Source organism: Pseudomonas sp. R11F (assembly GCF_050312575.1).
GTDB classification, from domain to species: domain Bacteria; phylum Pseudomonadota; class Gammaproteobacteria; order Pseudomonadales; family Pseudomonadaceae; genus Aquipseudomonas; species Aquipseudomonas palleroniana.
The window spans coordinates 57013-106890 of record NZ_JBNPJU010000058.1; the positions used below are offsets into that span (position 1 = coordinate 57013).

The following is a 49878-nucleotide window of genomic DNA, read 5'->3' on the forward strand; positions in this document are numbered from 1 at the left end:
GGTGCCGCCGGTGGAGGTGCCGATGGCGACAATGCGTTCAGTGGTCTGGGCCATGGCCTGGCCGTTGGCGGCGGGCAGGATCGCATCCGCGGTCAGCTTGCCGGCGACCGTGGGCGCCGGGGTCGGCTTGGCGATGCGCTTGCCGAGGTTACTGACATTGGAGTTGGCCGCCGCACGGATTGCCGCAATCAGTTCCGGGCCCGATTCGATCAGGAAATTTTTCAGGCCGGTGGTGGGTTTGGTGATGATGTCCACGGCGCCGGCCGATAAAGCCTGCAGGGAGGTTTCCGCGCCTTTCTGGGTCAGTGACGAGCAGATCACTACCGGTGTCGGGCGCTCGCTCATGATTTTCCTGAGAAAGGTGATGCCATCCATGCGCGGCATTTCCACGTCCAGCACAATCACATCCGGCCATTCACGGGCGAGCTTGTCCATGGCGAAAATCGGGTCGGAGGCGGCGCCTATGACGTGGATATCCGGCGTGTCATTGAAAATCGCCAGCAGCACTTGGCGGACAACGGCCGAGTCATCGACCAGCAATACGCTGATTTTTTTGTTAGGCATTGTTTTTGAGTAATCCCATTGGTTGATGCCGGACCCAGACGTTGCCGTTCCACAGGTCGAACACGATAGTGCGATAACCGGTACTGCCCATGTCCTGGGCCGCCAGGTGCAAATGATGGTGTTTGGCAAGCGCCAGCGCGGCGCGGATGTTCAGGGCGGCCACATTTTGCGCCGGTAGGTGGCGATGCTGCGTGGGGAACATCTCGCCGCCGCCGAACGCCTTCACCTGATAGTCCTGGGGCCGCGTGCCATGGGCGCGCGCATGCCGAATCAGCAGCTCCAGCGCTTCGTCGCCGTATTTGCCATCCAGGGGCTGACCATGCCGCAAGCGTGCCGGCAGCATGAAATGGCACATGCCGCCGATCCGCCGTTGCGGATGCCAGAAGGTGAACGCCACGCAGGAACCGAGCAAGGTGCGCAGGCGAGTCGGCCGCGTCGCAAAAGTGACTTGGCCGGGCGCCAACACCACTTCGGCTGCACCGAGAGGCTTTTTCATGGCTTGCGGTAAATCGACGGCGCCACCAGCTTCAAGGTGTCGTTCACACCGTTGAGGCTTTCCGAGTGGCTGATGATGAAATGGCCGCCGGGTTTGAGCTGCGGCAACAAGCGTGCGACGACTTGGCTCTTGGTCTGCTGGTCGAAATAAATCATCACGTTGCGCAGGAAGATCACATCGAACTCGCCCAGGCCTGGCAGCGGCTCGTTCAGGTTGACTTGCACGAAGTTGACGCGGTTGCGCAGGCTCTTGTCGATCAGGAACGTGCCTTCCTGGCGGCCGATGCCCTTGAGGCAGTATTTGGTGAGCAGCGGCTGGGGCAGGGTGCCGACGCGCTCCATCGAGTAATGCCCGGTACGCGCCTTGGCCAGCATCTGAGTGCTGATGTCCGAGCCGATCACTTCCCAAGGCGTAGTGCCCAGGGCCTCGGCCAGTGTCATTGCCAGGCTGTAGGGCTCTTCGCCCGAGGAGCTGGCCGCGCTCCACACGCGAAACACTTTGCCCGGTGTGGCCTTGGGCAGGACGTGCTGACGCAGGAAATCAAAGTGCTTGGGCTCGCGAAAAAAGTAGGTTTCGTTAGTGGTCAGCAGGTCCAGCGCGACTTGCAGTTCGCCCTTGCGCTGGTCGTTCATGATCAGTTTGAAATAGTCCCCGTAGCTCTCCAATTCATAATGCTGGAGGCGCTTGAACAGGCGCCCGGCCACCAAGGCTTTTTTGGCCGGCGACAGGTTGATGCCGGCCGCACGGTACAACCAGGATTGGAATTGACCGAATTCACGGTCATCGAGCGAAGCAGTGTCGGCCATGATCGTATCTCAACGCTGCTCAAGGTCGAGCGCCGGTGTCTGCGCGCTTTCGGCCAGGCTGGACATCTCGTCGATAGAAAGGACTTTGCCCACCTCCAGCACAATCACGAACTTGCCTTCGACCTTGGCCATGCCACCGATGAAGTCGGCACGAATCCGCGCGCCGAAGCTGGGAGGGGGTTCTATCTGGGCCGCTGGAATCTCCTGCACGGCGGATACCGTATCCACCAACAACCCGATGTCCTGGGGCTGCCCATCTTCGGTACTCGCTTCGATGATGATTACGCAGGAGCGGCGCGTAATCGGCGAGTTCGCCCGGCCGAAACGCGCCGATAGATCAACCACCGGCACCACGGCGCCGCGTAGGTTGATTACACCGCGCACGAACGCGGGCATCATCGGTACCACGGTCAGGCTGCCGTATTCGATGATTTCCTTGATGCCCAGAATGCCGATCGCGAACATCTCGCCACCGAGCATGAAGGTCAGGTATTGCGCATCCTCATCCGCCGCCACTGCGGTCTGACGGTTAGTCATCACTGCACCCATGTCACTCTCCCTGTAAGCCCGCGTCGATGTCTTGCATCAGAAACGGGTAAATTCCGATTCGTCCGGGGCGCTGGCCATCGTGTAGGCAAACGCTTTGCGGGCGGGCTGCGGTGCCGGGCGGGGTGGCTGGCGGCTGGGCTTGTTGCCAGGGCTGTCCACACTGCTGGTTTGAACCGCGGCGCCGGAGGTGGCGTCGAGTACGAAAAAGCTCATCGCCTGTTGCAACTGTTCGGCCTGGCTGCTCATTTCTTCGGCGGTCGCCGCCAGTTCCTCGCTGCTGGAGGCGTTCTGCTGGGTCACCTGGTTGAGCTGGGTCATGGCTGTGTTGATCTGCGCCACGCCGGCCGCCTGCTCTTCGGACGCGGCACTGATTTCCTGTACCAGGTCGGAGGTCTTGTTGATCGAAGGGACCATTTCGTCGAGCAGTTTTCCGGCCTTTTCCGCCATGTCCACGCTGCTTGACGACAGTTCGCCGATTTCCTGCGCGGCCACCTGGCTGCGCTCCGCCAGTTTGCGGACTTCGGCGGCGACCACCGCGAAACCTTTGCCGTGCTCGCCGGCCCGGGCAGCTTCAATCGCGGCGTTGAGCGCCAGCAGGTTGGTCTGGTAGGCAATGTCATCGATGATGCTGATGCGCTGGGCGATTTTCTTCATCGCCAATACCGTTTGTTGCACCGACTCTCCGCCGTCGGTGGCTTCCTTGGCCGCCTTGCTGGCCATGCCATCGGTGACCTTGGCGTTTTCGGTATTCTGATTGATGCTGGCGCTCATCTGTTCCACCGACGCGCTGGTTTCCTCGACGCTGGCGGCCTGTTCACTGGTGGCCTGGCTCATCGACTGTGCGGTGGCGCTGACTTGCTCCGAGGCGCTCGCCAGGTTGTCGGCAGCGTTGCGTACTTCACCGATGATAGTCGCCAGTTTGCCGACCATGTTGCGCATGGCATTGAGCACCATGCCGGTTTCATCTTTGCCGCCCGGCGCGATAGGGGTGCTGAGGTTGCCTTCAGCCAATTGCTCGGCGGCGGTCGCGGCGAGCCTCAGCGGACGCGAAATAATCCGCGCGATGAACACCGCCAGGCCCAGGCCGATCAACAGGGCGGCGACCAGCACCGCGATGATCGACACGCGTGCGCTGTCGTACAACGCCGAGCCCTTGTCACCGGCTTCGCTCGCGCCGGCTTCATTGAACTCGACCATTTTCTGCAAGCGGCTGGTCACCTCATCGAAATGCGTCCTGGACTCCCCTCTGAGCAGGGTAGTCGCAGCGGCTTCCTGGTTCTGCCGGGACAAGTCGAGTAACTGCTTGCTGGTCGCCAGGTAGGTGGACCAGGCACTTTTCAAACCGGTCAAAAGCTGACGTTCTTCATCGCCCGACAGCAATTGCTCGTAGGTGCCCATGCGGGTATTGAACTGTTGCAGCGTCTCATCGGCTTCGCGATCAGCCTGGGCCTTTTCTTCGGCGATCTCGGTAGTGACGTGGCGGTTTTCCTTCAGGCGATAATTGGCTGCAAAAAAACGCATGCCGGCTGCGGCGCGCATGGATGGCATCCAATCGCTCTTGATCTCCTGGGCTGCCTGGTTGACGGCACCGAGCTGGAGGATTGCAAACCCACCCATGGCCGCCGTGAGCGCCAGGACCACCAGGAATGCGCTGATCAACTTGGTGGAAATCTTAAGATCGTAGAACCATTTCATCGGGGAACCTCCATGGAATTGCGAATGCGTCAGCGCACGCCGACCGTGGGCGACGAGGGCGCCTGAGGTGTGCGGGCTTCCTGTTGTACGATTTGGTTGAGCAACGCCGGTATATCCAGGATCAGGGCCACCGCGCCGCTGCCCAGAATGGTCGAGCCGCTGATGCCGCGCAGCGCACCGAACAGCTTGCCCAAGGGTTTGATGACGGTCTGGAACTCGCCGAGCAGGTCATCCACCACCAGCCCGGCCTTGTGTTCGGCATAGCGCACCACCACCACGTTCTGGCGGCGGGCCGGTGGGCCTTCATGGTTGAAGTGGTCGCGCAGGTGCACCAGCGGCAGCACCTCGCCGCGCAGATCCAGGTAGCCCTGGTCGCGGCTGGATTGGCGCTGGAGTTCGTCCAGCTCGACGCATTCCTGGACCATATCCAACGGAATCACGTAGGTGCAATGGTCGATACCGACCAGGAATCCGTTGATGATCGCCAGGGTCAGCGGCAGGCGAATGCGCACCACGGTGCCTTGGCCGGGGCGGCTGTCGAGGTCGACGGTGCCGCGCAACAGGGTGATATTTCGTTTGACCACATCCATGCCGACACCGCGTCCGGAAAGGTTGGTCACCGCCTCGGCCGTGGAGAAACCGGCTTCGAAAATCAGGTTGTAGATTTCCTGGTCGCTGAGCACCGCACCGCTGGCGACCAGCCCGCGTTCCTGGGCTTTTTCCAGGATACGTTCGCGGTTGAGTCCGGCGCCATCATCGGCGATTTCGATCACGATGCTGCCCGAGTCGTGGTAGGCATTCAGGCTCAGGTGACCCTTGGTCGATTTACCGGCGGCACGTCGGGCCTCGGCGTTCTCGATGCCATGGTCCATCGCATTGCGCAACAAGTGCATCAGCGGGTCGCCGATTTTCTCGACGACGGTCTTGTCCAGCTCGGTTTCCGCGCCGCTGATGAGCAGGTCGATATCCTTGCCCAGTTCCTGACTGACATCGCGCACCACGCGGCGGAAACGATTGAAGGTATCGCCGATGGGGATCATGCGCAGGCGCAGCGCGCCATCGAGGATCTCTTCCACCAGCCCGGAGACGGTCGAGGCGGCTTCTTCCAGCGGGTCGTTGTTGCAGGAGCGAGCCAACAGGCTGGAGCCGGCGCTGGCGATGACCAGCTCGCCGACCAGGTTGATCAGTTCATCGAGCTTGTCGGCATTGACCCGTACATAGTTGCCATCCCGCGGCTTGACGTCGCTGGTCGTCGCGACGCGCTGTTGCGTCGTCGCCACTGGGCTGGCAAGGGTCTGGGTGACCAACTCGGTACCGGCTGCGGTGCTGCTGTCGCCTGGCGCGTCGAGGGCGCTGATGAGCACCTCACAGTCATCGCGTACGAAGTCGAACACTTCATTGAGGGTGGCATGGCTGGCATTCGAACGCAGGTCGATTTCAAAGCCCAGGTAGCAGCTTTCCGGGTCCCAGGCGTCCACGGGCGGAATGCGCTCGGTCAGCGGGGTGACCTGTAGCAACTGGCCCAGCGTGGCGAGGTAGCGCAAGAAGGACAACGGGTCCATGCCATTGCGGAACACCTCTGCGCCGAAGCGCAGGGAAATATGCCAGAGCACCTCGGCGCGGGTCTCGTCATCTTGGCCTGCGCTTTCCACAACGGCGATTGCCGTCTGCAGTGGCTGATAGGCGCTCAGTGCTTCGCGCAACACCTCACCATGTTCCAGCGTCGCAGGCTGCAGCGCGCCACCGTGATGGTCGACCGCCTCGATCAGGTCAAGTATGTGGTCGCCGCACTTGAGCAGCAGCGCGATCAACGCCGCATCCACCTTTACGCTGCCATCGCGCAGGCGGTCGAGCACGTCTTCGACGATATGCGTGAAACCGACAATCGGTGCCAGGCCGAACAATCCGGCGGAGCCTTTGATGGTATGGGCGGCGCGAAACACTGCACCGATCGCATCTTCATCACCGGGTTCGCTCTCCAGTTGCAGCAGGGATTGCTCCATGACCTGCAGCAGCTCGCGTGCCTCGGCGATAAAGGTCTGCTGTGCCTGATCGAGATCAATACTCACCTGGACACTCCTTGTCGCTCATTGAACGGGGCTGCGCGCTAGAAGATCGCGCCGCCACACAGTTGAAAGGTGCTCGTGACCGCCTGGCTCTGCCCGGCAAGGCTCAGGTCCGTGCCATTGCCGGCGGCTTCACGCTTGATGACCGCGAGCAATTGCAGGCCGGCGCCGTCGATTTCGGTGACCTGTGACAAGTCGATTTCCAGGCGTGGCGCCGCGCCGATCCGGGGCAGCAGCGCGGCGGCAAGCTCGGCCACGGTGTAGATCGTCAGTTCGCCGTCAATACCCAGGCGGGCGGTACCGTCGACTGTTTCGCAGGTGATGGACATAAGGCCTCCGTGCCGTCATCGGTCAGGGCAGGATCAACTTGGACACCGCCGCCAGCATCTGCGCCGGCTGGAACGGCTTGACCACCCAGGCCTTGGCGCCTGCGGCCTGGCCTTCGGCTTTCTTCGATTCCTGCGACTCGGTGGTCAGCATGATGATCGGGGTGAACTTGTAGCTGGCCAGCTTCTTGACTTCCTTTACAAAGGTGATGCCGTCCATATTGGGCATGTTCACGTCACTGATGATCAGGTGCACCTTCTGCCCGTTGAGCTTGCCCAGGGCATCCTTGCCATCGCAGGCCTCGATCACATCGTAGCCGGCACTTTTCAAGGCAATGCCGACCACTTGTCGCACGCTGCTCGAGTCATCGACCACCAATACATTCTTCGCCATGCTGTGCTCCTAGAAAAAAGTGATGTCTTGTGAACTCTGCTGCGCCGCGGTATCGCCATGATGGTTACGCCGCTGCTCGTCGGTGGCATAGGTGGCCTCCATGCGCGCCAGCCACTGGCGGGCATCGACGGCTGCCAGTTGGTCGGGCGTCTGGTTGGCCTGGAGCAGGTGCTCATGCAGGGCGTGCATGTTGTCGCGTACATGGCTGAGGATCTGGCTGACCCGGTCCTGGAATTGCAGGTTGACCAGCACTTCGGTCATTTCGTCACGGATGCCGTAGCTTTCCTGCTTGAGCAGGTCGGCGGAATCGGCCAGGCGCCCGGTGATGCTCTGGAAGCGTTCGAGTACCTGCTGGATGCTCTGCTCGGACGCGGCGACGGAGTGGCTGTCCTGGTCGGCGCTGGTGGAGGCCACCTGCACCAGTTGGGTGATGGCGTTGTTGATGATGTCGACTTTGGCCGACATCTGCTGGCCGGTCTCGCTGGATTTACTCGACAGGCTGCGCACCGCATCCGCAACCACGGCAAACCCGCGCCCGGCTTCACCGGCACGCGCCGCCTCGATCGCGGCATTGAGGGCCAGCAGGTTGGTTTGTGCCGCAATCGCCGCCACGTCGGCGGCCATGGTGCGCAGTTCGCCGGTATAGGCGGTGAGGCTGCGCACCTGGGAGAGGGTCTGGTCTCGGCTCGATTGAGCGGCCTTGAGCGAGTCGATCACCTGGCTCAGTTCGCTGTCACTGCGCGCCAGCACCTTGAGCGCGCCGTCGGCAGCCTGCCCATCGAGTTCCCCGGCGGCTTGCTGGGAGGCCTGCACGGTGTCCTGCAGGCGCGTGGAAATACCCGTGAAACGGTTGGCCAGGCTGACGATGGCGTCTTCGGTCTGCAAGCGCGAGCTTTCCACTTGCTTGGCCCAGATGGGCATGGCGCCCAGCAACACCTCGTCGAGTTGGGCGCGCACGGCCATGCCGTGGTGTTTCGCGTCTGCATCTGTCGGGTCTGCCTTGGCCTGCGCAATCGCTCGCAGCACCAGGTCACGCTGCGAACGGGTGCTCCAGGCGCATGCACCAAGACCGATCAGCAGCAGTACGGCACAGGCCGCCAGATTGGCCGGCGAGGCTGATTGCAGGAGTGTCCATGCAATGGCAGGGATGACCGGGATTAACGCAAACCAGCGAAAAGGCAAGGGAACGGGGGGTAAAGTACGGCCGGATTGACGCTGAGTCATGAGTTCGGTCCTTGAACAGTGTTGCAGATGTGAACGACATAAAGTCTATCTGTCCCCGGCGCCTTAACTTTAGATGGGGTACATACCTTCCGTCCGGTTTGTGACCGGTGTGTTACCGGGCGTCGGTAGGAGGGTTGCCCCATCTCTTGAGAATCCGCGGCTCTTCAACCGTAGGCAGGATGTACTCGAGCCACCCCGTACGGTGTGAGCCTGGCAGGCCCTGCGCCTCGTCGGCGCCCGCCGATTCACCTTCATCGCAGCTATAACACTTGTCACTGCTGCGTCTGCCATCAGCATAGACAATAAAGCCGCCGCGACCTTCATGGCACTCGTGCAGATACACCGGCGACAGCTCTCGTTGCTGATCAACATACGCATTCACGCGAGTGATATAGATCCCCATCGACAACGACACGCAAACAATCAGCACTACGCACAATACCAACTGATAGGTATAGCTGATGTTTACGTGATCAGGACGCACTGACGACATAAAACGACCCTGTTCGCTCAACGTTCTGACCCACCAGAAACCAGCTACTGCCTCCCATGCGGATCAACTGAGCTTTCGGTGCGAGGAGGCCGGCCATCAGGGCGGAGAAAATCAACACCAGCAGGGCACCGATGATCATCGAAGACAGGTTCATGGCTGTGATGCTCTGGATAAGAAGAGCCTCAGCTTAAGCAGGGGAGGGTTAACATCAGGTAAACATCATTCGAAGGCCGGCCGGCTTCCGTTATCCTTCAAGCCTCTGCGCACTACCTGTCCGAGGCTTTTTACTGTGCATATTCACCTGCTGCTGGTCGAGGACAACCTGGACCTGGCCACCACCGTCATCGAGTATCTGGCGTTCAGCAGCATCGTCTGTGACCACGCCAGTAATGGCCAGGCCGGACTTAATCTGGCACTCAACCAACATTACGACGTCATTCTCCTGGACATCATGCTGCCGCGACTGGATGGCCAGCAGTTATGCGAACGACTGCGCCAGCAAGGCGTGCAGACGCCGATCCTGATGCTGACTTCGCTGGATGCGTTGTCGGACAAGCTCGCCAGTTTTGCCGCTGGAGCCGATGACTATCTGGTCAAGCCCTTCGAGCTGGCCGAGCTGGTGGCCAGGATTCGCGCATTGAGCATGCGCCGTAGCGGTCAGACCAGCCGCCTGCAGGTGGATGATTTGGTGATGGAGCTGTCCACCCGTAAGGTCAGTCGCGCAGGACAGGAACTGCATTTGTCGCCGATCTGCTGGGCCTTGTTGGAGCATCTGATGCGCGCCAGTCCTGAACCCGTTCCCCGAGAGCGCCTGGAAGCAAAAGTCTGGGGCGATGAGCCACCGGACAGTAATACGCTCAAAGTGCACCTGCATCGGCTACGCAAGACGGTCGACAAACCCTTTGGTCGGCCATTGATCCATACCCTTGCCGGGGTCGGTATTCAGGTAAAACCCTATGCGTAATGGGTTGAGCCTGAAGTGGGTGATCAGCGGGAGTTTCCTGTTACTGATTGCGGTGGTATTGCTGATCTACAGCCACCTGCTGCCTGTATTCACCGTGCGCGGCTTGCTCTACACCGCCAGCTCGATGATGGAAGAAGAAGCCCAATATTTTATCCGGCACTACAAGAAAGACCCGACCACGCCACCTCCGCACAATTACTTCTATACCGGCGTCATCGGCAAGGAGGCGTTGCCGCACAACGTCCGCCAGATGCTGGATAGCCCGCCGAGCCTGTCCTTCGGCGCGGTCCACATCTTCGGCGATCTTTACTCCGATGATGACGATGCCCCCTACCAGATCATCCTCGAGCAGCCCCTGGGGGACGGTAAAACCCTTTACCTGTATGACATCGATCATGACCACGAGGAGGGCGGCGAAGTCGAGACACCCTTGTCCGATGCCTACTTTGACCAGGTGTTGCAGAGCGTCACGTTCATCAGCCTGGCGGTATTCGTGCCGGCGCTGCTCATTATCGCCTTGTTGGTGTGGTGGTTGGTGCGTCCGTTGGGACGCCTGGCCGAATGGTCCAGTACGTTGAAAAATGCTGACGCAATGGCCGCCGGCCGGCCGGGTTTCAGCTTCAAGGAATTCAACATGCTGGCCGAAGCGCTGGCCAAAAGTGTCGAGCAGGTGCAGGCGGCCAGCCAGCGCGAAGGTCGGCTTTTACGCTACACCAGCCATGAACTGCGCACCCCACTGGCGGTGCTCAAGGCCAATATGGAACTGTTGACCCTGCAATCGGGCGGTGTGCTGCCGACCTCTTTGCAGCGCATCGAGCGCTCCGTGCTGAATATGCAGCTCATCGCCGAGACATTGCTGTGGATGAGCCGCGAGAGCCCCGAGCCGTTGCCGGAAGCAGACGTTGACCTGGGTGAGCTGGTGGGCGAATTGATTGAGAAACATCGCTACCTGATCGGTAACCGGGATATCGAGCTGATCATCGACATCCGCCACGAACCTTGCCGCTTGCCTCCCACCGCATGCCGCATCGTGATCGGCAACTTCCTGCGCAATGCGCTTCAGTACGCGCAGGAGGGGCAAGTAGAAATCAGCTTCCAATACCCCCGTTTGTTTATTGCCAATCAGATGAGGGAGATCCCGCCTCAACAGGAGTCCAACGACTTCGGCTATGGCCTTGGGCTGCAGTTGATGCGCCAGTTATGCGCAAAACTGGGTTGGCACATTGAAGTGATTCGCGTGCAACATCGTTTCACTGTCATTCTCGACTTCACGGACTCGCTGGTGGTCGAGTAGGCGAGTTAAGGGCGGGCTGCGCCCACGGGTACAAGAACCCCGATCATGCCTCTGAATTGCAGGTTCAGCGTGACGGGTAAAGCCTGATGATTGGCTGCGTGCGAGGGTAATGGCCTGTTTGTCGTTCCAGATGTCATGGCGTACCGGGACGTACCGGCGGCGCCGTAGCGGCGGCAATATCCCACGTCAACAGCAGATGGTTGATAGCCGCGTCGATGCTTTCATGGGGGACGTTGTCCCGCGCCAGGATCGAGACACCCTGCAGAAAACTATCAAACACCGTGGCCAGTGCCGCCGCGTTCAGTGTGCTCGGCAACTGCCCGATACTGATCGCGCGTTCTACACACTGCACAATGCCCGCCCGCGTTCGCGTGCGTGACTGCGTCAATGCCTGCGTAACGCGCGCGTTGTCCGGGCTTGGTGCACTCATCACGCCGAGCGCCACCATGCAGCCTTTGGGGTGTCCATCTTCACATTGCATGCGCGCTGATTGACGCAGCGCCGTTTCGATCGCTTGGCGTGGCGAGAGGCTTTCGTCCCACAGGCATTCGGTGACTTGCGCGTAGGTTGCCAGGTAGCGCTGCACGCACTCATCGAACAGCGCTTCCTTGGAGCCGAAGGCCGCGTAAAAACTTGGAGCGGAGATACCGCCACCCAAGCTCGACTTGAGCTGGGCCAGGGAGGTGGCGTCATAGCCATGCTGCCAGAACAAGTGCATGGCTTGCTCCACGGCGTGTTCGCGATCGAAATTACGGGGGCGCCCCATTTGTGCCATGGCAAAAATCCTCTGGGTGACGAGATAAATACTAGTCGATACATAAGTCGTTGACAACGCGCCATCACGCTGCGCAATATTTGTATCGATCAGTATCTAAGTCGCCCCGAGGAGTTTCCCCGTGACACCTTCACTCAGCTTATCCGAGTCAACTGACCGCTTGCCTATCGGCGCATTACTCGCCCTGGCCATGACCGGTTTCATCTGCATCGTCACCGAAACCTTGCCGGCCGGGCTCTTGCCATTAATCAGCGAAGGCCTGGCCGTGACCCCGTCCATGGCCGGGCAACTGGTTACCGCGTATGCCTTGGGTTCAGTGCTGGCGGTGATCCCTATGACCATCGCGACGCGAGGCTGGCGTCGACGCAATGTGTTGCTGCTGACCATCGTCGGTTTCCTGCTGTTCAACTCGATCACCGCGTTGTCGTCTCACTATGGCGTCACGTTGGTAGCGCGATTCTTCGCGGGTGTGGCCGCAGGGTTGGCGTGGAGCCTGTTGGCCAGCTACGCCCGGCGCATGGTCGCGCCACACCAGCAGGGCAGGGCACTTGCGCTGGCGATGGTCGGGACGCCGATTGCGCTGTCCCTGGGGGTGCCGCTTGGCACTTGGGTTGGTGGGCTGGTGGGCTGGCGCACGACGTTCGGCCTGATGTCAGGATTGACGCTGGCGCTGATGGTGTGGGTGCTGGCGAAGGTCCCGGACTATCCACCGCAGGCCGCGCATCAGCGTCTGTCCCTGGGCAAGGTCTTGACCACGCCGGGTGTGCGGCCGGTGCTGGCGGTAGTGATCAGTTGGATGCTCGCGCACAATATTCTCTACACCTACATTGCACCGTTCGTGGCACCGGCCGGGTTGGCCGAGCGTGTGGATAGCGTGTTGCTGGTGTTTGGCATCGCCGCGCTGGCGGGCATTTGGCTTACGGCAAAATGTGTCGAGGCGTGGTTGCGCAAGACCGTGCTGGTCAGCCTGGCGACGTTTGCATCCGTGAGTGTGCTGTTCGGCTTATTGGGGCATCTGCCCTTGGTGATTTACTTTGGCGTGGCGGTGTGGGGCGCGAGTTTCGGCGGCGCCGCCACCTTGTTGCAAACTGCTCTGGCGGATGCGGCGGGTGAGGGGGCCGACGTGGCGTTGTCGCTGAATGTGGTGGCGTGGAACAGCGCAATCGCCGCCAGCGGTCTGGTGGGTGGGGTATTGCTCGATACCTGGGGCGTGGCATCGTTTCCGTGGGCCATGCTGGTGTTGATTGTGCTGTCGTTTGCGATTGCCGGGGGCGCTCATGCTCACGGTTTCAAGCCCGGCGCACGGGCGACGGGAAAACCGCTCGCAGCAGGGCACTAATGTGACTTTGCCTGGTCAGTAACCCTCGCAATATCAGTCACTTGGCTCCGTATTTCGGAGCCTGTCGCCTCACTCTCTTGCGAAGAATCACGCCATGCACCTGCGCAACATTGCAGTTGGGCTGTCGGCCCTTGTTTTGCTCTCTACCGGGGCACAAGCCCGCAGTCTGTTGGACATTATCAAGCCACCGGCCCAGGCACACAGCTCGCACTCCGGTTCGATCAGCCAGGGGGCCGCTCTCGACCTCTATTCCAACCAGCAGAAAAAGCCCACGTTTGACGGTTGTGCCGATCTGTTCCCCGCTGCGACGCCGATCAACCTTGCCACCGTGCCGGTTTCGATGAAGCCCCTGGCGCTGTGCTCGGACAACTTCGCGGTGCTCTACTCGCAAACCAGCAGGACGCCGCTGGTGGTGGTCGAACGCCTGAATGCCGCGCAGTTGAAAGATGCCAAGGGCGAGGAGCGCACCAACCAGTTCTACCCGGACCCACGCATTCCCAAGGACGGTCGCGCAGAACTGAGCGACTATCGTGGCCAGCATCCGGCGATGGATCGCGGTCACCAGTCTCCGGCCGCCGACGCACCGAGTGCCAATGCCATGGCGCAATCCTTCGCGCTGTCGAACATGGTGCCCCAAGACCCGACCAACAACCGCAAGATCTGGAGCAAGGTCGAAGCGGACGTGCGTAAATTTGCCACCCGTGCCGGTGGCAATGTCTTCGTGTTCACCGGGCCGCTGTTTGACCCGGGCTACAGCACCATGGGCCCTCACAAGGTCTGGGTGCCGACGCGCCTGTTCAAACTGGTGTACGACGCTTCGTCAAAACGCGCCTGGGCCTATGTGCTGCCTAACGCCGAGACTCGCATCCAGAAGCCGATGGACTACGACACTTTTGTCAAAAGCACCGGGCTCAGGTTGCTGGGTAATTTGCCGGTCGCGGGGGCCGTCGGGCGGACCTGATCCGTCCACCTTATCTGGCCTTCTTCAATGCCTTGAGCCGCTGCGTCGCACGTTGCACGGCGGCCATTTTCTCGGGGCGCTTCATGCGTTTCCATTTGCGGATGTCGTCCTTGCTGCGTCCGCAGCTGACGCACAGGTCACCGCTGAGCTGGCAGATGGAAATGCAGGGGTTTTCAATATCTTTGGCCAAGGTCTCACCCGGGTGCGCAGTAAAGGCCGCCGTTATGCGGCGTGAAATTCGACCGTGAGGTGACTCACCTCATGGACAGGTTCAAGGCGCTCGCGAATGCTCTCGGCATTGGTCGAGCGACCGACCACGCTGACAATCGCCGCATATGCCTCGGGGCCGACGCGCCAGACGTGCAAGTCGGTAATCCTGGCATCGCCGGGTTGTTCAACCAACTCGCGGATCTCGGCGGCGACCTGTTCATCGGTCTGGTCCAGCAACACTCCGGCGGTGGCCTTCATCAGGCTCCAGGCCCATCGCGCAATCACGAGGGCGCCGACAATGCCCATCAGTGGGTCCAACCACACCCAACCCAGGTAGCGGCCCGCCAGTAACGCGGCGATGGCGAGCACCGAGGTCAAGGCATCGGCGATCACGTGCACATAGGCCGAGCGCATGTTGTTGTCGTGGCCGTGCGGGTGATGATCGTGGTCGTGGTCATGCCCGTGGCTATGGCCGTGACCCAGCAGCAGCGCACTGAGGATATTCACCGCCAGGCCCAACACGGCGATCAGCGTCGCCGTCCCGAACTGCACCTCGGCAGGCTGCAGCAAGCGAATCACCGACTCGATAGCAATGCCCAGGGACACCAGCGCCAGGATCAGCGCCGAGGCGAAGCCGCCCAGGTCGCCGACCTTGCCGGTGCCGAAGCTGTAGCGCGGGCTGTTCGCGTGACGTTTGGCGTAGGCGTAGGCCGCAGCGGCAATGCCCAAGGCGCCGGCATGCGTAGCCATATGAAAGCCGTCAGCCAGCAGGGCCATGGAACCGGTCAACGCGCCGGCGGCGATTTCCGCCACCATCATGACGACGGTCAGCAACACCACCCAGAGGGTGCGCCTGGCGTTTTCTTCGTGGGATGAACCGAGGAATACATGCTCGTGGGTGTGGGGCGTGAGGGTCATTTGGAATACCGCCGGATGGCTTCGAGCAATTCTTCGACCCCTTTGTTGCGAGCTTCTTCGCTAAGGGACGGATCGGCCACATGGGCCCTGGCGTGGTCTTCGATGATTTCCTCCATCAGCCCGTTGATGGCGCCACGGGTGGCGGCCACCAGATGCAGGGTCTTGGCACAGTCGGCGTCTGACTCCAGCGCTTTTTCGACTGCCTGGATTTGCCCGGCGATGCGTTTGACGCGTTTGATCAAGCTGTCTTTGTTCGCGGCTATATGGCCCACGGCATACCCCCCCTACCTATGACGGGGCGGATCATTGCATACCCCGCCCCCCTATACAACGCGAGGCGTCGAGCGGTTGCCGAGAGCTGTATGTCATGATGTCCGAATCCGTCCTCGGCTGGTCCGGCCTGTGCCTGTTGCGTACCGGGTGGCGCGCCTACCATGGCGTCTGAAATTCACACCACGAGGACTGTCCATGAAACGCAAAGCCCTGATCGTGATCGATGCCCAGCATTCGTTCCGCCACTCCACCTACTGGTCCGAAAATGACCTGCCTGACTACCTTGCCAAACAACAGGCCCTGATTGATGGGTGTGTTCAGCGAGGCATCCCGGTGATACAAGTCTTCCATGTTGAAGACCAGGGGCATTTTTCGATGGCATCGGGCAACGTCAGAACCTTGAGCGAGTTGTCGATCGAGCCGGCCTTGGTCATCCACAAGCGCTACCACAGTGCTTTTGCCGGCACGCCCCTGGCGGCACGGCTGACGGAGATGGGGGTGGACACATTGATCATCAGTGGCATTCGCACCGAACAATGCTGCGAAACCACCACGCGGCAGGCGTCGGACAGCGGCTTTATCGTCGACTTTGTCAGCGAGGCGACGCTGACCTTCCCCATGACTCACGCGCGCAGTGCGCGGGTCTACACTGCGGCCGAGATCCGCGAGCGCACAGAGCTGGTGCTCGAAGACCGCTTTGCGCGCATCGTCACCGTCGCCCAGGCCTTGGAGGCCTGACCGTGAGCGTGCCGGTGCTGTTCGTGTTGCTGCCCAATGTGCTGATGCTCGACCTGGCAGGCCCAGCCGAAGTGCTGCGCCTGGCGGCTCAGGTCGAGGACCCGGCCGTCATCGATTTTGACCTGCAGTACGTCAGCCCGGTGGAGTCCCTGCAAACCTCCATCGGTTTGCCGCTGGCCGGCTTGGCTCCACTTCCAGCGGTCCTGGCACCCGGCACCCTGGTGGTGTTGGTGGGCTCCACGTCGAAGGTGAGCAAGGCACGCCAACAGGCGTTCGAGGTGGCCAGTCAGGCGCTGACCCAGTGGCTGCAGAACGTGTATGCACCTTCGGGCGAGCGGCTGGTATGCGTCTGTGCGGGAGCGTTGAGTGCCGCCAGGGCCGGATTGCTGGATGGGCGCCAGTGCACCACGCACCATGCGCTGTGCGCCACATTGCAGGCCGTGGCGCCCAAGGCCCGGGTCCTGGAAAACCGGCTTTACGTCACTGACGGTCCGGTGAGTTGCAGCGCCGGCGTCACTGCGGGGATCGACCTGATGCTGCACCTGCTTGCCGAGCTGGCCGGCCCACGCCTGGCCTGCACGGTCGCTCGGGACATGGTGGTGTATATGCGCCGCAGTGGTGCCGACCCGCAATTGTCGCCCTGGATCGCCGGGCGTAATCATCTGCATCCGGCCGTGCATCGGGTGCAGGACGCCATCGCTGCCGCCCCCTGTGAAGCCTGGACCGTCACGCGCATGGCGGCGTTGGCCTGCACCAGCAGCCGCCACCTGGCGCGGCTGTTCCACGAGCACGTCGGTAGCAGCCCGCTCGACTACCTGCATCGGCTGCGACTGGCCGTGGCCCGTGAACTGTTGGCCGAATCGGCCCTGGGTATTGAAACGGTCGCTGAGCGCGCAGGCTTTGGTTCGGCACGCCACCTGCGGCGCATCTGGAGCAAATACGAAGCCGGCACGCCTTCCAGCCTGCGCCTTCTGGTTGATGCCGGCTGATGGTTCAGCAGGACGTGTCGGCGGGCGTGGCCGGCTCTTGAGCCGCTTCAGCCGCCAGTTTCGCGCGGTCGGCTTTGCTGATGTATTTGTCTTTGCTTTTCGGCGCCAATTTGGCGCTGGCCTTTTTGGCCTTGGCCTTGAAGAGCTGCTGGAGTTTCTTTTGGCGATTCATGTCTTTTACCTGGGTTGTACAGACCCGGATGATATCAGTTTAAAAAAACACTCCGTGATCTGCGTGCTTTCCAGCGGGGCGATGCGATACGCAACCACATCCTCAAGACACCGTTAACCCGCCGGTGCTGGCCTGGGCTCGGGTTGCGCGCCGTGCCATCACCCAAGCCAATACCGGCGCCAGGGTAAACAGCGCGAACAGCCATTGTGCCGCATTGGCGATGCCGGCATTGCCGGTCGCATCATTGATGCCCGCCACGTTGGAGATAACGCCCGCCAGTGCCGCGCCCATAGCCATGGCGAACAGTTGCAGAGTGGTAATCGACGCAGCGGCCGTGTCTTTGTCCTGCTCCGACGCCACTTGCAGAATGCGCGTCAGCAGGTGCGGCCAACCCAGGCCAATGCCGAAACCTACCAGGAACATTCCGAGGCAGATGGGCGCCAGCCGTGCCCATTCGCCCAGGCTGGCCATGGGGGTGGTGATTGCCAGCAGCACCAGTCCGCCCACGATAAACAGCGGCCCGGCGAGGATGGCGCGTTGTGCGCTGCGGCCTGTCCAGCCGGAGCTGAGGATTTCCGAGACGGTCCAGCCGACGGCCATCAGTGCCGCCATATAACCGGCATACAGCGGCGACTGGCCGTGCAGGTGCTGCAGAAAGTACGGCATGAAAATTTCGCTGCTCATGCCGATCACCAGCAGGCAGATGGTCGCATAGAGCGCACAAAGCGGGGTGTTGAACCTCAACGCGTCCCTGGGCAACAGGCGGATCGAGGCGTTGGACTCGTGCCGGATCAGCAGAAATACCAGCCCGGCACAGGCCGCAATGCCCAGCAGGTTCCAGCTCGGCAGCGACGAGACGCTGCCCGCACACACGGCCAGCACCGCAGCGGCCAGCAGCACCAGTTGCGGCACGGGCAAGCGGCTGGCGCTGTCCGTGGCGTTGTCACGGGGTGGCAGCGCACGGTGAGTGAGCACGATGTAGGCGAGGCTCACCGGCACCATGGCGCCGAAGGCGTAGCGCCAGGCGTCCAGTTCGGCGAACACGCCCCCCACGGCCGGGCCTACCAGCGTTGCGACGCCCCACATGCCCGACACCAAGGCCATTGCCCGGGGCCACAGGCGTTCTTCGAACACCAATTGGATCATCGAATAACACAGGGCCAGCAACATCCCGCCGCCCAGCCCCTGGATCAAACGCCCTGCGAGCATCACCGGCATGCTCGGCGCCAGTGCGCAGATCAACACGCCGACCATGAAGATCAGCGTGGCAACGGTATAGGCCAGCCGTGGGCCGGTGTGTTGCAACAGCTTGGAGGTGAGGGCGGAACCGAGGATCGAGGCCACCACGTACAGCGTGGTGCTCCATGCATAGAGCGCCAACCCGCCGATTTCAGCGACCACCGACGGCAAAATAGTGGTGGCGATGTAGGTGTTGGTGGCATAGAGCGCTATGCCGCCGGAGAGGGCGATGGAACGAGCGGCGTTCTTGCCGCGCAGCAATTCGCCCCAACTGCTGTCATGGGTTTGCATCGACTATTCCTTGTTGTGCTGTCGTGCTTGGCTTGATTTACCAAGTGATCGCTTTGAATATTGCGATGCGGCGATTTATTTTGTCAAGAAATGGCTTGGAATATTCATCGCAGGTGGCCTCTGCCCGCGTTCCATCGAAGGCTCAACGGCTTGCCTCCAGCGCTGACGCGACTTCCTCTGCGACCTCCCTGAATGCCCGCGCCGCCGCTGACGGGTACACCCCTTTACGCTGCATCAACACGGCCGTGCGTTGCAGGCGCTGTGGCCCCAGTTCAATCGCGACCAACCCCGGATGCGCCCGCGCAATGGCGGCGGGCAACAGGGTCGACAGGGTCGTTCTGCGCACCCCCTCAATCAGCGCGCCGATGACATTGGCCTCCATCACCACGCGTGGGCGAATGCCGTGTTGGTTGAAGTAGCGGTCGATTTGCTCGCGGGTAGCGAACGCTTGACTCAACAAAATCAGGGATTCGGCGTTCAGCGCCGGCAGGCCGATAGTCCGTTCCCCGGCCAGCGGATGCTGACAGCCGACCACCAGCGCCAGGGTTTCAACCAGCAGCGGGGTGGCCTCGATGTCCTGCGCGTGCACCTCATCAAAGGCGATCCCCACGTCCAGCTCGTCGGCCAGTAGCTGGCGTTCCAGCGCTTCCTGGGCGACCTCATGCAGACTCAAGGTGATGTTCGGATAGCGGCGGTGGAAAGCTTCCATCAGCGGCCCGACAAGGTAAGTGGTGAAAGTGGGCGTGAACGCGATCCGTAGCGACCCTCGGCTCAAATCGCCTACGTCATGAATCGCACGCTGACCTTGCTGCAGCTCCTGCGCGGCCCTCAATGCGTAACGCAGGTAAACCTCGCCGGCATCGGTCAGGCGTGTCTTGCGACCCGAGCGATCGAATAATTGCGCGCCGAGGCTTTCCTCCAACTGCCGTATTTGCTGTGAGAGCGCCGGTTGCGAGACATGCAAGGCCTCGGCCGCTTTGGTAAAGCCTGCGTGTTGTGCCACGGCCAAAAAGTACTGGATGTGCCGTGCCAGCATGTTTGATTTCATAAGATTATCTAATGCTCTGGATAATATTTGAGACTTTTACCTTATTTAAACGGCTGCGTAACCTCTGCTCCATCGCATCGCGAACCCACGGAGTCACCCATGCAAGACATCATCGAAGGTTTCCTGAAGTTTCAACGCCATGCCTTCCCCGAGCGCGCCGGCTTGTTCAAAGACCTCGCCAACCAGCAGAGCCCGCGAGCGCTGTTCATCTCCTGCTCCGACAGCCGCCTGGTGCCTGAGTTGGTCACGCAGCGCGAGCCAGGCGACCTGTTCGTGATCCGCAACGCCGGCAATATCGTGCCGTCCTACGGCCCGGAGCCCGGAGGTGTGTCGGCCTCGGTGGAATACGCGGTGGCTGCCCTGCAAGTCAGCGATATCGTTATCTGTGGGCATTCCGATTGCGGTGCGATGACCGCCATCGCCACCTGCACGTGCCTGGACCACATGCCCGCCGTGGCCGGCTGGTTGCGTTACGCCGATTCCGGCCGGGTGGTCAACGAGGCCCGCCAGCATGTCGATGTGCCCGCGAAAGTCGCCGCCATGGTGCGTGAAAACGTGATCGCGCAATTGGCCAATATCCAGACTCACCCTTCGGTTCGCCTTGCCCTTGAAGAGAGGCGGGTGACCCTGCATGGCTGGGTCTACGACATCGAAAGCGGCGGCATCCAAGCCTTCGACAACCGTACCGGCAAATTCGTCGCCCTCGCCGACAACCCGAGCGTGCGGGCCGTTTCGCACTAACCCCTGATGTTTACCCACGGAGATAAACCCATGATTCATTCGCAAATCAGCCAGAACACCCGCCTTGCCCTGACCGACGTCATCCTGTTGGCCAAGGCCCGCAAAGACCTGTCGTTCGCCCAGATTGCCGAAGGCACCGGCCTGCATGAAGCCTTCGTTACCGCCGCCTTGCTAGGCCAGCACCCACTGCCGGCGGACGCCGCGCAAAAGGTGGCCGACACCCTGGGCCTGGACGCGGACGCGGTCGCCCTGCTGCAAACGATTCCGTTGCGCGGCAGCCTCGGCAACGGCATTCCCACCGACCCGACGATCTACCGCTTCTACGAAATGATTCAGGTCTACGGCACCACGCTCAAGGCGCTGGTTCACGAGAAGTTTGGCGACGGCATCATCAGCGCCATCAACTTCAAGCTGGACGTCAAAAAGGTCGATGATCCGGACGGCGGCTCCCGCGCCGTGATCACTCTGGATGGCAAATACCTGCCGACCAAACCGTTCTGATCGCGAGATAAAAAAAACGGCGCCGTGAGGCGCCGGTTCACGTTGCAGCAAAATCCAGCAGGTCTCGGGCTCCGAATGACTACGGCGCTTCGAAGCCCTCGTAATTCAGGGAAATCCCATCGTCTTTGGGGTAGCTCACATACACCACTACCGCATCGCTGTTATCCACCAGGGCGAACGGCCATTTGCCGTTGGCCTTGCGCATGCGTTCATACAACGGCAGGTAAAAATCCTTGGTCTGGCCGCGCGGGTCGTAGGGCGCTTGCACATGGAAAACCGGATAGTGCCCATCGTTGCAGAGCTGGATGCGTTCAAGCTGGAAATGGTTTTTCTCCAGCAACGCACGGGTCGGATGCTGCCAGGTGGTGAGATCGACGTCTTGGCAGTCGTGGGCGGTGTCGGTGTAGAGCGTGGTGTCTTTCAGGACGGGGAGCGCGCAGGCCACACCGGGTAAAAGCACCAGTACCCAGGCGGCGAGGGGAACTTTCATTATTTAACGTCCTTGAAATGGGGGGCACATCATGACTTGAAATGGGCGGGTTGTGTAGAGGGTGTGCGGGACTAGGAAGTTGCTGACGAGGTCTTACTTTCAGGTATTACAGATGAGGACTTCGTGTTTTTAGGAAGTTGTGGGGTTACTTGAGTTGATAAAACGTGCAAGGGTAATGGTGTGATTCATACGGCTGGATTGATTGGAGTCCTTGGATAATAACTATTTGTCGCTAGGGTGATGATTATGGATAACTCAGTTGTTTGGTGGCGGTGGATGAGTGGGCGCAGACCTGTATTTGCTTTGTTGGGTGTTTTAGCCGTTTCGGTCAGTGAAGAGGCTTTTGCGTCGGAATGGTCTATCTCTAAAACCATGGCGCCCGGTTCCGTACTTGTGCTGTCCAACTCGAATATCGACCCCGCTGTTGGGTTCTCGCTGTTTAATATTCTTTCCGCTGATATACCTGCCGGTACATTTGCTGACCCCAAGCAATTATTAGAGATTCAATGGAAGACAACCTACTACCCTCAAAGCATTCAAGAGGATGTACATCTATGCTACTCACGCCCTTATAGCTCCCAGGAGGATTGTGAACGCATATATCCGAACTATTCTGGAACGCTGTCAAAATTTAATGATCAGGCTTTCGGCAATGGTTCTCGCGTCAAAATAAAGCATTCTGTCTTGGGTGGCACGCCTCCGTTAAATCATCCGGCGGGTGTCGATTTGGTGACATTCCGGTATAGGAACTAATAGGGGTAAAGTACGCTCAGGCTGATTTGTCTGAGGGCTATTTTCCATGTTGGAGATTATGGTGTTTCTGTATAAAACAATGTGCAGGGTGAATACCCATGAATACTATAAATCCCTACGCCTGGACACCTGGCAGTCGTGTGGCCAGCGGTGTAGCTGACGCTGCTACTTTATCTGCTGTGATGCCTGATGAAGGCCAAGTGGATTCTGCTGCTAGTCGATTTGCTTCTACCAGCACCGTCTCAGCGCTTGCTCATCAATTAAACGAAGCCGCAACACGTGCCGTTCAGAAGAGCAACAATCCTCTCGATCTGATTACCGGCGATAACTACTTCGCCAGTAAAACAGTACACGATACCGAGATGCCCAATACCCATGACCCGCAGCTTCTGGCACGAGCCCGTCAAGCGACAGGTTTCGTCAATGGAGTCGACAGCAATCCCTTTAAAGGCCTCGTGCGTGAGCAACTTAGCTTGATTGCCCATGACGAGGGTGGTTCTTTCACCATCAATGAGCGACGCGCGGCATGGGAAGAGTTGCAGTCAACACCGCCAGCGTCTGCTCCTATCCCGAACCCAACAGTTTTTAATGGGCGCGACTTCATGACTGCTCGCCTGTTTGGTGGCAGTGAACCACCTGTTGCCAAGCCATCTGCTACACGGGACAACAGCCACTTGAATCCCGCCGACTTCTTGAACCTCGATGATCGAAACCTGATCGCGGATATGTATGCATATGCCCATGCGGAAGGCGCGGACCTGACTTATGTCACCTATTTAGCCTCGATCCTCAGTACCTATCGCTATTACAACGACGGTCGTCAGCTAGGGGGTGGCAATAATGGTTATGACGCCGACGGCTACCGGGTCACGTTCGATTTCAAGAAAGAGGAGGCGCAGATCGCCTCTCGCATCCTGAACGGTTCGGCGATCAACAGCACCCGTATCGATCAGGGTTTTTTGCGGTACATCCTGCATCCGGACCACGGTGCGTTCACCAACCTTGGCGGCATACCGTTCCTGGAGCGAATGGTGAACAAATTCTCCAATGAAGGCGATGATCAACCGCCCCTCGGCAGCGAGTTCGCCACCTTCAAAAAAATCAACTTCGAAGACTATGCCGTTCGTACCACAAACAAGGCCATAAGGCTGCCGCCCGACAAATCAGTCGCCGTCGTCATCAACGGTGTCTGGAGCCTCACCGAATATGGCAAGGTTTGCGGTTATGCGATTGACTCGGCCACTGGCAGATTGAGCACGCCGTCGGACTCCTCTGGCGAGAAAACGCCGCCGCCCTCGACCCTGGGTGTACCTGCCACCGACGCGGCTAATCGCACGATTTTGGATGCCCTCGCAGAGACCCGCGATCAGCCCACCCAGCGCTGGATCTGGCCTGGTCACTTATTCACGATATTGAGAAATATCAAGCCCTGATACCTCAGGCCGCCAACCTTACAATGCGCTGCATCGAACGAAGTGCCTAGCGCACCAGGCAAGGCTGCTTGTTATTGAAGCGCCAGCCCGGGATCAGGAACTGCATGGCCACGCTGTCATCCCGCGCACCCAGGCCCATGCCTTTATAGACTTCGTGGGCCTTGGCCACTGCGTCCATGTCGATCTCCACACCCAGGCCCGGCTTGGCCGGCACCTTCACGTAGCCCCCTTCGATTTTCAGCGGTTCGCGCGTCAGGCGTTGGCCGTCCTGCCAGATCCAGTGGGTGTCGATGGCCGTGATATCACCGGGTGCAGCCGCCGCGACCTGGGTGAACATCGCCAGGGAAATATCGAAGTGGTTGTTGGAGTGCGAACCCCAGGTCAGGCCCCAGTCGTTGCACATCTGCGCCACGCGCACCGAGCCTTGCATCGTCCAGAAATGCGGATCGGCGAGGGGAATGTCCACGGACTGCAACTGGATGGCGTGGCCCATTTCGCGCCAGTCGGTGGCGATCATATTGGTCGCGGTCTTGAGGCCCGTGGCACGGCGGAATTCAGCCATGACTTCGCGGCCTGAATAGCCGTTTTCCGCACCGCATGGGTCCTCGGCATAGGCGAGCACATGGTGTTGGTCACGGCACAGGCGGATGGCTTCCTTGAGTGACCAGGCCCCGTTCGGGTCGAGGGTGATGCGCGCATCCGGGAAGCGTTCGGCGAGGGCGGTAACCGCTTCGATTTCCGCATCGCCGCTCAAGACACCACCCTTGAGCTTGAAGTCGTTGAAGCCATATCTGGCTTTGGCGGCTTCGGCCAGGCGCACCACGGCCTCACTGGTCAGGGCCGGTTCGTGGCGCAAGCGCAACCACTCGTCCTCTGCGTGCGCCTCGTTGCGGTAGGCCAGGTTGGTCGTTGTGCGGTCGCCGATATAGAACAGGTAACCGAGCATTTTTACCGCATCGCGCTGTTGGCCTTCGCCGAGCAGGGCGGCCACCGGCACTTCAAGGTATTGGCCCAGCAGGTCGAGCAGGGCCGCTTCCACGGCGGTGACCGCATGGATGGTGATGCGCAGGTCAAAGGTCTGCAGCCCACGGCCCGCAGCATCGCGTGAGGCAAAGGTGCTGCGCATCTGGTTGAGGATGCGCTGGTACTGGCCGATGGGCTGGCCGACGACCAGGCTGCGCGCGTCCTCCAGGGTTTCGCGGATGCGTTCGCCGCCGGGCACTTCACCGACGCCGGTATGGCCGCTGCTGTCCTTGAGAATCACGATATTGCGGGTAAAGAAGGGGCCGTGGGCGCCGCTCAGGTTCAGCAGCATGCTGTCATGGCCGGCCACGGGGATGACTTGGAAGTGGGTGATGACGGGGGTAGTCATGGTGATGTCCTGAATGGGCTCAAAGAGGTTTGCTGATAGCGGTGGCCGCTGGTGTAACGCTTGGCGCAGGCAACGCGGCAGAGGGCGACGTCTTGGCGAAGAACACCAGGATCGCCGCCAGCACCGAGGTGCCGGCCAGGCCATAGAGGCCGCCCTGGATCGAGCCGGTGGTCTGCTCCAGAAAGCCGAACGTGGTCGGTGCCACAAAACCGCCCAGGTTGCCGATGGAGTTGATCAGGGCGATCACGGCGGCGGCGATGCGCACGTCCAGGTAACCCTGGGGGATTGGCCAGAACAGCGAAGAGGCGGACTTGAAACCGATGGCTGCAAAACAGATCGCCACAAAGGCAAAGATCGGTCCGCCGGTGGTGGACATGAACATGCCCGCTGCGGCAATCAGCAGCGCAGCGGCAACCCAGGCCTGCTGGAACTTGAATTTGCCCGATAGCGCGGCGAAGGCATACATGGCGATGATCGAGATCAACCACGGGATCGAGTTGAAAAAACCGACCTGCACGTCGTTCAAATCGCCCATCTTCTTGATGATGCTGGGCAGCCAGAAGGTGGCCGCGTAGATCGTCAGTTGGATGCAGAAATACAAGGTGCAGAACAACAGGATCTGACGGTCCTTGAGCAGCTTGCCGAGGGTCGGCTTGACCGTGGTCAGCGCTTCACGGTCGCGCTGCTCCTGGTCGATGGCGCTCACCAGTGCATCCTGTTCTTCACGGGTCAGCCATTGGGCGTCGTGGGGTTTGGAGTCGAGCCAGAACCACACGAAGAACCCCAACGCCACGGACGCCAGGCCTTCGATGGCGAACATCCATTGCCAGCCGTGGAAACCGAACCCTTCGATCTGCAACAACGCGCCCGACAACGGCCCGGAAATCAGTGAGGCCACGGCCGAGCCGCTGAGGAAGATGGCGATCGCTTTGCCGCGTTCAACACCCGGCAGCCAGCGGGTGAAGTAGTAGATCACCCCCGGGAAAAAGCCCGCTTCGGCCACGCCCAGTAAAAAGCGCAGGATGTAGAAGTGGGTTTCGTTCTGGATGAACGCCATCAGCGTGGCGACGATGCCCCAGGTGAACATGATGCGGGTCAGCCAGATCCGTGCGCCGACCTTCTGCAGCAGCAGATTGGAGGGCACTTCGAAGAGCGCGTAGCCGATGAAGAACAGTCCGGCACCCAGGCCATAGGCAGCGGCGCCGATGCCCAGGTCGTGCTCCATGTGCGTGCGCACGAAGCCGATATTGACCCGGTCGATGTAGTTGAGGATGAACATGATCACGAACAGGGGGAGCACATGGCTCTTCACTTTGCTGACGGTGCGGCTGAGCACCGATTCGTTTTCTGCAGCGGCGGATGCTGGATTTGAATGGCTCATGACTCGAAAACTCCCCCTGATTTATTTTTATGCGGGTTTGTGTGTTGTTGATAGACATCATACAAGTGGTGTTCTTGGATTCGCAATTGGGTGATTGATGTTTTTGTGCTTATAAGGCCGCCATTGAAATAGATTTTATGGTTATTTGCCTATGTTTATTGGTGGTTATAGATTTTTTTAGCGTTGTCGAGCAAAGCCGACGTTATCTGGGGCAGGCGGCAGAGGGCGTTGAAATGCAGATTAATCAAGTTGGTTGTCATACAAGTTGAGTGTCTTGTGAACCTAGCCTGCCAGGCTCGGATAGGGAGTGTTAAGCTCCCTCCAGCCCAACCCCGTGGACCCGCAGTGATGCCCATTGAAAACGGAACCCTTGTCCGTAGACGCTCCAGCAACCTGGCCCAAGGCGTGGTCGACGCGCTGACCCAGCGCATCCTGCTCGGGCAACTCAAGCCCGGCGAAAAACTGCCGTCCGAATCCAGCATCGTGCTGGAGCACGGCGTAAGTCGTACCGTGGTGCGCGAAGCCATTTCCAAATTGCAGGCATCAGGCCTGGTGGAGACGCGTCACGGTATCGGCACCTTCGTGCTGGAGCCACGCGCACAGCAGGGCTTGCGCCTGCATGTGGATACGGTCGCCAGTGTGCGCAACATGCTTGAGTTGCGCCTGGGCCTGGAGGTGCAGGCCGTGGCGCTGGCGGCACTGCGCCGATCGGATGAACAACTGGCCCGTATGCGCCAGGCGCTGGATGACTATCAGGCATCACTGGCCAGTAACGACAGCTGCGTGGAGGAAGACAAGCGCTTTCACCAACTGATCGCCGAAGCCACCGGTAATACGTTTTTCACCGAGATCATGGCGCACCTGGGCAATGCGATGATTCCGCGTACCCAGGTCAAGGGCGCCGAACGCGGCGGAGCGGATTTTGCCAGGCTGGGGCAACTGGCGAACCTGGAGCATGAGGCGATCTTCAACGCGATCAGGCGTCAGGACCCGGACGCCGCGCGGGCCGCCATGGTGTTGCATTTGACCAATAGCCGGGATCGATTTTCCGGGGAATGAAAAGGACCAACCGTTGAACGAACACACGCTGTCCATGCGCCTGGAGCGCGTGGCCGCCAACGTGCCGGCCGAATCGCGCCTGGCCGATATCGGCTCCGATCACGCCTACCTGCCGGTGGCGTTGATGCACCGTGGCGTGATCACCGCCGCGGTGGCGGGGGAGGTCGCGACCACACCATTCCACGCCGCCCAACGTACCGTGCGCGACAATGGCCTGGAACAACACATTACCGTGCGCCTGGCCAATGGCTTGGCGGCGATCGAGCCGGGGGACGGGATCACCGCGATCAGCCTCTGCGGCATGGGCGGCGAAACCATTCGCGACATCCTCGACGCCGGGAAGGCGTGCCTGAGCGGCCTGGAGCGCCTGATCCTGCAACCCAACGGTGGCGAGCAACCGTTGCGCCAGTGGTTGATGGACAATGGCTACTCGATCCTGCACGAAGAGCTGTTGCACGAGAACCGCTTCTACTACGAAATCATCGTGGCTGAACGCGCCGGGCCCGTGACCTACAGCGGCGAACAACTGTACTTCGGCCCCCTGCAGATGCAAGCGCGCAGCCCGGTGTTCCTGGCCAAATGGCAACGCCTGCTGCGTCAGAAGCACAAGACCCTGGCCAGCCTTGAACAGGCGCGGCAAGCGGTGCCGCCGGCGAAGGTGCAGGAAGTGGCCCGAGAGGTGCGCTGGATTAGTGAATTACTGGCGTGAAGGCGCAGGCTTCGGTCGCCTGAGGTTGACGTCTTGTGCTCCAATGCGGCCCTTCATTCGCTGACCCAGGACCCCGCCATGGCCGATACCACCGACCAAGCCTTCTACGACCGTGCCGACGCGCACATCGAACTGTCGAACGAGCAGCTCAAGACCTGTGAAAACCTCGGCGAGGTCAGTGCCTCGATGATGTTCGGCACCACGCGTTTCAACGCCTGGGCCAGTGCTCGCAACTTCAAGTCCGGCGCAGAAATGGCCGAGGCGCGGGAGGCCATGCTGAAGTATTTCTGTGATCAGTACCGGATGATGCTTGAGGATAATCTGGATGATCACATCAATAATTTCAGCCGGTATATGCTGGTAAACACCGAGGGCTGATTTCAAGGCGTCTCGACGGGTTACAGACGTGCACGCAACACTGAGTGCTTTCGCCCCATTTTCGTGCGCGCCTGAGCGGGCAGCCGGTGTAGAAGCGCCTGTTTTCGGCCTCGGTACCAACGGCCCACATCTTGCTTGAGCCAGTTTAATCAATGACATGGCATTTTGCTTTTAGTCATTTCTAAGCTGTTTGGGGGAGTGGTCGGCGATGCACAGTCTTTTATCACCGGGTATCCGTTTGCTCGGCCGTTTCGGTTTCGCACGCAAGTTCCAGGTCTTGTTTTTCCTGTTCATGCTGCCCTTGGCCGCGAGCGTGTGGCTGATCGGGCAGGGCTATCGCGACAAGCTCGCGGTGATTGCCAGCGAACAGTCCGGCGTTCGCCAGTTGTTGGCCCTGGACGCGCTCGACAGCCAGCTCACCGCACAACGCAACCTCGCTGCGCGCTGGAAAGCCGTGGACATCCTGCGTGTGCCAACCCCTGCCGCCCAGGCTGCGATGGACAAGGTCGATGCCGCTAACCCGCTGATCCAGCAGAGCCTGCAAGCCTTGGGCGATGTGCTCAACACTGAGCACGCCAGCGCCGACACCCTGGCGCGTTTCGAGGCGTTGCAGGCCGCCGTCAAGGGCATGGACACCCAGTCCTTGCGTGCCGTGGGCTGGTGGCCGGACGGTTATGACCGCTTTACCGCCGCCTTGACCGCCATGCAAACCTTGCGCGAGCAGATCACCCTGGATACCGGCCTGATCCTCGATCCCTGGCTGGAAACCTACCTGTTGATGCAGATTTCCAGCCAGTACACCCCGGACCTGATCGAACGCATCGGCCGCACCGCCAGCGTCGGCGAGTCGTCCATTGCCTCGGGGCAGTTCACCTTGCAAAGCCGCTTGCAGATGCGTGACCTGCGCGGCCGTATCGGCGATGCCCGGGATCAGTTGGTCAAAGCCGCCGCGTCGCTCAAGGCCAAGCAATATCCGGGCATTGAGCCGTGGACTGCCCAATATGACAGCAGCCTGCAGTTGCTGGACAACCAACTCAAGACGCTGGACGAGGGCGTTTTCGGCGGCACCATCAAGCTCGATACTGCCGCGTTCGACAGCAGTATCGACGCCGTGCTGGGTGCCCTGGGCGCGTTGCGCAGCCAGTCGCTGCACGCGCTGGATGCGCGCCTGGGTTACTACCACGGGCAATCGATCAAACAGTTCATTCCGGTGGCGGCGACGTTCAGTCTGTTGGCGTTGGCCGCACTGTACCTGTTCATGTGCCTGCAAGCCTCGATCCGCCGCAGCGCCAGCGGCATCACCACGCTGGCCGAGTCCCTGCGCGACGGCAACCTGTGTATCGAAGTGGCGGTTGAAGGCCGTGATGAACTGGCGCTGATCAGCGCCGCACTCAACGCTGCCGTGGTGCAACTGCGCACCAGCCTGCTGGGCGTCAATCATGAAACCCAGCAACTCGGATCGGCCGTACACACCCTCAACGCACAGTCGGGCAGCACCCTCACCGAGGTCGAAGACCAACAGCACCAGATCAGCCAGATTGCCGCCGCCGCCACCCAACTGGCCGCCACCTCGATGGGCGTCGCCAGAAGTTGCGAGCAAGCCTCTGGAAGCGCCCAGCACACCCGCAGCATTGCCGAGGACAGCAGTCGCGACAGCCAGCGCACCACCGCGAGCATCCAGCAACTCAACCAGCGTCTGACCGACACCGCCAACGCCTTGGAACAGGTCAGCCAGCAAGGCCAGCAGATCCAATCGGTGGTCGATACCATTCGGGGTATTGCCGAACAGACCAACCTGCTGGCGCTCAACGCCGCCATCGAAGCCGCTCGCGCCGGCGAACAGGGGCGCGGTTTTGCCGTGGTGGCCGATGAAGTGCGCAGCCTGTCGCAACGCACCCAGGCGTCCACGGCGCAGATCGCCGGCACCGTGGACAGCCTGCGTGCAACCGTCAGCCAGGCGGTCACCCTGATGGGCGCGGCGTGCGAGCAAGCCCTGACCGACGCCGAGTCAGTCACCGGCCTCGGGGCGCGCCTCGGCGAAATCGCAGGTGCTGTACAAAACGTCACCGACACCCTGGCGCAGATCGCCGCAGCGGTGGAAGAACAGGCGGCCACGGCGGATGAAGTGAGCGGCAATATCCAGCAGGTCGACCAGGCGGCAGGGCGCCTGCTTGATGGCGCGCGTGCCGTGAATCAGGCGGCGGACACCTTGAGCAAAGGCAGCCGGGCATTGAGCGATAACACCGCGCGCTTTCGATTGGGCTGAGTGTTTGTAGTGAGCGGGCTTGCCCCGCGCTGGGGGGCGAAGCCGCCCTAAACCCCGTCACTGCGGTGTTTCAGAAAGACCGAGGTGCCTGGTTTTGGGGCTGCTTCGCAACCCAGCGCGGGGCGAGCCCGCTCACTACAAGTAAATTAGGTGGGCACTCCAGGGCGGTGGTGTAGTCTCTTTTCAGGACACCCCCCCTTTCGCTTAGCGGAGCTACCATGATCACCGTTCACCACCTCAACAACTCGCGCTCGCAACGCATCCTCTGGCTGCTCGAAGAACTCGGCCTGCCTTACGAGATCAAGCGCTACCAGCGCGACCCCAAGACCAACCTCGCGCCGCCCGAGCTCAAGGCCATCCACCCGTTGGGCAAATCCCCGGTGATCGAAGACGGTGGCCAAGTGCTGATCGAATCCGCTGCCATTATCGACTACCTGATCCGCCATTATGGCCAGGGCCGCCTGCAACCCGATCCCGCTACGGCCACCTATGACCAATACGTGCAATGGCTGCACTTCGCCGAAGGCTCGGCGATGCTGCCGCTGATGCTCAACCTCTACGTCGGCCGCCTTGGTGACGCTGGCGCGCCGTTGCACCCGAGGATCGAATCGGAAGTGGCCAATTACCTGGGGTACCTGAACGACGTGCTGGCGGATAAAGCCTACCTGCTGGGCGATGAGCTGAGTGGCGCGGATATCCAGATGAGTTTCATCGGCGAAATCGCCAAGGCCCAGGGCAAGTTGCAGGCTTACCCGAACCTGGCGGCGTGGGTGAAAAAATTCCAGGCGCGGCCGGCGTATCGCAAGGCGGTGGAGCAGGGTGGGGAGTATGCGTTTGCCAAGTAAGGGGCTTCACGGCGTTTACAACTGTTAACGGATTGAAGGGCGCAATCGCTATAGGCTTTGCGTTGTCCGTACAGGAGCCTTCGGTCATGAACTTACGAGCTGTCGCCGTCACGTTAATTGCATTCGCGCTTTTGCTGCCGTCGCCGGCCGAGGCCGCCACGCCCATCAAGCACGTCGCCATCTACCGCGGCCCGGCGGGCTGCGATGACTGTTCCGAGAACGTGGCGAATGCCTTGCGCCGCCTCAATCCCGAGTATCAGATCGATTATGTGGGCGCGCAGGAGGCCATCGACATCACGCCACAAACCCTGGCGCGCTATGACCTCTACGTGCAGCCCGGTGGCGGCCAGGACATTCCTGGTGCCCTGCGCAGCCTGGGTGATGCGCGCGCCGAGGCGATTCGCGGTTATGTCGCCGGTGGCGGGCGCTACCTGGGGTTGTGCATGGGCGCCTATCTGGCGGATGACGGTAACCTCGGCCTGATCCCCCAGGACCTCGACGGCGAAGCCGGTCGCCCCGGTTTTGAAGTGCCCGGCATCGCCGACGCAGCCGTGCAGGTCATGTGGGAAGGCAAGCCTGACCATGTGTTCTTCCAGGACGGCCCTTACATTCCCGCAGCCGACCCGGCCGCGCCCTACAAAACCATCGCGACCTACCGCAACGGCGACGTCGCGGCGGCGCGCTATACCTATGAAAAGGGTGTGGTCGTGCTGAGCGGCCCGCATCCCGAGGCCGGTCGCGAATGGTTCGAGAATGCCGACATCCCATTGAGCAAAATGCCGCGTGGCGATCTGTTTGGGGCGTTGATTCGCAACTTTTGAAGCGCTTGTCATCGCGGGGCCGAACGATTGCACCGCCCCCGAATTATGCAACTCATCGGGTTCGTGAATGAGGAACAGCGCAATGAGCAAGGTATCGGGACCCGTGGGTGAAGAAGCGTTGTCGAGGCCGCAGGCGGTCAGTTTGCGGGAGTCTTTCTGGTTCTGGTTGAAGTTGGGCTTCATCAGCTTCGGCGGGCCTGCGGGGCAGATCTCGATCATGCATCAGGAATTGGTCGAGCGGCGCCGTTGGATATCCGAGCGCAGGTTCCTGCATGCGCTCAACTATTGCATGTTGCTACCTGGGCCGGAGGCTCAGCAGTTGGCGACCTACATCGGCTGGCTGATGCATCGAACCTGGGGCGGGGTGGTCGCGGGTGGGCTGTTCGTGCTGCCTTCGCTGGTCATCCTGATCGCTTTGTCATGGCTGTATGTTGCGTTCGGCGAAGTGCCGGTGGTAGCGGGCCTGTTTTATGGCATCAAGCCTGCCGTGACCGCCATCGTTGTGCAGGCAGCCCACAGGATCGGCTCGCGAGCGCTGAAGAACCATTGGCTATGGGCGATAGCGGCCGCTTCATTCAGCGCAATTTTCGCGTTCAATGTCCCATTCCCGTTGATTGTCCTGGGGGCGGCATTGATCGGTTATGTCGGGGGACGCCTGGCACCCGAGAAATTCAGAACAGGGGGGCATAGTGCCGCCAAGAGAACGTTTGGCCCGGCCTTGATCGATGACGACACCCCGTCCCCAGAGCATGCCCGGTTCAGTTGGTTGAAATTGGCATCGCTCGCTCTGCTTGGCGTTGCACTGTGGGCATTGCCAATGGCTGTTTTGATCCTGTCGTTTGGCTGGCAGGGCACGTTGACCCAGATGGGCTGGTTCTTTACCAAGGCTGCGCTGTTAACGTTTGGCGGTGCCTACGCGGTGCTCCCTTATGTCTACCAAGGAGCGGTGGGGCACTATGGCTGGCTGACCCCGACACAGATGATTGACGGGCTGGCGCTAGGGGAAACCACGCCCGGGCCGCTGATCATGGTGGTGGCCTTCGTCGGCTTCGTCGGCGCCTACGTCTCGCAGGTGTTTGGCGCCGATCAAATGTTTCTGGCTGGGGCTGTCGCCGCGTCTCTGGTGACATGGTTCACCTTTCTGCCCTCATTTCTGTTCATTCTTGCCGGTGGCCCGCTGGTGGAGTCGACCCACAACGAACTCAGGTTCACCGCACCATTGACCGCCATTACCGCTGCCGTGGTTGGCGTGATCCTGAACCTGGCGTGCTTCTTCGGGTATCACGTGCTGTGGCCAAAGGGTTTCAGCGCTAGCCTTGATTGGCCTTCCGCGTTGATCGCACTGATGGCGGCGGTCGCCCTGTTTTATTTCAAGCGCGGAGTGATTCAGGTGTTGATCGCTTGCGCGCTGGTCGGTTTGGCTGTGCATCTGTTGCGCTAAGAGTCGTGGCCCTGTTGTACAGTTGGCCGCTGGAAAACGATTGAAAGGGATGACCATGACATTGACCGTCAAAACCCTGCTCGACCTGGCCATGGCCAACCCTATCAACGCCGAAATCACCGCGCGCCTGCCTGACCTCGGGGTGGACCAGTGTTTCCTCACGGCGGGCTGTCTGTTCCAGGCGGTGTGGAATCATCAGGCGAAGCTGCCTGCTGACAAGGGCGTCAAGGACTACGACGTTTTTTATTTCGATACGGACTTGTCCTACGAGGCCGAGGATGCGGTGATCCGTTCGGCCGAAGTGCTGTTCCAGGACCTGGGCGTCAACGTTGAGGTGAAGAATCAGGCGCGGGTGCACCTTTGGTACGCTCAGCGGTTCGGTCGGCCTTATCCGCAGTTGCACACGGCCAGGCAGGGGATTGATCGTTACCTGGTGGCGGGCACATGCATCGGCCTGGAGATTGCGACGGGCGAGGTGTATGCGCCGTACGGGTTGGAGGATGTGGCGCAGGGGGTGCTGCGTATCAACCCGCGGCATCCGGAGCCGGCATTGTTTGCGCAGAAGGCCAGGAGTTACCAGGCGCGTTGGCCTTGGTTGAGGATTGTGGCGCCTGCTTAGCTTGGGTACGCCAGTGAACTTTTACCCGAGTGCGGTACGTCCAAGCCTGAAATGCCCAGCCAAGGACCGACCATGACTTTTTTCATCTTCCTGCTCGCCTGCATCGCCGCTGCCAGTACCGGCCTACTTTTCAAGCCCGGCGCCTGGTACGAATCCCTGGTCAAACCCAGCTTCACGCCGCCCAATTGGCTGTTTCCGGTCGCGTGGACCCTTATCTACCTGCTGCTGGCCTGGGCCGGTTATCGTCTCAGCCTGATTCCCGGCAGCCAAATCGTCCTGGCCTTGTGGGCAGCGCAGATTGCCTTGAATACGCTGTGGACGCCGGTGTTCTTCGGTGCCCATCGGATCCTCGCCGGGATGCTGATTATCGCGGTGCTGTGGGTGACCGTGGCGGCGATGGTGGTGTTGGCGGTGCGCCTGGACCTGATCACCGGCCTGATGCTGTTCCCTTACCTGGCGTGGCTGTGTGTGGCGGCGGCGCTGAACTTCTCGATCCTGCGCAATAACCGCTGATGGCGCCTAAACCCTGGTCCGCCAGTGAGCCTGAACTGGCCCAGATGCGTCGCTTCAACCAGAAACTCGCCTGGATGCCACGCTTTAAAATCCGCAATCGCGTGACGCCGCGTTTGATCCAGGCGTTGTTGCGGGTCAGTCAAAAGCTCAAGCAGGCCCCCGAGGCTGAAACCCGGCTCATCGGGACGGTGCCCGTGCGTATCCTGCGCCCACGCGGCCAACCCAAGGGCGTGGTGCTGGATATCCACGGCGGCGGCTGGGTCATCGGCAATGCGCAGATGGATGACGACCTCAACCTGGGCATGGTCAACGCCTGCGACGTGGCAGTGGTGTCGGTGGACTATCGGCTGGCGCTGGACACGCCGCTCGAGGGCCTGCTGGACGACTGCCTGGCGGCTGCCCGTTGGTTGTTGGAGGACTGCGCGGAGTTCGCCGGCTTGCCGGTGATCGTCGTCGGTGAGTCGGCGGGTGGGCACCTGGCGGCAGCGACGTTACTGGCGCTCAAGCAGTGGCCGCACTTGCTTCCGCGGGTCAGCGGGGCGGTGTTGTATTACGGCGTTTATGATTTGACCGGTACGCCGAGCGTGCGCACGGCGGGGCCGCAGACCTTGTTGCTGGACGGGCCGGGGATGGTTGCAGCGCTGCGTATGCTGACGCCGGGGTTGACTGATGATGAGCGCCGCCAGCCGCGATGGTCGCCGTTATATGGCGATTTCGCAGGGTTGCCGCCGGCGTTGATGTTTGTCGGCGAGTTGGACCCGCTTAAAGATGACACCTTATTGATCGCCGAGCGATGGCCTGGCGCTGAGGCGTATCTGCTGCCGGAGGCGGCGCATGGGTTTATCCATTTTCCCGTGGATATGGCGCGGGACGTGCTCGGCTACGCTCGCCAATGGATAGCCAACCGAATGGGCTATCAACTGGGGCGCAACCGCAGTATCTGCGCGCCATCGAACGGGTCTGTCAGGTAATGCGCCTGCACCCCGAAGGTCTGCTGTAACCGTTGCGGCGTCAGCACTTGCAGCGGTTTGCCCAACGCCACCAATCGGCCGTGATCCAGCACGGCCAGGCGATCACAGGTCAGTGCCTGATTAAGATCATGCAATGCAATCAAGGTGGTCACGGGCAGCGCCTGCACGCCTTTGAGGATCGCCAGTTGATGCTGGATATCCAGGTGGTTGGTGGGCTCGTCCAGCAACAGGATCTGCGGCCGTTGCGCCAGGGCGCGGGCGATGTGCACGCGCTGGCGTTCACCGCCCGAGAGGCTGCGCCAGGCACGCTGGCTGAGGTGCGTGGCGTCGACGTCATGCAAGGCTTGGTTGACGATGGCGTGGTCTTCGCTGGACCACGGGCTCAACGCCGACAGCCACGGCGTACGGCCCAGGGCCACAGCGTCGAACACGCGGATCGCGTCGTCGGTGTCGGCCTGTTGCTCCACCACCGCCAGCTGTTGGGCGATGGCACGGCGTGACAGTTCATTCAGGCGTTGGCCGCCCAAGCGTACTTCGCCGCTGGCCGGCGTGCGCAAACCCGCAAGCAGTTTGAGCAAGGTGGATTTGCCGGAACCGTTCGGCCCGACGATGCCCAGGGTTTCGCCCAGTTGAACATCCAGATGGATATCGCGCAGCAACTCGGCATCACGCACCTTGAAGCCCAGGCCGTTGCAGCTCAGCACACTCATCGCGCGTTCCTCCGACCGATCAGGATCAGCGCAAACACAGGCGCGCCGACCAGCGCGGTGACCACGCCGACCGGAATCACCTGGCCCTTGATCAAGGTCCGCGACAGCACATCGGCGGCGATCAGAAACAGTGCGCCTCCCAGCGCACTGGCCGGCAGCAGGCGCGAATGCCCGGTGCCGAGCAGCAGGCGCACCGCATGGGGAATCACCAGCCCCACAAAACCGATGGAGCCGACAATCGACACCATCACCGCCGTCACCAGTGCCGCACAGCCCACCAACAGGAACTGCACACGCCGTACCGGGATGCCGAGGGATGCCGCCGAGTCGGTGCCGAAGGTAAACGCATCCAGCGCACGGCGATGCCACAGGCACACCGCCAGGCCCAGGACCGCCACCGGCACCGCCAGCCCTACCGAGGGCCAGCGTACGCCGCTGAGGTTGCCCAGCAGCCAGAACAGGATGCCCCGGGCCTGTTCGGAGCTGGCCGACTTGGTGATCAGGAAGGCGGTGAGGGCATTGAACAGCTGTGAACCGGCAATGCCGGCGAGGATGATCTGCCCGGTACCGCTGGCCGAACCGCTGGCGCGCGCCAGCAGAATCACCAGGGCAAACGCCGCCATGGCGCCGACAAAGGCGCCGGCCGACAGCGAAATCAAGCCGCCGCCGACGCCGATCAGCGCCACCAGGACTGCACCGGTCGAGGCGCCGGCGCTGATGCCCAGCAGGTACGGGTCGGCCAGCGGGTTACGCAGCAATGACTGCAAGATCACCCCGCACGTCGCCAGCCCCGCACCGCAGGCGGCGGCGACCAGGATGCGGGTCAGACGGTAGTTCCACACCACGCCTTCATCGATCGGGTCCAGTGCGTAGCCGGCCGCCCACAGTTTGTTGGCGAGTACCTGCAACACCACCTGCGGTTCGATGGCGGTTTCACCAATGGCCACGCCCGCGAGGATCGCGAGCAGTAGCAGGATGAGGGCGAGCAAGGGACGGATCATTTCGGCAGGTCGTAGCCGTCGATGGCACCGGCCAGTTGTTCCAGGCCATCGAACGTGCGCAGGCTGGCCTGTAGGGCCAGGGCGTCAATAATAATGATGCGGTTGTTTTTCACCGCGTCCATGTTGCGGGTCACCGGGTCGGTGCGCAGAAACGCGAGTTTCTTTTCATGGTCGTCGGCCGGGTAGCGGCGGCGGTCCATGCGGGCGATCACCAGGAAGGTCGGGTTGGCCTTGGCCAGGGTTTCCCAGCCGACGGCAGGCCACTCTTCATCGGACTGCACCACGTTGGTCAGGCCCAGGGTGTCCAGCATGAATTGCGGAACGCCCTTATGCCCGGCCACGTAGGGGTCGCTGGCCATTTCGGCGCTGGAGAACCAGACCAATGCACTGGCCTGTTTGAGCCCTTTGCTTTGCGCGGTGGCAACGGATTTTGCCAGGCGTGCCTTGAGCTCATCGTTCACCTGTTGGCCGCGCGCCTGCACGTCGAAGATCTCGGCCAGTTGGCGAATGCTTTTATACACGGTGTCGATACGGAAAGGCTCCAGCCGCGTCCCGTCGGCACCCACCAGGTTGTCCTTGCCTTCGCAATCGGAGGGCAGTACGTAGGTGGGAATCTTCAGTTCAGCAAATTGCTCGCGGGTGCCGACCACACCTTGCGGGCCGACCACCCATTCCAGCTCGGCGGCCACCAGTTGCGGGCGCTTGGCGATCACGGCTTCGAAACTCGGCTCGTTGTTGGCCAGGCGCTCGACCTTGTCGTTCTGCACCTTGAACCGGGGCAGCACATCGTTGAACCACAGCGAGGTGCCGACCACTTTATCCGCCACACCCAAGGTGTAGAGCATTTCGGTGGCGGCCTGGCCGATGGTCACACTGCGCGCGGGGGCCTGTTGAAAGGTGACGGGGTTGCCACAGTTTTCCACGGTCAGTGGGTACTGGGTGGGGGCGGCTTGGGCCAGGGCACAGAAGCCAAGACTGGTGAGCAGTGCGCTAAAGCGTGGCAGCATGGGGCAATCTCCGTTTAAACCGTACAAGTAGCTGGGGAGGTACGGTCGTGGAAATACAGCCATTAACGCTGCCGATGGGGCAGGGCAAGGATGTCCTTCCCGGACACCCCGCCGGTTAGTGATCGAGCTTGGGCCGGCAGGTCTCCTGACTGATGCGTCGTCGCCAGGCTCCGGCCTTCCCGGACAAGGTCCAGTGGCATCCAGGAGCAGGCTCAGCACCTACAGTTGCGGGGGCAGTTCCGATTGACGCGGGTGGACCGCGCTTCGGATTCCCTATTAGTCCCGTTTGGGAACCGGCGCGGTATGGTAGTTGATTAGAGCGAGGTGAAATAGCCCAAGGTGGGCCTGCTCACAGACGAATGTCCTCAGGGCCCTGGATCAGCGCTTCGATACGCGTGCCGGTGGCGCGTTCTTCGTTGCTGAAACCGTCGTAGTCGGCCAGGTTGGCGAAGCGGATGCCGGTCAGGCGTTCTATCTGGATCACGCTGCGCTGGTAGGTCCTGAGCTGGCCGAACACCAGGTCGAGCTGCCCCAGTTCGCGGGTTTGGTCGATCATGTAGGCGCTGGCGGACGGTTTGCCGTCGTCGTTGAGGTAGGCGACCACTTTCCAGAAGGCCTTGGGGATTTGCACGCCGCGGTACACGCGGTCATCGTCGGCGTACACCGGGCCGGTAAATACCGTGGCCCTGGCTTTCCAGCGTTGCGTGTTGTCCAGAATGTAATCTTCGAGTTCCAGCCAGGTTTTCTGGTTGAACCCGCTCATCTGCGGCGAGCAGTTGGTGAAGTGGAAGGTGTCGAGGTTGGCGGTCTGCGCCACGTCACCCCAATTGGGATCTTGGCGGCGGACCAGATGGCCGCGATCCAGGCCATTGTTGGCATAGAGCGCGTCGCCTACCTGTGCTTCGATAGGCAAGCGACCGTCATAGGCCCAGCTGTCGTTGCTGCGAATAATCTCCACGTGCTGGTTGCCGTCGATGTTGACGCCGACATACAGCGCGAGCCGTTTCGAGCGCGACATGGTGATCGAGAAGTGCGTGTAGTCCAGGCGCTCACCACCCCCCTTCAAGACCTGTACATCATCCGCCAAAGCCCCTTCAGCCGTGGGCCAGGGCACCACGAAACTGCCGAGGAAGTCCTCTGCGTAGCCGTGCCGGTCCTTCAGGTCGTTGGCCGAGGTGACGCGGGGCGTCGCGGCCCGTGCCTCCAGCAGCGTGGGGCTCGCAGTGATCAACGGGCGCAGGTCAGCGAGCCGTGGGCGGTACGACAGGTCAATCTTGGCTTTACGTGCGGGCATCGGTAAGTCCTCCTTGGATAAACACGACTGCAACATAGGTTAATGACAATTGATGACACGCGTTAACCCCTGGGGGCTATCCTGAAACGGTTACCCGGACGTTCACCCCATGCCAACAAGGAGCCAGTTCATGTGTGATCACCCTTTGCGTAACCCGGTTTTTTGCCTGATCCCGCCCTATATGCTCGACCAGATCGCGCGCAACGGCGACAAGGCGCAGCGGGACGTCGCGTTGCGTACCCGCGCCAAGGACAGCACGTTCCGCTCGCTGCGCATGGTCGCGGTGCCCGCCAAGGGGCCGGCCCGGCTGGCCTTGGCCATGGGCGCCGAGAAACAGCGCTCGATCTACAGCGCCGAGGGCAGCGACAGCCTGCCAGGAAAACTGATCCGTGGCGAAGGGCAGCCCGTGAGTGGCGATGCGGCGGTGGACGAAGCCTATGATGGCCTGGGCGCCACCTTCGATTTTTTTGAACAGGTCTTCGACCGCAACTCCATCGACGACGCGGGCATGGCGTTGGACGCGACCGTGCATTTTGGCCAGAACTACAACAACGCGTTCTGGAACTCGACCCAGATGGTGTTCGGGGATGGGGACGGCGAGTTGTTCAACCGCTTCACCGTGGCCCTCGATGTGATTGGCCATGAGTTGGCCCATGGCGTCACGGAGGATGAGGCCAAGCTGATGTATTTCAATCAGTCCGGGGCGTTGAACGAGTCGTTGTCGGACGTGTTCGGCTCACTGATCAAGCAATATGCCTTGAAACAAAAGGCTGAAGATGCCGATTGGTTGATCGGCAAAGGGTTGTTTACCAAAAAGATCAAAGGCACTGCACTGCGCTCGATGAAAGCGCCCGGCACCGCCTTTGACGACAAGTTGTTGGGTAAGGACCCGCAACCGGGGCACATGGATGATTTTGTCCAGACCTACGAGGACAATGGTGGGGTGCATATCAATTCCGGTATTCCCAACCATGCGTTCTACCAGGTGGCGACCAGGTTGGGTGGGTTTGCCTGGGAGCGCGCAGGGCGCATCTGGTATGACGCGCTGCGTGATGCGCGGCTGCGGCCTAATTCGGGGTTTGTGCGCTTTGCGCGTATTACTTACGATGTTGCGGGGCGCCTGTACGGCGTGAACAAGGACGAACAGAAGGCGGTCAAGGACGGTTGGCAAGCGGTCGGTATTGCTGTTTGACGTGAGGAGCAGCCATGCACATCTCAATCAAGGAAAACGGCGGGCCGGGGTTTTTCCCGGGCCTGGCCAAGCCGCGTACGGTGGAGCTGGATACACTGCCTGAGCAAGACCAGCAGGAATTGCGGCAACTGATCAAGGCTTCAGACTTCTTTGAGTTGCCGCCAAACAACCCGCCCGCGCCCGGTAACCCGGGCCAGGTGCACTACACCCTGACCGTGACCGAGGGCCAGCGCGAACACACGGTCTGTGTGCTGGCGCCGGTGAAGTCCCAGGCGCTGGATGGGTTGGTGCAGTGCGTGCGCCGGCATGTGCGTGGCTGAGGCTGTTGAGGGCTGCTGCGCAGCCCCACGGGAGCGCTCCCTCGCCACAGGTAAGGTGTCGTAAGGGGACTGGCCGGGTTTACTTGCGATCCAGCCACACGGTCTGCGCATTGCAGAATTCCCGCACGCCGAAGTGCGACAACTCGCGCCCGAAACCACTTTTCTTCACGCCACCAAACGCCACTCGCGGGTCAGACACGCTGAATGCGTTGACGAAGATGCCGCCGGTTTCCAGTTGGTTGGCGATATCACGGGCCTTTGCCGCATCGGTGGTGAAGAGGCTCGCAGTCAGGCCGAATTCACTGTCGTTGGCCAGGGCCACCGCGTGCTCGGCGTCACGGGCGGTGATGATCGAGGCCACAGGGCCGAACAGCTCCTGCCTGAATGAGGTCATCTGGTCGGTGACATTCGCCAAAACGGTCGGCTCGTAGTAGTTGCCGGCACCTGCGACTTTGTTGCCGCCCAGCAGCAGGGTCGCACCTTCTTCCAATGTGGCCTGCACTTGACCGTGCAACTCGTCGCGCAGGTCAAAGCGTGCCATCGGGCCGATGTAGGTCTGGGACGAGGTCGGGTCGCCCATTACCAGTTTGCGGCTGGCTTCGAGGAATTTGGCGGTGAAAGCCTCCACGACGCCTGCTTCGATGATCAGGCGCTTGGCGGCGGCGCAGACTTGGCCGCTGTTCTGGAAACGGCCAATCACGGCAGCCTGCACGGCGGCGTCGAGGTCGGCGTCGTTGAGTACGATGAACGGATCGGAGCCGCCCAGTTCCAGCACGCATTTTTTCAGCGCGGCACCCGCCTGGGAGCCAATGGCAATACCTGCACGCACGCTGCCGGTGAGGGTGACGGCGGCGATGCGCGGGTCGGCAATCGCCTTGGAAACGCCCTTGTTCGTCACGTTGACCACTTCAAAAAGCCCGTCGGCGAAGCCGGCTTTCTGCAGCGCTTGCTGGATCAGGTAGGCGCTGCCCATGACGTTCGGCGCATGTTTGAGCACGTAGGTGTTACCGGCCAGCAAGGTCGGCACGGCGCCGCGCAGTACTTGCCACACCGGGAAATTCCACGGCATCACGGCGAAGATCGGCCCCAGTGGGCGATATTCGATCCGGGCGCTGCCGTTGTCCACGAGGGTCGGTTCCGGGGCGAGCATGGCCGGGCCGTGGGCGGCATACCATTCGCTGAGCTGGGCGCATTTTTCGATTTCAGCGCGGGCCTGGGCGATAGGTTTGCCCATTTCCAGAGTAATCATCTGCGCCATGGTTTCGGCCTGTTCGCGCAGGGTGGCGGCCAGGGCCAGCAGCAACTCGGCACGCTGGCTGAACGGCTGGCGGCGCCAGGTACGAAAGGCATGGGTGGCGCGCTGGAGGGCTGCGTCCAGTTGCTGCTCGGTTTCGTAGGGATAGCTGCCGACCGTTTCGCCATTGGCCGGGTTGATCGAGAGGGCGTGGGTCGTCGGGTTCATGGCACCGTCCTGCTGAATGAGTGGAATGGGGTCAGCGTACGGGGCTGTATGTTTTCTTGAAACTGAATAATATTAAGTAATACGTTCACGTTTGGAGAATGATTTGGACCTGGTGCAGTTGGAAATCTTCAAGGCGGTTGCCGAGCAGGGCAGCATCAGCGCCGCCGCACAGTTGATTCATCGCGTGCCGTCGAACCTGACCACGCGCATCAAGCAACTGGAGCAGGACTTGGGTGTCGAGTTGTTTATCCGCGAGAAGAGCCGTCTGCGCCTGTCACCGGCCGGCTGGAATTTCCTCGGCTATGCGCGGCGCATTCTCGACTTGGTCCAGGAGGCCCGGGCGACGGTAGCGGGAGAGGAACCCCAGGGCACGTTTGCCCTTGGCTCCCTGGAAAGTACAGCCGCGGTGCGTATCCCAACGTTGCTGGCGGCGTATAACCAGCAGTACACCAAGGTCGAGCTGGACCTGAGCACGGGGCCGTCGGGCACGATGATCGAGGGGGTGCTGTCAGGTCGGCTGACCGCGGCATTTGTCGATGGGCCGGTGCTGCATGCCACGCTGGAAGGCGTGCCGGTATTCGAGGAGGAGATGGTGGTGATTGCGCCGTTGCATCATGCGCCGATCAACCGGGGGCAGGACGTGAACGGGGAGAGCATCTATACGTTTCGCTCGAACTGCTCTTACCGGCATCACTTGGAGCGCTGGTTTTCCCAGGATGGTGCGGTGCCAGGCAAGATCTTCGAGATCGAGTCTTACCACGGCATGCTCGCCTGCGTCAGCGCCGGGGCCGGCCTGGCATTGATGCCGCGCAGCATGCTGGAAAGCATGCCGGGATTTGCCGCCGTGAGTGTGTGGCCGTTGGCGGACAATTTCCGCATTTTGCACACCTGGTTGATCTGGCGGCGGGGCACGGTGTCGCAGAGTTTGAACAGCTTCGTAAGACTTCTGGAAGAGCGTGGGCTGGAAATTTCGTAGATCAATGTGAGATCCACACGATTTAATCAGCCGCCGAACTGCAAGGTGCCCATGGCCAGCTTTGCCATCAGCGCCGTGGCGCCCAGTTGCACCAGCCACAGGGCCAACCCACCGAGAAACACCCCCAGCGCAACTTGCAGCACGAGGCTCTTCTGGCGCTTGGCGCGTGGTGCGCGCGGGGTGTAGTCGTCGTCCAGTTCATCGCGGTCGGCGCGCAGGTCCAGGTCATCGTTTCTCATGAGGCTCTCACAGCGAAGGGGCAGTTGGGGTTCAGTCTAGGAGCTGCAGACGAAAAAGGGGAAGCCATCGGCTTCCCCCTTCGCGTGCAATGGCTACAGGTTTACAGCACCTGAACGATTGCCTTTGTGACGGCATTAATGTTCGATTGGTTCAACGCCGCCACACAGATACGCCCGGTATCCAGCGCGTAGATACCAAACTCGCTGCGCAGGCGGGTGACTTGTTCAACGGTCAGGCCCGAGTAGGAGAACATCCCACGCTGGCGGCCGACGAAGCTGAAGTCATGGCCTGGAGCCGCTTTGGCCAGGTCGGCGACCATCTGCTCACGCATGCCACGGATGCGCAGGCGCATTTCGGCCAATTCGGCTTCCCACTGGGCGCGCAGCTCAGGGTTGTTCAACACGGCTGCCACGATTGCCGCGCCGTGGGTTGGCGGGTTGGAATAGTTGGTACGGATCACGCGCTTGACCTGGGACAGGATGCGCGCGCTTTCTTCTTTGGATTCGCCGACGATGGACAACGCGCCGACACGTTCGCCGTACAGGGAGAACGACTTGGAGAACGAGCTGGACACAAAGAAGGTCAGGCCCGATTCAGCAAACAAGCGCACCGCTGCGGCGTCTTCGTGGATGCCGTCGCCAAAGCCCTGGTAGGCCATGTCGAGGAACGGCACCAGGTTCCTGGCCTTGACCACGTCCAGCACGTTCTGCCAGTCGGCCGGGCTCAGGTCGACGCCGGTCGGGTTGTGGCAGCAGGCGTGCAGCACGACGATGGACTGTGGCGGCAGGGCGTTGAGGTCTTCCAGCAGGCCGGCACGGTTCACATCGTGGGTGGCGGCGTCGTAGTAGCGGTAGTTCTGCACCGGGAAGCCGGCGGTTTCGAACAGCGCGCGGTGGTTTTCCCAGCTCGGGTCGCTGATGGCGACGACGGCGTTGGGCAGCAGTTGCTTGAGGAAGTCGGCGCCAATCTTCAGGGCGCCGGTGCCGCCCACGGCCTGGACGGTGACGACGCGGCCGGCGCTCAGCAGTGGCGACTCGGCGCCGAACAGCAAGGTTTGTACGGCCTTGTCATAGGCGGCGATGCCGTCGATCGGCAAGTAGCCACGGGCAGCGTGTTGCGCCACGCGAATGGCTTCCGCTTCGGCAACGGCACGCAAGAGTGGAATCTTCCCCTCCTCGTTGCAGTAAACGCCTACGCCAAGGTTGACCTTGGTGGTACGTGTATCGGCGTTGAATGCTTCGTTGAGGCCCAGGATAGGATCGCGTGGTGCCATTTCGACAGCGGAGAACAGGCTCATTTTTGCGGCAGCTCTATGGGGGAAAGGAGGGACGTGTCGCGCTCCGGCCGAAGGCACTAGAGCGGTGCACAAACGGGGAGCTAGTATAGAGGCCATCACCGCTTGAGGCGACAACCGAAACGGCTTTTCGGCCAAGTTTTTCGGTTTATTTGCTGACCGTTAGTCTTATTGCAACATTGATTCCGAAAGGCAAGTAGGACGATTGCCTTGAAACCCGTCACATTCGCCACCAGTTCTATGGCTATCATGATCTTTTCCTACTCCCCGCGCTGAATCTTCGCGGAGGGTGGTCTATTTCGTCCTCGACGGGTTTACAGTCTGGGGGTGACTTCACGAGGTACGTTATGTCGGATTTCCAACTCGTCACCCGCTTTGAACCCGCCGGCGATCAGCCGGAAGCCATTCGCCAGATGGTCGAGGGTATCGAGGCCGGCCTGGCGCACCAGACGCTGCTCGGGGTAACCGGTTCGGGCAAGACCTTCAGCATCGCCAACGTCATCGCCCAGATCAATCGCCCGACCTTGGTGCTGGCACCGAACAAGACCCTGGCCGCGCAGTTGTACGGCGAGTTCAAGGCATTCTTCCCGAACAATGCGGTGGAGTACTTCGTTTCCTACTACGACTACTACCAGCCCGAGGCCTACGTACCGTCGTCCGACACCTTTATCGAAAAGGATGCGTCGATCAACGACCACATCGAACAGATGCGGCTGTCGGCGACCAAGGCGTTGCTCGAGCGCAAGGACGCGATCATCGTCACCACGGTGTCGTGCATCTATGGCCTGGGCAGCCCGGAAACCTATTTGAAGATGGTGCTGCACGTCGACCGCGGCGACAAACTCGACCAGCGCGAACTGCTGCGCCGCCTAGCCAGCTTGCAGTACACCCGTAACGACATGGACTTTGCCCGCGCCACATTCCGCGTGCGTGGCGACGTGATCGACATCTACCCGGCCGAATCCGACCTGGAAGCGATCCGCATCGAGCTGTTTGACGATGAAGTCGAGAGCCTGTCGGCTTTCGACCCGTTGACCGGCGAGGTGATCCGCAAGTTGCCGCGCTTTACCTTCTATCCGAAAAGCCACTACGTGACGCCCCGTGAAACCCTGATGGGCGCCATTGAGGGGATCAAGGTCGAGCTGGCTGAACGCCTGGAATACTTGCGCGCCAATAACAAGCTGGTAGAGGCCCAGCGCCTGGAGCAGCGCACCCGCTTCGACCTGGAGATGATCCTGGAGCTGGGTTACTGCAACGGTATCGAAAACTACTCGCGCTACTTGTCGGGCCGCGAAGCCGGTGCGCCGCCGCCGACCCTCTACGATTATCTGCCGCCCGACGCTTTGCTGGTGATCGACGAGTCCCACGTCAGCGTGCCGCAGGTCGGCGCCATGTATAAGGGCGACCGTTCGCGTAAAGAAACGCTGGTGGAATACGGCTTCCGCCTGCCTTCGGCGCTGGATAACCGGCCGATGCGCTTTGATGAATGGGAAGCCATCAGCCCGCAGACCATTTTCGTCTCCGCAACGCCGGGCAACTACGAAGCCGAGCATGCCGGACGCGTGATCGAACAGGTGGTCAGGCCGACGGGCCTGGTCGACCCGCAGGTAGAAATCCGCCCGGCGTTGACCCAGGTGGACGACCTGCTGTCGGAAATCAACAAGCGCGTGGCGGTGGAGGAGCGGGTGCTGGTGACCACGCTGACCAAGCGCATGGCCGAAGACCTCACCGACTACCTGGCCGACCACGGCGTGCGCGTGCGCTACCTGCACTCGGACATCGACACCGTGGAGCGCGTGGAAATCATCCGCGACCTGCGCCTGGGCACCTTTGATGTGCTGGTGGGCATCAACCTGTTGCGTGAAGGCCTGGATATGCCGGAAGTGTCACTGGTGGCGATCCTGGATGCGGACAAGGAGGGCTTCCTGCGTTCGGAGCGCTCGTTGATCCAGACCATTGGCCGAGCTGCGCGTAACCTCAATGGGCGTGCGATTCTCTACGCCGACCGCATGACGGGCTCCATGGAGCGGGCGATTGGCGAGACCGAGCGGCGTCGCGACAAGCAGATTGCCTTCAACCTCGCCAATGGCATTACGCCCAAGGGCGTGTTCAAGGACGTCGCCGATATCATGGAAGGCGCCACTGTGCCCGGCTCGCGCAGCAAGAAACGCAAGGGGATGGCCAAGGCGGCCGAGGAAAGCGCCAAGTACGAAAACGAACTGCGTTCGCCGAGTGAGATCACCAAGCGTATTCGGCAGTTGGAAGAGAAGATGTACCAATTGGCGCGGGATCTGGAGTTTGAGGCGGCGGCGCAGACTCGCGATGAGATTGGCAAGTTGCGTGAGCGGCTGCTCGCTGTCTGATTTGCGCTGAACCCACCGGCCTCATCGGGGGCAAGCCCCCTCCCACTCCGGCCGATTTCCAACATGAGAATGCGGTCAAGGTGGGAGGGGGCTTGCCCCCGATGGCATCCCCTCGGTTTTCCAGAAATCACCCAGGCTGTTACCATTCGCCCCTTGTTTGAATTTTCAGTTTTATCGCCCATTCGAGACCTGCCATGACCACCGTCCGCACGCGCATTGCGCCATCGCCTACTGGGGATCCCCACGTCGGCACTGCTTACATCGCCTTGTTCAACTACTGCTTTGCCAAGCAGCACGGTGGTGAATTCATCCTGCGGATCGAAGACACCGACCAACTGCGTTCTACCCGCGAGTCGGAACAGCAGATTTTCGATGCCCTGCGCTGGCTGGGCATTACCTGGGCGGAAGGCCCGGACGTCGGCGGCCCGCACGGTCCGTATCGCCAGAGCGAGCGTAGCGACATCTACAAGCAATACACCCAGCAATTGGTCGACATGGGGCACGCGTTCCCCTGCTTCTGCACCGCAGAGGAACTGGACCAGATGCGTGCCGAGCAAATGGCACGCGGCGAAACCCCGCGCTACGACGGTCGTGCGCTGTTGTTGTCGAAAGAAGAAGTGGCTCGGCGCCTGGCCGCTGGCGAGCCGCACGTTATCCGCATGAAAGTGCCGAGCGAAGGCGTGTGCGTAGTGCCGGACATGCTGCGCGGTGACGTCGAGATCCCGTGGGACCGCATGGACATGCAGGTGCTGATGAAGACCGACGGCCTGCCGACGTACTTCCTGGCCAACGTGGTCGACGACCACCTGATGGGCATCACCCATGTGCTGCGTGGTGAAGAATGGCTGCCGTCGGCGCCGAAGCTGATCCTGCTCTATGAGTACTTCGGCTGGGAGCAGCCGCAGTTGTGCTACATGCCGCTGCTGCGTAACCCGGACAAGAGCAAGTTGTCCAAGCGCAAGAACCCGACCTCGGTGACCTTCTATGAGCGTATGGGCTTCATGCCGGAGGCGATGCTCAACTACCTGGGCCGCATGGGCTGGTCGATGCCGGACGAGCGTGAGAAGTTCTCGCTGCAGGAAATGGTCGACAACTTCGACCTGTCCCGGGTGTCGCTGGGTGGGCCGATCTTCGATATCGAGAAACTGTCGTGGCTCAATGGCCAGTGGTTGCGTGATCTGCCGGTGGAAGAGTTCGCCAGTCGTGTGCAGCAATGGGCGTTGAACCCCGAGTACATGATGAAGATCGCACCGTTGGTGCAGGGCAGGGTGGAGACGTTCAGCCAGGTCGCACCGTTGGCCAGCTTCTTCTTTGCCGGTGGCGTGAACCCGGATGCCAAGCTGTTCGAGTCCAAGAAACTCTCGGGCGATCAGGTTCGCCAGTTGATGCAGCTGATCCTGTGGAAGCTCGAAAGCCTGCGTCAGTGGGAGAAAGAGGCGATTACCGCAACGATCCAGGCGGTGGTTGAATCCCTTGAACTGAAATTGCGTGATGCCATGCCGCTGATGTTTGCCGCGATCACCGGGCAGGCCAGTTCGGTGTCGGTGCTCGATGCGATGGAAATCCTCGGCCCGGACCTCACGCGTTTCCGTCTGCGCCAAGCCCTTGATTTGCTTGGTGGTGTGTCGAAGAAAGAAAACAAAGAGTGGGAAAAGCTGTTGGGCGCGATTGCTTAAGCAGGCTGTGGTAACGGCGAAACCCAGGTTTTCCGGGGTTTCGCCGGTAAGTGGTTGTTATCCCGGCAAAAAATTTTGGAAATTGTTGAAAATAAATTTGACACACTTCCAAACCGCCATTAAGATTCGCCCCGTCCTCACCGATGAGGGGCTATAGCTCAGCTGGGAGAGCGCTTGCATGGCATGCAAGAGGTCAACGGTTCGATCCCGTTTAGCTCCACCAATT

53 protein-coding genes, 1 tRNA gene and 1 riboswitch (1 of these 55 only partly in view) are annotated in these 49878 nt (G+C 61.0%); of the genes, 26 read left to right on the forward strand and 28 right to left on the reverse strand.

Annotated features, from left to right (window positions below):
• From ACQRBV_RS16825 to ACQRBV_RS16875, 11 genes are all read right to left on the reverse strand, one after another.
• Nucleotides 1-564, reverse strand: the 5' portion of a protein-coding gene (locus ACQRBV_RS16825) for a protein-glutamate methylesterase/protein-glutamine glutaminase (protein ID WP_161550002.1). The gene continues 519 nt to the left of window position 1, outside the view; the window shows 564 of its 1083 coding nt (coding positions 1-564); its start codon is at nt 562-564; its stop codon lies off the left edge, out of view.
• Nucleotides 557-1060 (reverse strand): chemoreceptor glutamine deamidase CheD, encoded by a 504-nt coding sequence (gene cheD, locus ACQRBV_RS16830; protein WP_060755843.1) that lies wholly within the window; start codon nt 1058-1060, stop codon nt 557-559. The genes ACQRBV_RS16825 and cheD overlap by 8 nt, the downstream gene beginning before the upstream one ends.
• Nucleotides 1057-1866, reverse strand: a complete 810-nt coding sequence (locus ACQRBV_RS16835; protein WP_161550000.1) for a CheR family methyltransferase — start codon at nt 1864-1866, stop codon at nt 1057-1059. The genes cheD and ACQRBV_RS16835 overlap by 4 nt, the downstream gene beginning before the upstream one ends.
• A 9-nt stretch (nt 1867-1875) precedes the next feature.
• Entirely contained in the window at nt 1876-2415 is a 540-nt protein-coding gene (locus ACQRBV_RS16840) for a chemotaxis protein CheW (protein WP_060755841.1), read from the reverse strand.
• A 36-nt stretch (nt 2416-2451) separates the two neighbouring features.
• Nucleotides 2452-4110, reverse strand: a complete 1659-nt coding sequence (locus ACQRBV_RS16845) for a methyl-accepting chemotaxis protein (protein WP_060755840.1) — start codon at nt 4108-4110, stop codon at nt 2452-2454.
• Between the two features lie 29 nt (nt 4111-4139).
• On the reverse strand, nt 4140-6179 hold the full coding sequence (locus tag ACQRBV_RS16850; protein ID WP_411984965.1) for a chemotaxis protein CheA: 2040 nt from the start codon (nt 6177-6179) through the stop codon (nt 4140-4142).
• Between the two features lie 38 nt (nt 6180-6217).
• A complete protein-coding gene (locus ACQRBV_RS16855) occupies nt 6218-6505 on the reverse strand; it encodes an STAS domain-containing protein (RefSeq protein ID WP_060755838.1) in 288 nt (95 codons plus the stop codon).
• A 22-nt stretch (nt 6506-6527) separates the two neighbouring features.
• A complete protein-coding gene (locus ACQRBV_RS16860; protein ID WP_003174214.1) occupies nt 6528-6896 on the reverse strand; it encodes a response regulator in 369 nt (122 codons plus the stop codon).
• 9 nt (nt 6897-6905) lie between these two features.
• Nucleotides 6906-8120, reverse strand: a complete 1215-nt coding sequence (locus ACQRBV_RS16865) for a methyl-accepting chemotaxis protein (RefSeq protein ID WP_411984966.1) — start codon at nt 8118-8120, stop codon at nt 6906-6908.
• Between the two features lie 112 nt (nt 8121-8232).
• Entirely contained in the window at nt 8233-8613 is a 381-nt protein-coding gene (locus ACQRBV_RS16870) for a hypothetical protein (RefSeq protein ID WP_081087055.1), read from the reverse strand.
• Nucleotides 8594-8767, reverse strand: coding sequence for a hypothetical protein (locus ACQRBV_RS16875; RefSeq protein WP_199777924.1), 174 nt, complete (start codon nt 8765-8767; stop codon nt 8594-8596). Before ACQRBV_RS16875 ends, ACQRBV_RS16870 begins: the two co-directional genes overlap by 20 nt.
• Before the next feature lie 135 nt (nt 8768-8902).
• Here ACQRBV_RS16875 and ACQRBV_RS16880 point away from each other — a divergent pair, with 135 nt between their 5' ends.
• Together ACQRBV_RS16880 and ACQRBV_RS16885 are read left to right on the forward strand one after the other, a co-directional pair.
• Entirely contained in the window at nt 8903-9577 is a 675-nt protein-coding gene (locus tag ACQRBV_RS16880) for a response regulator transcription factor (RefSeq protein ID WP_104994364.1), read from the forward strand.
• A complete protein-coding gene (locus ACQRBV_RS16885) occupies nt 9570-10871 on the forward strand; it encodes a sensor histidine kinase (RefSeq protein WP_411984967.1) in 1302 nt (433 codons plus the stop codon). Before ACQRBV_RS16880 ends, ACQRBV_RS16885 begins: the two co-directional genes overlap by 8 nt.
• Before the next feature lie 133 nt (nt 10872-11004).
• Here ACQRBV_RS16885 and ACQRBV_RS16890 read toward each other — a convergent pair whose 3' ends face one another.
• Nucleotides 11005-11646: a TetR/AcrR family transcriptional regulator gene (locus tag ACQRBV_RS16890; RefSeq protein WP_411984968.1), complete on the reverse strand. Its 642-nt coding sequence runs from the start codon at nt 11644-11646 to the stop codon at nt 11005-11007.
• A 121-nt stretch (nt 11647-11767) separates the two neighbouring features.
• Here ACQRBV_RS16890 and ACQRBV_RS16895 point away from each other — a divergent pair, with 121 nt between their 5' ends.
• Both ACQRBV_RS16895 and ACQRBV_RS16900 read left to right on the forward strand, forming a co-directional pair.
• On the forward strand, nt 11768-12985 hold the full coding sequence (locus tag ACQRBV_RS16895; protein ID WP_411984969.1) for an MFS transporter: 1218 nt from the start codon (nt 11768-11770) through the stop codon (nt 12983-12985).
• A gap of 94 nt (nt 12986-13079) precedes the next feature.
• Entirely contained in the window at nt 13080-13946 is an 867-nt protein-coding gene (locus ACQRBV_RS16900) for a DNA/RNA non-specific endonuclease (protein ID WP_411984970.1), read from the forward strand.
• A gap of 10 nt (nt 13947-13956) precedes the next feature.
• On the opposite strand, the gene ACQRBV_RS16905 is transcribed toward ACQRBV_RS16900, so the two are convergent.
• From ACQRBV_RS16905 to ACQRBV_RS16915, 3 genes are read right to left on the reverse strand one after another with little or no spacing between them, the layout of a single operon-like run.
• The gene (locus ACQRBV_RS16905) at nt 13957-14136 is read right to left on the reverse strand and encodes a DUF1289 domain-containing protein (RefSeq protein ID WP_090369728.1); all 180 of its coding nucleotides are present in this window, start codon (nt 14134-14136) and stop codon (nt 13957-13959) included.
• A gap of 32 nt (nt 14137-14168) precedes the next feature.
• The gene (dmeF, locus tag ACQRBV_RS16910) at nt 14169-15074 is read right to left on the reverse strand and encodes a CDF family Co(II)/Ni(II) efflux transporter DmeF (protein WP_198763405.1); all 906 of its coding nucleotides are present in this window, start codon (nt 15072-15074) and stop codon (nt 14169-14171) included.
• Nucleotides 15071-15346, reverse strand: a complete 276-nt coding sequence (locus tag ACQRBV_RS16915) for a metal/formaldehyde-sensitive transcriptional repressor (RefSeq protein WP_060755830.1) — start codon at nt 15344-15346, stop codon at nt 15071-15073. Before ACQRBV_RS16915 ends, dmeF begins: the two co-directional genes overlap by 4 nt.
• A 196-nt stretch (nt 15347-15542) precedes the next feature.
• Between ACQRBV_RS16915 and ACQRBV_RS16920 the strand changes: the two genes are divergently transcribed.
• Nucleotides 15543-16085 (forward strand): cysteine hydrolase family protein, encoded by a 543-nt coding sequence (locus ACQRBV_RS16920; protein WP_411984971.1) that lies wholly within the window; start codon nt 15543-15545, stop codon nt 16083-16085.
• A gap of 2 nt (nt 16086-16087) precedes the next feature.
• Nucleotides 16088-17074 carry a GlxA family transcriptional regulator gene (locus ACQRBV_RS16925; RefSeq protein ID WP_244385403.1) on the forward strand — a complete coding sequence of 329 codons (987 nt, stop codon included), beginning with the start codon at nt 16088-16090 and terminating at the stop codon, nt 17072-17074.
• Nucleotides 17075-17078: 4 nt separating this feature from the next.
• Here ACQRBV_RS16925 and ACQRBV_RS16930 read toward each other — a convergent pair whose 3' ends face one another.
• The 3 genes from ACQRBV_RS16930 to cynR form a co-directional block, all read right to left on the reverse strand.
• Nucleotides 17079-17246, reverse strand: coding sequence for a DUF2986 domain-containing protein (locus tag ACQRBV_RS16930; RefSeq protein WP_090369737.1), 168 nt, complete (start codon nt 17244-17246; stop codon nt 17079-17081).
• A 102-nt stretch (nt 17247-17348) separates the two neighbouring features.
• Nucleotides 17349-18776 (reverse strand): MFS transporter, encoded by a 1428-nt coding sequence (locus ACQRBV_RS16935; protein ID WP_411984972.1) that lies wholly within the window; start codon nt 18774-18776, stop codon nt 17349-17351.
• Between the two features lie 142 nt (nt 18777-18918).
• Nucleotides 18919-19812 carry a transcriptional regulator CynR gene (gene cynR, locus ACQRBV_RS16940; RefSeq protein ID WP_411984973.1) on the reverse strand — a complete coding sequence of 298 codons (894 nt, stop codon included), beginning with the start codon at nt 19810-19812 and terminating at the stop codon, nt 18919-18921.
• 111 nt (nt 19813-19923) lie between these two features.
• Between cynR and ACQRBV_RS16945 the strand changes: the two genes are divergently transcribed.
• Nucleotides 19924-20565: a carbonic anhydrase gene (locus ACQRBV_RS16945; protein ID WP_060755825.1), complete on the forward strand. Its 642-nt coding sequence runs from the start codon at nt 19924-19926 to the stop codon at nt 20563-20565.
• 30 nt (nt 20566-20595) lie between these two features.
• Complete coding sequence (gene cynS, locus ACQRBV_RS16950) at nt 20596-21066, forward strand: cyanase (protein WP_411984974.1); 471 nt, start codon at nt 20596-20598, stop codon at nt 21064-21066.
• Nucleotides 21067-21145: 79 nt separating this feature from the next.
• Here the strand turns inward: cynS and ACQRBV_RS16955 are convergent, their stop codons facing one another.
• On the reverse strand, nt 21146-21556 hold the full coding sequence (locus tag ACQRBV_RS16955) for a hypothetical protein (protein WP_411984975.1): 411 nt from the start codon (nt 21554-21556) through the stop codon (nt 21146-21148).
• Between the two features lie 246 nt (nt 21557-21802).
• On the opposite strand from ACQRBV_RS16955, the gene ACQRBV_RS16960 reads away from it, so the two are divergent.
• Complete coding sequence (locus tag ACQRBV_RS16960; RefSeq protein WP_411984976.1) at nt 21803-22309, forward strand: hypothetical protein; 507 nt, start codon at nt 21803-21805, stop codon at nt 22307-22309.
• Nucleotides 22310-22407: 98 nt separating this feature from the next.
• Entirely contained in the window at nt 22408-23742 is a 1335-nt protein-coding gene (locus ACQRBV_RS16965; RefSeq protein WP_411984977.1) for a hypothetical protein, read from the forward strand.
• Nucleotides 23743-23788: 46 nt separating this feature from the next.
• Here ACQRBV_RS16965 and gudD read toward each other — a convergent pair whose 3' ends face one another.
• Together gudD and ACQRBV_RS16975 are read right to left on the reverse strand one after the other, a co-directional pair.
• Nucleotides 23789-25114 (reverse strand): glucarate dehydratase, encoded by a 1326-nt coding sequence (gene gudD / locus ACQRBV_RS16970; RefSeq protein ID WP_411984978.1) that lies wholly within the window; start codon nt 25112-25114, stop codon nt 23789-23791.
• 19 nt (nt 25115-25133) lie between these two features.
• Nucleotides 25134-26495 carry an MFS transporter gene (locus tag ACQRBV_RS16975; RefSeq protein WP_411984979.1) on the reverse strand — a complete coding sequence of 454 codons (1362 nt, stop codon included), beginning with the start codon at nt 26493-26495 and terminating at the stop codon, nt 25134-25136.
• Nucleotides 26496-26843: 348 nt separating this feature from the next.
• On the opposite strand from ACQRBV_RS16975, the gene ACQRBV_RS16980 reads away from it, so the two are divergent.
• From ACQRBV_RS16980 to ACQRBV_RS17025, 10 genes are all read left to right on the forward strand, one after another.
• Nucleotides 26844-27554 carry a FadR/GntR family transcriptional regulator gene (locus ACQRBV_RS16980; protein WP_161549957.1) on the forward strand — a complete coding sequence of 237 codons (711 nt, stop codon included), beginning with the start codon at nt 26844-26846 and terminating at the stop codon, nt 27552-27554.
• 13 nt (nt 27555-27567) lie between these two features.
• Nucleotides 27568-28263 (forward strand): tRNA (adenine(22)-N(1))-methyltransferase, encoded by a 696-nt coding sequence (locus tag ACQRBV_RS16985; RefSeq protein ID WP_411984980.1) that lies wholly within the window; start codon nt 27568-27570, stop codon nt 28261-28263.
• Between the two features lie 78 nt (nt 28264-28341).
• On the forward strand, nt 28342-28641 hold the full coding sequence (locus ACQRBV_RS16990) for a DUF3144 domain-containing protein (protein WP_090369759.1): 300 nt from the start codon (nt 28342-28344) through the stop codon (nt 28639-28641).
• Between the two features lie 208 nt (nt 28642-28849).
• A complete protein-coding gene (locus tag ACQRBV_RS16995) occupies nt 28850-30907 on the forward strand; it encodes a methyl-accepting chemotaxis protein (protein ID WP_427877925.1) in 2058 nt (685 codons plus the stop codon).
• A 218-nt stretch (nt 30908-31125) separates the two neighbouring features.
• Nucleotides 31126-31752 carry a glutathione S-transferase family protein gene (locus ACQRBV_RS17000; protein WP_161549951.1) on the forward strand — a complete coding sequence of 209 codons (627 nt, stop codon included), beginning with the start codon at nt 31126-31128 and terminating at the stop codon, nt 31750-31752.
• Between the two features lie 86 nt (nt 31753-31838).
• On the forward strand, nt 31839-32573 hold the full coding sequence (locus ACQRBV_RS17005) for a BPL-N domain-containing protein (protein ID WP_411984981.1): 735 nt from the start codon (nt 31839-31841) through the stop codon (nt 32571-32573).
• Nucleotides 32574-32655: 82 nt separating this feature from the next.
• Nucleotides 32656-34014, forward strand: a complete 1359-nt coding sequence (gene chrA / locus ACQRBV_RS17010; RefSeq protein WP_411984982.1) for a chromate efflux transporter — start codon at nt 32656-32658, stop codon at nt 34012-34014.
• A 55-nt stretch (nt 34015-34069) separates the two neighbouring features.
• A complete protein-coding gene (locus ACQRBV_RS17015) occupies nt 34070-34633 on the forward strand; it encodes a nucleotidyltransferase family protein (RefSeq protein WP_161550025.1) in 564 nt (187 codons plus the stop codon).
• Between the two features lie 72 nt (nt 34634-34705).
• Entirely contained in the window at nt 34706-35146 is a 441-nt protein-coding gene (gene tspO / locus ACQRBV_RS17020; protein WP_060755810.1) for a tryptophan-rich sensory protein TspO, read from the forward strand.
• Nucleotides 35146-36117, forward strand: a complete 972-nt coding sequence (locus ACQRBV_RS17025; protein WP_411984983.1) for an alpha/beta hydrolase — start codon at nt 35146-35148, stop codon at nt 36115-36117. Before tspO ends, ACQRBV_RS17025 begins: the two co-directional genes overlap by 1 nt.
• Here ACQRBV_RS17025 and ACQRBV_RS17030 read toward each other — a convergent pair.
• The 4 genes from ACQRBV_RS17030 to ACQRBV_RS17045 all read right to left on the reverse strand — a co-directional run bounded on the left by ACQRBV_RS17030 (nt 36063) and on the right by ACQRBV_RS17045 (nt 40129).
• Nucleotides 36063-36827 (reverse strand): ABC transporter ATP-binding protein, encoded by a 765-nt coding sequence (locus ACQRBV_RS17030; RefSeq protein ID WP_411984984.1) that lies wholly within the window; start codon nt 36825-36827, stop codon nt 36063-36065. The genes ACQRBV_RS17025 and ACQRBV_RS17030 overlap by 55 nt on opposite strands.
• Nucleotides 36824-37828, reverse strand: a complete 1005-nt coding sequence (locus tag ACQRBV_RS17035; protein ID WP_411984985.1) for a FecCD family ABC transporter permease — start codon at nt 37826-37828, stop codon at nt 36824-36826. Before ACQRBV_RS17035 ends, ACQRBV_RS17030 begins: the two co-directional genes overlap by 4 nt.
• Complete coding sequence (locus tag ACQRBV_RS17040; protein ID WP_411984986.1) at nt 37825-38835, reverse strand: ABC transporter substrate-binding protein; 1011 nt, start codon at nt 38833-38835, stop codon at nt 37825-37827. The genes ACQRBV_RS17035 and ACQRBV_RS17040 overlap by 4 nt, the downstream gene beginning before the upstream one ends.
• Nucleotides 38836-38953: 118 nt before the next feature.
• Nucleotides 38954-39148: riboswitch (cobalamin riboswitch) on the reverse strand.
• Nucleotides 39149-39184: 36 nt separating this feature from the next.
• A complete protein-coding gene (locus ACQRBV_RS17045) occupies nt 39185-40129 on the reverse strand; it encodes a DNA/RNA non-specific endonuclease (protein WP_060755805.1) in 945 nt (314 codons plus the stop codon).
• Nucleotides 40130-40259: 130 nt separating this feature from the next.
• On the opposite strand from ACQRBV_RS17045, the gene ACQRBV_RS17050 reads away from it, so the two are divergent.
• Nucleotides 40260-41321, forward strand: a complete 1062-nt coding sequence (locus ACQRBV_RS17050; protein ID WP_060755804.1) for a M4 family metallopeptidase — start codon at nt 40260-40262, stop codon at nt 41319-41321.
• 14 nt (nt 41322-41335) lie between these two features.
• Nucleotides 41336-41641 (forward strand): protealysin inhibitor emfourin, encoded by a 306-nt coding sequence (locus ACQRBV_RS17055; RefSeq protein WP_060755803.1) that lies wholly within the window; start codon nt 41336-41338, stop codon nt 41639-41641.
• Between the two features lie 79 nt (nt 41642-41720).
• Here the strand turns inward: ACQRBV_RS17055 and ACQRBV_RS17060 are convergent, their stop codons facing one another.
• Nucleotides 41721-43103, reverse strand: coding sequence for an aldehyde dehydrogenase family protein (locus ACQRBV_RS17060; protein WP_411984987.1), 1383 nt, complete (start codon nt 43101-43103; stop codon nt 41721-41723).
• Nucleotides 43104-43206: 103 nt separating this feature from the next.
• Between ACQRBV_RS17060 and ptrR the strand changes: the two genes are divergently transcribed.
• Nucleotides 43207-44079: a putrescine utilization regulator PtrR gene (gene ptrR, locus ACQRBV_RS17065; RefSeq protein ID WP_090369782.1), complete on the forward strand. Its 873-nt coding sequence runs from the start codon at nt 43207-43209 to the stop codon at nt 44077-44079.
• Between the two features lie 26 nt (nt 44080-44105).
• Here the strand turns inward: ptrR and ACQRBV_RS17070 are convergent, their stop codons facing one another.
• Both ACQRBV_RS17070 and ACQRBV_RS17075 read right to left on the reverse strand, forming a co-directional pair.
• Nucleotides 44106-44318, reverse strand: coding sequence for a hypothetical protein (locus tag ACQRBV_RS17070; RefSeq protein ID WP_060755801.1), 213 nt, complete (start codon nt 44316-44318; stop codon nt 44106-44108).
• Between the two features lie 101 nt (nt 44319-44419).
• On the reverse strand, nt 44420-45616 hold the full coding sequence (locus ACQRBV_RS17075; RefSeq protein WP_104994335.1) for an amino acid aminotransferase: 1197 nt from the start codon (nt 45614-45616) through the stop codon (nt 44420-44422).
• A gap of 344 nt (nt 45617-45960) precedes the next feature.
• Here ACQRBV_RS17075 and uvrB point away from each other — a divergent pair, with 344 nt between their 5' ends.
• The 3 genes from uvrB (at nt 45961) to ACQRBV_RS17090 (ending at nt 49875) form a co-directional block, all read left to right on the forward strand.
• A complete protein-coding gene (gene uvrB / locus ACQRBV_RS17080; RefSeq protein ID WP_060755799.1) occupies nt 45961-47976 on the forward strand; it encodes an excinuclease ABC subunit UvrB in 2016 nt (671 codons plus the stop codon).
• Between the two features lie 194 nt (nt 47977-48170).
• Nucleotides 48171-49652, forward strand: coding sequence for a glutamate--tRNA ligase (gene gltX / locus ACQRBV_RS17085; protein ID WP_090369783.1), 1482 nt, complete (start codon nt 48171-48173; stop codon nt 49650-49652).
• Nucleotides 49653-49799: 147 nt separating this feature from the next.
• Nucleotides 49800-49875, forward strand: a tRNA-Ala gene (locus tag ACQRBV_RS17090).
• Nucleotides 49876-49878 lie beyond the last annotated feature (3 nt).

Coding starts and splice junctions, on each gene's coding strand:
- gudD (WP_411984978.1), bottom strand. CDS start 25,114: ATGACTACCCCCGTCATCACCCACTTCCAAGTCATCCCCGTGGCCGGC.
- ACQRBV_RS16865 (WP_411984966.1), bottom strand. CDS start 8,120: ATGACTCAGCGTCAATCCGGCCGTACTTTACCCCCCGTTCCCTTGCCT.
- cynR (WP_411984973.1), bottom strand. CDS start 19,812: ATGCTGGCACGGCACATCCAGTACTTTTTGGCCGTGGCACAACACGCA.
- ACQRBV_RS16935 (WP_411984972.1), bottom strand. CDS start 18,776: ATGCAAACCCATGACAGCAGTTGGGGCGAATTGCTGCGCGGCAAGAAC.
- ACQRBV_RS16955 (WP_411984975.1), bottom strand. CDS start 21,556: ATGAAAGTTCCCCTCGCCGCCTGGGTACTGGTGCTTTTACCCGGTGTG.
- ACQRBV_RS16965 (WP_411984977.1), top strand. CDS start 22,408: ATGAATACTATAAATCCCTACGCCTGGACACCTGGCAGTCGTGTGGCC.
- ACQRBV_RS17055 (WP_060755803.1), top strand. CDS start 41,336: ATGCACATCTCAATCAAGGAAAACGGCGGGCCGGGGTTTTTCCCGGGC.
- ACQRBV_RS16900 (WP_411984970.1), top strand. CDS start 13,080: ATGCACCTGCGCAACATTGCAGTTGGGCTGTCGGCCCTTGTTTTGCTC.
- ACQRBV_RS16975 (WP_411984979.1), bottom strand. CDS start 26,495: ATGAGCCATTCAAATCCAGCATCCGCCGCTGCAGAAAACGAATCGGTG.
- ACQRBV_RS17075 (WP_104994335.1), bottom strand. CDS start 45,616: ATGAGCCTGTTCTCCGCTGTCGAAATGGCACCACGCGATCCTATCCTG.
- ACQRBV_RS16980 (WP_161549957.1), top strand. CDS start 26,844: ATGCCCATTGAAAACGGAACCCTTGTCCGTAGACGCTCCAGCAACCTG.
- ACQRBV_RS16885 (WP_411984967.1), top strand. CDS start 9,570: ATGCGTAATGGGTTGAGCCTGAAGTGGGTGATCAGCGGGAGTTTCCTG.
- cheD (WP_060755843.1), bottom strand. CDS start 1,060: ATGAAAAAGCCTCTCGGTGCAGCCGAAGTGGTGTTGGCGCCCGGCCAA.
- ACQRBV_RS17060 (WP_411984987.1), bottom strand. CDS start 43,103: ATGAACCCGACGACCCACGCCCTCTCGATCAACCCGGCCAATGGCGAA.
- ACQRBV_RS17040 (WP_411984986.1), bottom strand. CDS start 38,835: ATGCTGCCACGCTTTAGCGCACTGCTCACCAGTCTTGGCTTCTGTGCC.
- ACQRBV_RS16875 (WP_199777924.1), bottom strand. CDS start 8,767: ATGAACCTGTCTTCGATGATCATCGGTGCCCTGCTGGTGTTGATTTTC.
- uvrB (WP_060755799.1), top strand. CDS start 45,961: ATGTCGGATTTCCAACTCGTCACCCGCTTTGAACCCGCCGGCGATCAG.
- ACQRBV_RS16855 (WP_060755838.1), bottom strand. CDS start 6,505: ATGTCCATCACCTGCGAAACAGTCGACGGTACCGCCCGCCTGGGTATT.
- ACQRBV_RS17070 (WP_060755801.1), bottom strand. CDS start 44,318: ATGAGAAACGATGACCTGGACCTGCGCGCCGACCGCGATGAACTGGAC.
- ACQRBV_RS16840 (WP_060755841.1), bottom strand. CDS start 2,415: ATGGGTGCAGTGATGACTAACCGTCAGACCGCAGTGGCGGCGGATGAG.
- ACQRBV_RS16870 (WP_081087055.1), bottom strand. CDS start 8,613: ATGTCGTCAGTGCGTCCTGATCACGTAAACATCAGCTATACCTATCAG.
- ACQRBV_RS16995 (WP_427877925.1), top strand. CDS start 28,850: ATGCACAGTCTTTTATCACCGGGTATCCGTTTGCTCGGCCGTTTCGGT.
- ACQRBV_RS17035 (WP_411984985.1), bottom strand. CDS start 37,828: ATGATCCGTCCCTTGCTCGCCCTCATCCTGCTACTGCTCGCGATCCTC.
- ACQRBV_RS17015 (WP_161550025.1), top strand. CDS start 34,070: ATGACATTGACCGTCAAAACCCTGCTCGACCTGGCCATGGCCAACCCT.
- ACQRBV_RS17000 (WP_161549951.1), top strand. CDS start 31,126: ATGATCACCGTTCACCACCTCAACAACTCGCGCTCGCAACGCATCCTC.
- tspO (WP_060755810.1), top strand. CDS start 34,706: ATGACTTTTTTCATCTTCCTGCTCGCCTGCATCGCCGCTGCCAGTACC.
- ACQRBV_RS16930 (WP_090369737.1), bottom strand. CDS start 17,246: ATGAATCGCCAAAAGAAACTCCAGCAGCTCTTCAAGGCCAAGGCCAAA.
- cynS (WP_411984974.1), top strand. CDS start 20,596: ATGATTCATTCGCAAATCAGCCAGAACACCCGCCTTGCCCTGACCGAC.
- ACQRBV_RS17045 (WP_060755805.1), bottom strand. CDS start 40,129: ATGCCCGCACGTAAAGCCAAGATTGACCTGTCGTACCGCCCACGGCTC.
- ACQRBV_RS16945 (WP_060755825.1), top strand. CDS start 19,924: ATGCAAGACATCATCGAAGGTTTCCTGAAGTTTCAACGCCATGCCTTC.
- gltX (WP_090369783.1), top strand. CDS start 48,171: ATGACCACCGTCCGCACGCGCATTGCGCCATCGCCTACTGGGGATCCC.
- ACQRBV_RS17030 (WP_411984984.1), bottom strand. CDS start 36,827: ATGAGTGTGCTGAGCTGCAACGGCCTGGGCTTCAAGGTGCGTGATGCC.
- dmeF (WP_198763405.1), bottom strand. CDS start 15,074: ATGACCCTCACGCCCCACACCCACGAGCATGTATTCCTCGGTTCATCC.
- ACQRBV_RS17050 (WP_060755804.1), top strand. CDS start 40,260: ATGTGTGATCACCCTTTGCGTAACCCGGTTTTTTGCCTGATCCCGCCC.
- ACQRBV_RS16920 (WP_411984971.1), top strand. CDS start 15,543: ATGAAACGCAAAGCCCTGATCGTGATCGATGCCCAGCATTCGTTCCGC.
- ACQRBV_RS17005 (WP_411984981.1), top strand. CDS start 31,839: ATGAACTTACGAGCTGTCGCCGTCACGTTAATTGCATTCGCGCTTTTG.
- ACQRBV_RS16860 (WP_003174214.1), bottom strand. CDS start 6,896: ATGGCGAAGAATGTATTGGTGGTCGATGACTCGAGCAGCGTGCGACAA.
- chrA (WP_411984982.1), top strand. CDS start 32,656: ATGAGCAAGGTATCGGGACCCGTGGGTGAAGAAGCGTTGTCGAGGCCG.
- ACQRBV_RS16845 (WP_060755840.1), bottom strand. CDS start 4,110: ATGAAATGGTTCTACGATCTTAAGATTTCCACCAAGTTGATCAGCGCA.
- ACQRBV_RS16890 (WP_411984968.1), bottom strand. CDS start 11,646: ATGGCACAAATGGGGCGCCCCCGTAATTTCGATCGCGAACACGCCGTG.
- ACQRBV_RS16835 (WP_161550000.1), bottom strand. CDS start 1,866: ATGGCCGACACTGCTTCGCTCGATGACCGTGAATTCGGTCAATTCCAA.
- ACQRBV_RS16990 (WP_090369759.1), top strand. CDS start 28,342: ATGGCCGATACCACCGACCAAGCCTTCTACGACCGTGCCGACGCGCAC.
- ACQRBV_RS17025 (WP_411984983.1), top strand. CDS start 35,146: ATGGCGCCTAAACCCTGGTCCGCCAGTGAGCCTGAACTGGCCCAGATG.
- ACQRBV_RS16960 (WP_411984976.1), top strand. CDS start 21,803: ATGGATAACTCAGTTGTTTGGTGGCGGTGGATGAGTGGGCGCAGACCT.